The 57,383-nt window shown below is 34.2% G+C and carries 51 protein-coding genes, 4 tRNA genes and 2 pseudogenes; 4 read left to right on the top strand and 53 right to left on the bottom strand.

The window, feature by feature from the left end:
- Positions 1-350: 350 nt before the first annotated feature.
- From ACH2BV_RS07990 to ACH2BV_RS07890, 21 genes and pseudogenes are all read right to left on the bottom strand, one after another.
- Positions 351-1,208 (bottom strand): hypothetical protein, encoded by an 858-nt coding sequence (locus ACH2BV_RS07990; RefSeq protein ID WP_395050192.1) that lies wholly within the window; start codon positions 1,206-1,208, stop codon positions 351-353.
- On the bottom strand, positions 1,209-2,225 hold the full coding sequence (locus ACH2BV_RS07985; RefSeq protein ID WP_395050191.1) for a Gfo/Idh/MocA family protein: 1,017 nt from the start codon (positions 2,223-2,225) through the stop codon (positions 1,209-1,211).
- Between the two features lie 59 nt (positions 2,226-2,284).
- Entirely contained in the window at positions 2,285-2,965 is a 681-nt protein-coding gene (locus ACH2BV_RS07980) for an FkbM family methyltransferase (RefSeq protein ID WP_395050190.1), read from the bottom strand.
- Between the two features lie 43 nt (positions 2,966-3,008).
- Complete coding sequence (locus tag ACH2BV_RS07975; RefSeq protein WP_395050189.1) at positions 3,009-3,743, bottom strand: WecB/TagA/CpsF family glycosyltransferase; 735 nt, start codon at positions 3,741-3,743, stop codon at positions 3,009-3,011.
- A gap of 34 nt (positions 3,744-3,777) precedes the next feature.
- Positions 3,778-4,722: a hypothetical protein gene (locus ACH2BV_RS07970; RefSeq protein ID WP_395050188.1), complete on the bottom strand. Its 945-nt coding sequence runs from the start codon at positions 4,720-4,722 to the stop codon at positions 3,778-3,780.
- 31 nt (positions 4,723-4,753) lie between these two features.
- Positions 4,754-5,797 (bottom strand): glycosyltransferase family 4 protein, encoded by a 1,044-nt coding sequence (locus ACH2BV_RS07965; RefSeq protein WP_395050187.1) that lies wholly within the window; start codon positions 5,795-5,797, stop codon positions 4,754-4,756.
- Entirely contained in the window at positions 5,790-6,380 is a 591-nt protein-coding gene (locus ACH2BV_RS07960) for an acyltransferase (protein ID WP_395050186.1), read from the bottom strand. The genes ACH2BV_RS07965 and ACH2BV_RS07960 overlap by 8 nt, the downstream gene beginning before the upstream one ends.
- 142 nt (positions 6,381-6,522) lie before the next feature.
- Positions 6,523-7,632, bottom strand: coding sequence for a glycosyltransferase (locus ACH2BV_RS07955; protein WP_395050185.1), 1,110 nt, complete (start codon positions 7,630-7,632; stop codon positions 6,523-6,525).
- 211 nt (positions 7,633-7,843) lie between these two features.
- Positions 7,844-9,190 carry a hypothetical protein gene (locus ACH2BV_RS07950; protein WP_395050184.1) on the bottom strand — a complete coding sequence of 449 codons (1,347 nt, stop codon included), beginning with the start codon at positions 9,188-9,190 and terminating at the stop codon, positions 7,844-7,846.
- Positions 9,191-9,195: 5 nt separating this feature from the next.
- The gene (locus tag ACH2BV_RS07945; protein WP_395050183.1) at positions 9,196-9,714 is read right to left on the bottom strand and encodes an acyltransferase; all 519 of its coding nucleotides are present in this window, start codon (positions 9,712-9,714) and stop codon (positions 9,196-9,198) included.
- On the bottom strand, positions 9,711-10,853 hold the full coding sequence (locus ACH2BV_RS07940) for a glycosyltransferase (protein ID WP_395050182.1): 1,143 nt from the start codon (positions 10,851-10,853) through the stop codon (positions 9,711-9,713). The genes ACH2BV_RS07945 and ACH2BV_RS07940 overlap by 4 nt, the downstream gene beginning before the upstream one ends.
- A gap of 260 nt (positions 10,854-11,113) precedes the next feature.
- A pseudogene (locus tag ACH2BV_RS07935) lies at positions 11,114-11,285 on the bottom strand (acetyltransferase); the annotation flags it as partial.
- Positions 11,286-11,658: 373 nt separating this feature from the next.
- Positions 11,659-13,023, bottom strand: coding sequence for a lipopolysaccharide biosynthesis protein (locus tag ACH2BV_RS07930; protein WP_395050181.1), 1,365 nt, complete (start codon positions 13,021-13,023; stop codon positions 11,659-11,661).
- A 143-nt stretch (positions 13,024-13,166) separates the two neighbouring features.
- Positions 13,167-14,171, bottom strand: coding sequence for an NAD-dependent epimerase/dehydratase family protein (locus ACH2BV_RS07925; protein ID WP_395050180.1), 1,005 nt, complete (start codon positions 14,169-14,171; stop codon positions 13,167-13,169).
- 56 nt (positions 14,172-14,227) lie between these two features.
- Positions 14,228-14,585 (bottom strand): annotated as a pseudogene (locus tag ACH2BV_RS07920) (GDP-mannose 4,6-dehydratase); the annotation flags it as partial.
- 52 nt (positions 14,586-14,637) lie between these two features.
- Entirely contained in the window at positions 14,638-14,937 is a 300-nt protein-coding gene (locus ACH2BV_RS07915; protein WP_395050179.1) for a helix-turn-helix domain-containing protein, read from the bottom strand.
- Between the two features lie 2 nt (positions 14,938-14,939).
- Entirely contained in the window at positions 14,940-15,278 is a 339-nt protein-coding gene (locus tag ACH2BV_RS07910) for a type II toxin-antitoxin system RelE/ParE family toxin (RefSeq protein ID WP_395050178.1), read from the bottom strand.
- A gap of 284 nt (positions 15,279-15,562) precedes the next feature.
- Positions 15,563-16,687 carry a GDP-mannose 4,6-dehydratase gene (gene gmd, locus ACH2BV_RS07905; RefSeq protein WP_395050177.1) on the bottom strand — a complete coding sequence of 375 codons (1,125 nt, stop codon included), beginning with the start codon at positions 16,685-16,687 and terminating at the stop codon, positions 15,563-15,565.
- Between the two features lie 54 nt (positions 16,688-16,741).
- On the bottom strand, positions 16,742-17,143 hold the full coding sequence (locus ACH2BV_RS07900) for an endonuclease domain-containing protein (protein ID WP_395050176.1): 402 nt from the start codon (positions 17,141-17,143) through the stop codon (positions 16,742-16,744).
- A 336-nt stretch (positions 17,144-17,479) separates the two neighbouring features.
- A complete protein-coding gene (locus ACH2BV_RS07895; protein WP_395050175.1) occupies positions 17,480-18,430 on the bottom strand; it encodes a GDP-L-fucose synthase family protein in 951 nt (316 codons plus the stop codon).
- A 725-nt stretch (positions 18,431-19,155) separates the two neighbouring features.
- The gene (locus ACH2BV_RS07890; protein ID WP_395050174.1) at positions 19,156-19,905 is read right to left on the bottom strand and encodes a hypothetical protein; all 750 of its coding nucleotides are present in this window, start codon (positions 19,903-19,905) and stop codon (positions 19,156-19,158) included.
- Positions 19,906-20,310: 405 nt separating this feature from the next.
- Between ACH2BV_RS07890 and ACH2BV_RS07885 the strand changes: the two genes are divergently transcribed.
- Positions 20,311-21,819: a sodium:solute symporter gene (locus ACH2BV_RS07885; protein WP_395050173.1), complete on the top strand. Its 1,509-nt coding sequence runs from the start codon at positions 20,311-20,313 to the stop codon at positions 21,817-21,819.
- A 42-nt stretch (positions 21,820-21,861) separates the two neighbouring features.
- On the opposite strand, the gene ACH2BV_RS07880 is transcribed toward ACH2BV_RS07885, so the two are convergent.
- From ACH2BV_RS07880 to eno, 6 genes are all read right to left on the bottom strand, one after another.
- Positions 21,862-22,227, bottom strand: a complete 366-nt coding sequence (locus tag ACH2BV_RS07880) for a CoA-binding protein (protein ID WP_395050172.1) — start codon at positions 22,225-22,227, stop codon at positions 21,862-21,864.
- Between the two features lie 316 nt (positions 22,228-22,543).
- A complete protein-coding gene (locus ACH2BV_RS07875) occupies positions 22,544-22,840 on the bottom strand; it encodes a GIY-YIG nuclease family protein (RefSeq protein ID WP_395050171.1) in 297 nt (98 codons plus the stop codon).
- Between the two features lie 196 nt (positions 22,841-23,036).
- Positions 23,037-23,975 (bottom strand): citrulline utilization hydrolase CtlX, encoded by a 939-nt coding sequence (gene ctlX / locus ACH2BV_RS07870; protein WP_395050170.1) that lies wholly within the window; start codon positions 23,973-23,975, stop codon positions 23,037-23,039.
- Positions 23,976-24,044: 69 nt separating this feature from the next.
- Positions 24,045-24,959, bottom strand: a complete 915-nt coding sequence (locus ACH2BV_RS07865) for a dimethylarginine dimethylaminohydrolase family protein (RefSeq protein WP_395050169.1) — start codon at positions 24,957-24,959, stop codon at positions 24,045-24,047.
- A gap of 93 nt (positions 24,960-25,052) precedes the next feature.
- Entirely contained in the window at positions 25,053-26,336 is a 1,284-nt protein-coding gene (locus ACH2BV_RS07860; protein ID WP_395050168.1) for a citrate synthase, read from the bottom strand.
- A 144-nt stretch (positions 26,337-26,480) separates the two neighbouring features.
- Positions 26,481-27,773 (bottom strand): phosphopyruvate hydratase, encoded by a 1,293-nt coding sequence (gene eno, locus ACH2BV_RS07855; protein ID WP_395050167.1) that lies wholly within the window; start codon positions 27,771-27,773, stop codon positions 26,481-26,483.
- Between the two features lie 305 nt (positions 27,774-28,078).
- On the opposite strand from eno, the gene ACH2BV_RS07850 reads away from it, so the two are divergent.
- On the top strand, positions 28,079-29,668 hold the full coding sequence (locus tag ACH2BV_RS07850) for a peptide chain release factor 3 (protein ID WP_395050193.1): 1,590 nt from the start codon (positions 28,079-28,081) through the stop codon (positions 29,666-29,668).
- Positions 29,669-29,902: 234 nt separating this feature from the next.
- On the opposite strand, the gene ACH2BV_RS07845 is transcribed toward ACH2BV_RS07850, so the two are convergent.
- The 20 genes from ACH2BV_RS07845 to ACH2BV_RS07750 all read right to left on the bottom strand — a co-directional run bounded on the left by ACH2BV_RS07845 (position 29,903) and on the right by ACH2BV_RS07750 (position 48,260).
- A complete protein-coding gene (locus ACH2BV_RS07845; protein ID WP_395050166.1) occupies positions 29,903-30,277 on the bottom strand; it encodes a hypothetical protein in 375 nt (124 codons plus the stop codon).
- Between the two features lie 215 nt (positions 30,278-30,492).
- Complete coding sequence (locus ACH2BV_RS07840) at positions 30,493-30,804, bottom strand: DUF3467 domain-containing protein (protein ID WP_395050165.1); 312 nt, start codon at positions 30,802-30,804, stop codon at positions 30,493-30,495.
- Positions 30,805-30,807: 3 nt separating this feature from the next.
- Complete coding sequence (gene rpoC / locus ACH2BV_RS07835; protein WP_395050164.1) at positions 30,808-35,118, bottom strand: DNA-directed RNA polymerase subunit beta'; 4,311 nt, start codon at positions 35,116-35,118, stop codon at positions 30,808-30,810.
- A 236-nt stretch (positions 35,119-35,354) separates the two neighbouring features.
- On the bottom strand, positions 35,355-39,167 hold the full coding sequence (rpoB, locus tag ACH2BV_RS07830) for a DNA-directed RNA polymerase subunit beta (protein WP_395050163.1): 3,813 nt from the start codon (positions 39,165-39,167) through the stop codon (positions 35,355-35,357).
- Positions 39,168-39,434: 267 nt separating this feature from the next.
- Positions 39,435-39,803: a 50S ribosomal protein L7/L12 gene (gene rplL, locus ACH2BV_RS07825; protein ID WP_143389578.1), complete on the bottom strand. Its 369-nt coding sequence runs from the start codon at positions 39,801-39,803 to the stop codon at positions 39,435-39,437.
- Positions 39,804-39,893: 90 nt separating this feature from the next.
- A complete protein-coding gene (gene rplJ, locus ACH2BV_RS07820; RefSeq protein WP_395050162.1) occupies positions 39,894-40,391 on the bottom strand; it encodes a 50S ribosomal protein L10 in 498 nt (165 codons plus the stop codon).
- A gap of 22 nt (positions 40,392-40,413) precedes the next feature.
- The gene (gene rplA / locus ACH2BV_RS07815; RefSeq protein WP_395050161.1) at positions 40,414-41,103 is read right to left on the bottom strand and encodes a 50S ribosomal protein L1; all 690 of its coding nucleotides are present in this window, start codon (positions 41,101-41,103) and stop codon (positions 40,414-40,416) included.
- Positions 41,104-41,106: 3 nt separating this feature from the next.
- A complete protein-coding gene (rplK, locus tag ACH2BV_RS07810) occupies positions 41,107-41,553 on the bottom strand; it encodes a 50S ribosomal protein L11 (RefSeq protein WP_143389575.1) in 447 nt (148 codons plus the stop codon).
- Positions 41,554-41,619: 66 nt separating this feature from the next.
- The gene (nusG, locus tag ACH2BV_RS07805) at positions 41,620-42,171 is read right to left on the bottom strand and encodes a transcription termination/antitermination protein NusG (protein ID WP_395050160.1); all 552 of its coding nucleotides are present in this window, start codon (positions 42,169-42,171) and stop codon (positions 41,620-41,622) included.
- Between the two features lie 10 nt (positions 42,172-42,181).
- Entirely contained in the window at positions 42,182-42,379 is a 198-nt protein-coding gene (gene secE / locus ACH2BV_RS07800) for a preprotein translocase subunit SecE (RefSeq protein ID WP_395050159.1), read from the bottom strand.
- Between the two features lie 14 nt (positions 42,380-42,393).
- Positions 42,394-42,467: transfer RNA gene (locus ACH2BV_RS07795), tRNA-Trp, on the bottom strand.
- A gap of 59 nt (positions 42,468-42,526) precedes the next feature.
- Complete coding sequence (gene tuf, locus ACH2BV_RS07790) at positions 42,527-43,714, bottom strand: elongation factor Tu (protein WP_395050158.1); 1,188 nt, start codon at positions 43,712-43,714, stop codon at positions 42,527-42,529.
- A gap of 55 nt (positions 43,715-43,769) precedes the next feature.
- Positions 43,770-43,841, bottom strand: a tRNA-Thr gene (locus ACH2BV_RS07785).
- A 384-nt stretch (positions 43,842-44,225) separates the two neighbouring features.
- A tRNA-Tyr gene (locus tag ACH2BV_RS07780) sits at positions 44,226-44,306 on the bottom strand.
- 51 nt (positions 44,307-44,357) lie between these two features.
- Positions 44,358-44,431, bottom strand: a tRNA-Thr gene (locus ACH2BV_RS07775).
- Positions 44,432-44,522: 91 nt separating this feature from the next.
- Entirely contained in the window at positions 44,523-44,825 is a 303-nt protein-coding gene (hpf, locus tag ACH2BV_RS07770) for a ribosome hibernation-promoting factor, HPF/YfiA family (RefSeq protein WP_395050157.1), read from the bottom strand.
- Positions 44,826-44,859: 34 nt separating this feature from the next.
- Positions 44,860-45,756 carry a tyrosine-type recombinase/integrase gene (locus tag ACH2BV_RS07765; protein WP_395050156.1) on the bottom strand — a complete coding sequence of 299 codons (897 nt, stop codon included), beginning with the start codon at positions 45,754-45,756 and terminating at the stop codon, positions 44,860-44,862.
- 69 nt (positions 45,757-45,825) lie between these two features.
- On the bottom strand, positions 45,826-46,023 hold the full coding sequence (gene rpsU / locus ACH2BV_RS07760; protein ID WP_073370216.1) for a 30S ribosomal protein S21: 198 nt from the start codon (positions 46,021-46,023) through the stop codon (positions 45,826-45,828).
- 192 nt (positions 46,024-46,215) lie between these two features.
- The gene (locus ACH2BV_RS07755) at positions 46,216-47,358 is read right to left on the bottom strand and encodes an acyl-CoA dehydrogenase family protein (protein WP_395050155.1); all 1,143 of its coding nucleotides are present in this window, start codon (positions 47,356-47,358) and stop codon (positions 46,216-46,218) included.
- A gap of 17 nt (positions 47,359-47,375) precedes the next feature.
- Positions 47,376-48,260: a ComEA family DNA-binding protein gene (locus ACH2BV_RS07750; RefSeq protein ID WP_395050154.1), complete on the bottom strand. Its 885-nt coding sequence runs from the start codon at positions 48,258-48,260 to the stop codon at positions 47,376-47,378.
- A 197-nt stretch (positions 48,261-48,457) separates the two neighbouring features.
- Here ACH2BV_RS07750 and ACH2BV_RS07745 point away from each other — a divergent pair, with 197 nt between their 5' ends.
- The gene (locus ACH2BV_RS07745; RefSeq protein ID WP_395050153.1) at positions 48,458-49,948 is read left to right on the top strand and encodes an amino acid permease; all 1,491 of its coding nucleotides are present in this window, start codon (positions 48,458-48,460) and stop codon (positions 49,946-49,948) included.
- Positions 49,949-50,022: 74 nt separating this feature from the next.
- Here the strand turns inward: ACH2BV_RS07745 and ACH2BV_RS07740 are convergent, their stop codons facing one another.
- The 6 genes from ACH2BV_RS07740 to ACH2BV_RS07715 all read right to left on the bottom strand — a co-directional run bounded on the left by ACH2BV_RS07740 (position 50,023) and on the right by ACH2BV_RS07715 (position 56,405).
- Positions 50,023-50,250, bottom strand: coding sequence for a PspC domain-containing protein (locus ACH2BV_RS07740; protein WP_395050152.1), 228 nt, complete (start codon positions 50,248-50,250; stop codon positions 50,023-50,025).
- Positions 50,251-50,323: 73 nt separating this feature from the next.
- The gene (locus ACH2BV_RS07735) at positions 50,324-51,595 is read right to left on the bottom strand and encodes a DUF2851 family protein (RefSeq protein ID WP_395050151.1); all 1,272 of its coding nucleotides are present in this window, start codon (positions 51,593-51,595) and stop codon (positions 50,324-50,326) included.
- Positions 51,596-51,739: 144 nt separating this feature from the next.
- Complete coding sequence (locus ACH2BV_RS07730) at positions 51,740-52,222, bottom strand: 3'-5' exonuclease (RefSeq protein WP_395050150.1); 483 nt, start codon at positions 52,220-52,222, stop codon at positions 51,740-51,742.
- Between the two features lie 148 nt (positions 52,223-52,370).
- A complete protein-coding gene (locus tag ACH2BV_RS07725; protein WP_395050149.1) occupies positions 52,371-52,769 on the bottom strand; it encodes a hypothetical protein in 399 nt (132 codons plus the stop codon).
- A gap of 203 nt (positions 52,770-52,972) precedes the next feature.
- Positions 52,973-54,334, bottom strand: a complete 1,362-nt coding sequence (locus ACH2BV_RS07720; protein ID WP_395050148.1) for a pyridoxal-phosphate dependent enzyme — start codon at positions 54,332-54,334, stop codon at positions 52,973-52,975.
- A gap of 115 nt (positions 54,335-54,449) precedes the next feature.
- Entirely contained in the window at positions 54,450-56,405 is a 1,956-nt protein-coding gene (locus tag ACH2BV_RS07715; RefSeq protein ID WP_395050147.1) for a putative porin, read from the bottom strand.
- A 173-nt stretch (positions 56,406-56,578) separates the two neighbouring features.
- On the opposite strand from ACH2BV_RS07715, the gene ACH2BV_RS07710 reads away from it, so the two are divergent.
- Complete coding sequence (locus ACH2BV_RS07710; protein WP_395050146.1) at positions 56,579-57,238, top strand: ribonuclease HII; 660 nt, start codon at positions 56,579-56,581, stop codon at positions 57,236-57,238.
- Positions 57,239-57,383 lie beyond the last annotated feature (145 nt).

The following is a 57,383-nucleotide window of genomic DNA, read 5'->3' as shown; positions in this document are numbered from 1 at the left end:
ATCTTCCATTGGTTATTATATATAGCGCAAATATATACATTTTGTTTACTGTACTATACAAAATTAATTATTTTTTGATTAGTCGCTTAAGCAAAAATTAGATTAGTGATTCGATACTATTTTAGTTTCTCGGTTAATTGGTGAACTGGTTAATCGGTTAATCGATTGTAACATTCATAATTCGGTTAAACAATTACTCCTTTCTAAACGATTAACCTTTTTTTAAACAGTTAACCAAATAACCTTTCCTAAACGATTAAACCGTCATACTGAGCGTCATCTCGAGCGCAGTCGAGAGGCGAAAGACCTAAACGATTAACTAGTTAAATTCTTAAAAATCAAACACACAATTATAAAACCCCTTCAATCAAAGTTTTTGTTTCCTGAATGTGCCCTTTGGAAGAAGCACCAAACAAAACCGATTCTATTTTCGGAAATTTGCCTATATACTCAATCGCTTCTTTGGGGCGCAAGGCGCCGGCAGCCAATACCTGCATGGCTATAGGACGAAATTGTTTTTCTCTTAGGTATTTTTCATACAATTCGACACCTCCGCTCATACGGAACCCTATTTTATTGATAGAACTGCAAATGATGGGATTTTCTATACCCAATGAATTTAAAGTGTCTAAAAGCAAAGGCATGTTCATCGTAATATAACCAGGTTCTGCATTGTATTTTTTGCAGATATAAGCATCATAGGCCTTTAAAACTTCATACATTTTTAATCCCAATATCATATCGACAATAACGTTTTGAAGAAAAATTACCGGAGTATTAATACCCTTAAACATTTTCATCTCTGCATCAACCAATAACTCCATCAATTTAAGAAAATCTTTGCTCACTATTGCCAAACCGCCTTTAGCCATTGTACCAAATATATTTCCCGGTATATATTGCTTTATGGTACCCATAATACCCAACTCCGTTACCGCATTGGCATATTTATGTGCATAAGGCATACAGGGATAGATATTGAAATTTTTATATTTAGCAGGATTTGCTCTCATGTGATCACATATATTCGCAATTCTATCATGAGTAGTGCACATAAAGGTGTTAATTCCCAAATCTATGGCCTGATCCAAAACGTTAATTATAGCCCCATCTTCTTTAAATCGAATGGATTGTGCTCTCGCTTTTTCATCCGAAGCGTGGTTTACCGCAAAAAACTGATTGTCCCCAAATAATACTTTGTCCATCATTTATTTATTTTTAGAATCTTCAATTATCATTTCAATCACTTTGTCCGTATAAAGTCCTTCCTCAAAACTATTATAAAGAGCTTGTTTTTTATGGATTACGCAATCCACAAAAGATTCTATCTGAGCACTGTATTCTTCACCACGAAGGTAAAAACTAACAGGAATTGCAAAATCCGTAATGTATTTCATAGTCCATCCTTTATCCAAACCTTCTTTTTTAACGGGTTCTTTAAGGAAGATTTTAATTTCGGTGGCATCACATATAATTTTACCATTTTTACCTATAACGGTAATCGATGTTGACATTTTGCGATAGGTTTCATCGCTCCAGTTTACCGATAACAAACCACTTACCCCATTATCCAAAGTTAGAGAACTGTAAACGGCATCTTCGACTCCTTTTGAATAAATGCTTTTAAGTTGCGATCCGCTTGCTTTAACCGGACGCCCTATAATTTCCTGCACCAGATTTAAAACATGAGAGGCATAATCATACAGACACCCTCCACCTTCTTCAGGTTTTGATCGCCAGGTTCCGCCCTTCTCTTTTGTTACCACAGGTCCGTAAGCTTCTCCCATAAAATGAACTAAGTCACCCAATACGCCTGCATCTAATAGCCTTTTTAATTCCCTAAAAGTTCCTATAAAATGATTGTGATACCCTAGTTGGTTTACCAATCCTTTTGTTTTAGCTATTTCAAGTAATTCTTCACCTTCAATGGTATTAAGGCTAAAGGGCTTCTCACAAAACACATGCAGTCCTTTCTCTAAGGCATATTTAACCATAGGATAGTGAAAACGAGTGGGCGTTGCAATCAAAACAAATTCTAACGATTCTTTTTCAATCATTTCCTTATAATCGCTATACGTATGTATGGCTGTGAATTTTTTAAATGCATCCAAAACCAGAGAAGAAGTGTCGCATACTGCCACAAAATCTACCTCCTGATTTCCGCCGAGTATTGCCGCATGGGAAAGCCCCATTTTACCGAGACCTATTATTGCTCCTTTAATCATAAATCATTAAATTTTATTAATTATTTAAAGTTGTTTTAATCATTTTTATAAAAAATAATTTAAACATTTACTAATTTAGTATTAGCATAGTACCAATTTTCACCATTAATAAACATAAGTTTAAATTGATACTTTAACATAGTCTTTTCAAAAACGGCTTTACATTCAGGACCATGCAATTCAATTACTATCCATTTTGTTTTTGGCAACCATTTTTCTTCATTTTTTGAAAATAATTCTTTTTCAGAACCTTCAATATCTATTTTAAAAATGTCAATGGTTTCAATTTTATAGTTTGCAATCAATGTGTCGACAGATAAACCTTCAATATCATATTCTTCATTAATTTTCACTTCTTTTGTAATGAAAGCCCATTTTTCATTCTCAGGATTCTCAATTCTTAAATTTATATCACTACTCCATAATCCAAATTGAATTGGAATTATATTTTCAATACCAAAAGTATTTTTTTTTAGAAATTTAAAGTTTGAAGTTTCAGGTTCAATTGCTATTAATTTAGCTTTAGGATATTTTAGAGCAAATAATAATGCTGTTAATCCGTTATTTGCTCCAGCATCAATAATAATCAAAGGGTTGTCTATTGCTGACGGAATTAAATATTCGTTTTCAATAAATGTATGATAAAATACATTAACATCTGAAGAGTTCCATCTTAACCAGACTTTTCTCTTTTTTATATATTCAAAATAATATAAGTAAGGAAATACTATTAATTTCATAATATTTCTCTTTATTTTTTTTGGGGTTTTCCTTTTTAAGTAACTAATCATATCTCTTTATTTTTAATGTTTCTAATGCTAAATGCCAAAAGAATAGCAGTTGATTGCCAATATTCCTTCTAAAAACTTCCGGTCGTAAAAAAATGCGAACCAGCCATTCCATACCTGTTTTTTGCCAAAAAATACCTGGCCGCTTCGAGTTACCAGCATACCAGTCGAAAACATTTCCTATACTGCAAATAAGGTGTACCTCTAAATCTTTGCGATTTTGGTACGACCAAAGTTCCTGTTTGGGAGCAGTCATCCCCACAAATACAATATCAGCTTTGAACGCATTGACCTGATTGTGCATTTGAACATTGTCTTCATTTGAAAACTCCTGCTTAAACGGTGGGGAGTAAAACCCTACCTCAACGTTAGGATATTCTATATTATAGCGCTCTTTAATTTTTAATAACGTTTCCTGGGTGGAGCCCAGAAAAAAAACTTTTCCCTTATTTTTATTCAATTCTTGTGAAAAAAAAACAAAAGCATCCCATCCTGCAATGCGATTGATCCGTATTCCTTGTTTGAATAATGCGGCCCAACCAAAATACAAGCCATCCAGAATCAATACATCACTTTGCTGTAAAGCCTTTTTAACTTCAGGATATTTAACCGCTAAGCCATAAGAATTAGGGCTAATTGTATTTATCAAAAAATGTTGTTGATTTTCATACTTAATTTCGTGTAAATCCCCTTTAAACACAGGGTAATTCCAAGTATATATTATTGACATATTATTTATTTTTTAAAAACTTTTTAAACCAATATTATATATAATTCTTAAGTGCTGTGTATGAATTCGAGTTATTGTTTTTTGGTAAATCTTCTTTAAATGGACGTATCCAATATTCGTTGATATTATTTTCAATAGTTTTCTCTTTAAGCCATCGATCACCATAAATTCCAAACATTAGTTGTAAATTACTACCCATATAGATTGCTTGTTTACCAGTCTTTTTTATGTGTGCACATAATGGATGTCCAAAAGCACCACATGATAATAAAGCAATATCAAAATCAATTAAATCTATTTCATTTTTCATAAAATCTAAAGCTTGCCACCAAGTTTGAAATTTTGTTTCTTTGTTATTCAAAACTTGTATAGGTTTATAAATAATTAAATCAAATTTTGGCAAGAATTCTTTATTTTCAAATAATAACGCGCGATTATTATATTGATAAATTATACTTTTTTCAAATGGATTAATAATTAAAACTTTTTTATTCGCAAGTGCTTGAGTCCATGAATGTTTTATTGTTGGATTAAATAAGGAATCCACAGATATTTTTATAGAATTTTGCAAATATTTTTCTATAAAAAGCTCCTGCTTCATCCAATTTGCGTGAATGTCAATTTCAGGCATAATATCTATTTGGCTCTTACAAAACTTATGAATATTTTCTATATCATTGGAAAAAAAACCAGACATGGTTTTTAATAAATTTTGATTATCTACATAATTAGAAATCATATATTTAATTAATTTGCCATATTTAACATTTTTTTCAACATTCCTTGTGTAGGCAATGACAGCATCTATCTCAGTCCACCCAAATCTTGCAACAAAACATGGTTTACCGGAAATAATTAAATTATATAATATATCGGAAGCAATTTGACCTTCTAATGCATCCTTTGAAATGCCTTTTCCAACTGGTAAATTTATATATTGCAATATTTTTTTTACAACTTCAATAATTAACCTTTTCATAGTATGAGTTTAAAATATAGTTTTCTTTTTATTATTTAATACTATCATATAAATTGGCAATATCTAAGTTGATATTTTCTTCCTTAAATATAGATTGAGCTAATTCTTTTGATTTTTGAGCAATTCTCATGCGTAATTCATCGTCATTGATCATCCTACTCAATTGGCTTGCTAGCTTATCAATATTACCGAAATCATATACTAAAGCATTTCCTGAATCAACTATAACATCAGGTAAACCCCCAACAAGAGTACAAATTACGGGGATACCATAAGACCAAGCTTCTAAAACAGACATTGGAAAACCTTCGCTTTGACTTGATAAACAAAATACAGATGCTTTTCTAAACATTTCATCTTTATCTTTTCCAGACACCCAACCTTTTATTTCAATTTGTGATTCCATTTTTAGAGATTGAACCAAATCTTTTGCGATTTGAATTTCGCCATTACCAGCAATAATAACTTTCCATTCCGGGAATTTTTTTGATATTAAAGCAAATGCTTGAATTAAATCTCTATATCCCTTGTTATGATTTAAATAACCCGCAAAAAGAATATATTTACTTCTTTTATGATAATCTAAAATCTGTACATTTTTACAAGGATTATAAATAACTTTAATCTCATTTTTTAAATTATAGAGCGTTTGTAATTTGTGTTTTATATTATTAGAAAGTACAATAATTATATTAGCACTATTTACTACATATTTAAATAAAAAATGATTAACATATGTGTCTATTTGATCACCAATATGAAGATGTATAATAATTTTTTTCTTAAGTAACCTTGAGATAAATACAAAAGGAGATTTTAAAGTTGCACAGTTGCTAGTTGATGTATGTATATGAACAATATCGTAAAATGAAATAATTAATATAAATTGTATTAATGAAGCAATTAAATAATAAGTCTTTATAATGATATTTTTATCAATTTGTGTTTCAATCCATATACAATGGTACTTCTTCCATTGCTCCCCTCGTTGATGCGCTTCAATTACAGAGGTAATTCCTCCTCTCGATCTTGGTGAGGTGGCAACTATCAATACTTTAGGGCTTTTTTTACTCATACAGTCTTCTTGTTTTTTCTAATTCATCTTTTTTTAATCTTTTTTCCATGGGATATAAAATTAATTCATGATTGATTATTTCATTTACAGTAAAACGAAATTTTAAAACTTTTGAGGGAATTCCTCCAATAATTGAGTATGGAGGACAAGATTTATTTACAACACATCCAGCAGCAATTACACTGCCCCTACCGATAATTACACCCATTAATATTGTTACATTCGCGCCAACCCAAACATCATCTTCAATAATTACTTCTTTATCGTTTTCAGGGAGTTTTTCTATTGAATCCACTATGAATTTACCTACTACATCAATGCGATGATTTCCAGTTACAATAATTGGAGCAGGGCCAAATACCACTTTATTTCCAATAGTCAAAGGAGCCTCTGTACAAAAAATATGAGCAAAACGAGGAATACTTACATCATTACCGATACTTAAATTTTCTAGCCCAAAATACACTGAAGTGCTAGGCTTTAATCTAACATTTCTACCACAAAAAATCATCTTCTTTTTATAAAAATATGATGCTATTTTATCTTTTATATATTCACTTAGACGGAACAAATTAATTAACATATGATTTTAATTTTCGAATTTTTATAAGCCCCTAATTTTATTTTATTTAGATTTTACCTCTTTAATATTTTTTAAAATAATATTTGCTAGAAATAACCACAAAAAATTAATAATTACATTTGATTAAATTAATTAACACTCATCAACTCTTCATTAATGAGAGATACATTTGCTCGTAAGAATTTGTCATTATTGATAAAGAAAATTTATCACGAATAATTTCACACGCACTAATAGATAATTTTTTATACAATTCATTATCTCCTGTTATTTGAATTATTTTATCAGCTAAATCATTACTATCAAATTCAGCAATTAAATAACCATTTACTCCTTGTTGTATAATTTCCGGACTTCCACCATCATTTGTTGCAATTACAGGAACTCCAAAAGCTAGAGATTCTAAAATTGAATTTGAGACACCCTCTTTGTGTTTTTTAGGATTTGTACATAATACAGAAATATCCGTAATTTTTAAAATCTTCTCTATATCTGACCTAAAACCCAGAAAATGTATTTTTTTACTTTCTAATTCAGACAATTCGGACATATAACTTTTTTGCAATGGACCATCTCCAACACAAATAAATGTATAATTATGATAATCTTTTAATATTTTTCTAGCAGCATTGACAAAAGTAGCGTGATCTTTATTTTCATCAATTCTGGCAATCATAGCTACTACATATTGTGTATTTATATTAGTTTCTTTTTTTAATGTGTCAGTTTCAAAATCTTTACAAATCAATCGTTCTTCATTAAACCCATTATATATAACTTTAGCTTTCGCATGAGGTATATTATAAGCCTTAATACCAGCAATTGAATTACCTACAATATAATCTGATAAAATTGTGTTTAAATATAATGTTAAACTCCAAACTGAGAATTTGGAAGGTTTGTTGCAATCTGCAACATAGGCTCCAATATATTTAAAAGAATAAAAACAACGAATTATATTTGTGTATATAGTACTAAACAAACTCCAAACTTGAACAACATCAGGATTATAATCTTTTAATAGACCATAAAGAACCTTAATTGTCTGAAAAAAATTTAACCCCTTATTTTTTCTATCAATTATATGTAAATTGATGTCGCAATTATATAATTCTGGATAGGCTATATCATTATTTAAAATAATTACCTGAATATTTTTATAACCCCGTTTATTTAAGCCCTGTATAAGTTGTAGACATCTTCGTTCTTTACCTCCCCCACCAAATGTATCTATTATAAATGTAATGTTCATTCCAATTTTTTTTATATTTCGAAGGTTGCAACACTCAATGACTTTTTCTTTTCTCAAAGAACTTATAATTCCCTCTTTGATAGAATCACTTAGCCAATTCAGTCTTTTCTTGTTTTATAACTCAAAAAGCAACACAATACCCTGTTTTTACAAATTCATTACATTGTATAAAACAAATTTTTACTGCACCATCTAAATTTTAGCCTATTAATTAATATTGCAATTTATTTAATTCTAGTTTTTGTTTGAACCTTTTAATTTTATAGGTCTGAGTACCTTCAGGGTTCATTTTAGGATATGGATAAAAGAGTGCTGCCATCCAAAAACACATCAATAGAGGATTTTCAATTAAAGAATAACTGATTGAGATCATTACAATAATTAGGAAGGGGAATCCCCAACCTTTAAAACCCAAAATTTGCGATTGCAATTTTGAACTCCTTAATAACATTACAAAAAAGAAAATCACTCCCACTAATCCAAACCGAGCAAAAAGTTTTCCTATTCCAGAAATTGTGGCTATTTCAGCTCCAAGTTTTGCAGTCCACATCTCTTTATTATGTCCTCCATAACCTAATATAGGATTATTTAAAAAATCTTGGTAATCAATAATAAATGAAGTTATACGCTGAGGAGCATATTTAGTATCATTATTGATTGAACTTTCAACAAGTTGATTAGTAGTGTTTTCTTGAGACAAACTAATGATTTTATCTGACATAAATGATAAAGATAAAACATATACACCCATAATGACAGATACAAATAAGTAAATCGATCTGTATTTGATATGCTGATTATAAGTGTAAAACATAATGAGTACAATAAAAATCCCATATCCAGTTGTTGAAAAAGTAGTAATTAGAGCAATCAAATACATCAAAAACCTCTTATTGATCAATTTATTAAACTTAATTTTAATAAAATGAATGTATATTGCAAGAGAAATAAATACAGCAAAAGCGCCAGGTTCCCATGCAAATCCAGAATTTCTAAATAAATTAAAATATCCTAAATTTACAACATAATCATTAACTACTGAAATATCATTAATAGTATAAAAGATAATGTTTGACTTCACATTTATGGAACCCGGTTTTGAAAATGCAAAGGAATCTATAAAACTAGTTAACTGCTCTGGGATTATCTGATGTAATGACCAAAAAAATAGAGAAATGATGCATAAATAATACATTACCTCTTCATAAATAACAAAAAAACGATATCTCAATGTGACAATAGTAATATATGTAATGTAAAAACTAATTAAATATATACTAAAAAATTGAAGGTGTACCTCTCCAAATTTGACAGTCAGTGCTAAAGAATAAATAATATAAGCTGTAGCAAGCAAATAAAATGTTTTGTTTAGTTGTATTCTATTATTTATTGCATAGTAAACGGCAAAAAAACATATAAAAAGTATTCCAACTATATCCTCCCAACTATTGAAAGATCTTACAAAAACAGTTGCACTACCGGCATAGATAATCAGAATGAAAACAAATATGTAATCAAGTGACTTATTTCTTTTTTTTCTTAATAATTGTAAGTTCAATTTCTTTATTTATTTAAATGTTTTAATATGTTGTCGGAAGCTAACTCCATATTGCTACTATCAATAAAAATTCCTTTTTTCAAAACGTTCTCTTCATACTCATTAATATTTCTAATAATTCTTGCAGGGTTTCCTGCTACTACTAAATTTGACATAATTGATTTTGTTACTACACTGCCTGCTCCAACAACCACGTTGTCACCTATACTAACATTCGGCAAAATAATCACATTACTACCAATGAAAACATTATTACCAATTGTTATTTTACCATAAACATTTATGTTAGGATATTTTTCACGAAATACCCAAACTCCACCATCATGAGTGTGAAAAGTTACATTATGTGCTAACGTAACATGATTGCCAATAGAAATAAGAAATGGCTCTGAACCAAAATTTATTTTGCCCGTAAAACGGGCATTCTTGCCAATAGCAACATTAAGATGTTTACTATATATTTCAGGTGTTTCATACTCGTTTGAAATAGCAAGTCTTAAACGAAAAATAATTTTTTTTATCATTTTAAAAAATCTTTTATTGGTTCTTTGTATGCATTAATATCAAAATATTTTTTTCCTGTTTTATAAGCTTTTTCTTCAATTATTTTTATATTTGGCATATTTGACATCACCCATTCCATTTTCATTGAGTAGGCTTCTACATCATAGTCATTGGCAATTAATGCATTATCCATATCTTTAAAATACCACTTAACTTCACCAAAATTTGTAGAGATAATAATTTTTTTAGAAGCTAAATATTCACATATTTTATGAGGAAATCTGGCTTCATCTTGTTTACTATTTCTAAGCGGTATTAATAAAGTAAGAGCATTTTTATAAAGACAAATCAGTTTATCGTATTCTAACTTAGAAAACAATTTAATTCTGCCTGAATTTTGCTCAATCAATTCCTTAATCCGAATAGAAATTTGACCACTTAACACTAGATAGAGTTTAATTGAATCATCTGTCTTTAATTTTTCAAATGCTTCAATAATAAATATGATTACATCATCATAGGCGCTCGAACCACAATACAAAAAGTAGTGATCGTCGAAATTATTTGAACAATTAAGTTTATTAAAATGGTCAAAGTCACAGATGGGAGGAATGATTAATGTCTTTGAATTTATATTTTTTCCTTTTAGATATTCGTCTAAGAAATGACTAATGGGCAGATAACGATCAAATAAGAACATTGAATAATTATCATATAAAAAATCATTTAATTTCAAAAACAAATTCCGATGCTTAAATTCTGACCGAATTTCCACATAATGCAAAATTGTCTTAAACTTAAAAATTTTTGAAAGAATAAAATAAAATATACAAAGTCCGAAGTATTGTGAATAAATATTAATCCAATCAATTTTTTTTTCTTTGTTAAGTTTCCAAATTGTTAGAAATTCAAATATTGGTAAAAACAATTTTATAAAATTTCTTTTAAGGAAATTTTCAGGTCTGTATTTCACGTTACTTACATCAATAACTTTGAATTCAATATTATCTGAAAAATAATTATTTTTAAGAAGTGGTATTCTATTTAAGAAAATTATTTCATTTTCAAAAGCCATTGCTTTAGCTATAGCTATATATCTATTTGTAGGTGCATTATTATTATTTGGATAACTCGACTGACCACAGAATAAAATTCGCATTTAAATATTAATTTTTTAAATAAGTATTAAGAAACATATGTTGTCATATTTATTAATCAAAACTTTTTAGTATTTAAGAAAGTTGCTAAAAATAAAAATTGATGTTTCTTTATTTGTGGCACTTACTTTTAAATTTTTTTATTCTAAACTTGATAAATATTTTAAGAATATTGACGTATCATGAAACATTTTAAAATTTTTTTTTAACTCATTTTCATCCCAGTCCCACCATTCTGAATCATTTAGTTTCTTTCTCAAATCATCTTCAAAACGATATTTTATATGTTTCGCAGGTATTCCACCAACAATTGAATATGGTTCAATGTCTTTTGTAATTACTGCTCTGGCAGTAATTATAGCACCATTTCCAATTTTTACACCACCAGGAATAACAACCCCTTCACCAATCCATACATCATGCCCTATTTCTACTTTATTGTATTCTTCAATATATGTCTTATCTGCAAAAGTTTTGAACAACTTATTATTTGAGTAAAATGCTGGATGTGTAGACACAAAAGTTGAAGGATGTATACCAAGTACAATTTGAACATTAGAACCAATAGAACAAAACTTCCCTATTGAGGTATTGATAATCTTTGTATTACTATTAACATAGGAATAATTATTAATAGACGAATTAACTAGAGTAACATTTTCACCGAGAAAGTTATTCATCCCAAATTTTGTGTTATTAATATTGTAACTTAATGAAAGTCTTAAATTATTTTTCCGATTAATAAATAAGTCTTTTTTTCTTCTAATCTGAAGTAAAATTCTTAGTAAGCTTAAGTTTTTCACAATATTACTTATTCCAAATTCCATATGCTTTATTATTTATAATTTTTAAATACTGAATTGGGCAAAGTATTACATGTGGGATCAAACATAAAATTGTTGCTATTATGACACCTGAAACTCCAAATCCCATATTGGATGCTAAAAAAATAGATAATGGAATATTCAACAAGGAAGTTGCTGCAATAGAATACATTTGAAGCTTTACTTTGCCTGTTCCATTAATAAAGTAAGTATAAGGAGCATAAAAAATAGTCAATACAAAAAATACTGCCATATAAATCGTCAAAGACATAGGGACATCAACTTTATCATTAATCCATAATCTATAAACAAAAGGAGAAACTATAACCATTCCAAAAATCAAAAATATTGATCCAAATGAGATTTTTATCAGATTTTTCATTGAGATTTTTATCCAGTCAAAATCTTTTTTTATATAAGCTTCTGTTATTGTAGACCAATATGGAGTGAGAACCATTGAAACAACCATATTAGAAACACTTAAATATTTAAAAGCAATATTAAATGGTACAACTTTTTCTGGACCGTAGAGTTGTGTAATTATTATATTATCTGTCGAAAATAGAATAATTCCTGAAAGTTGGATAATAAAAAATTTCATTCCTAATCCAAAAATATCATCCAAGTACTCTTTTTTCCATAAAGAAAGAGTTGGCTTATATTCTTTATATGTTTTTGAAAAAGCAAATAAATTTAATCCTAGTAATATTAATATAGGTAAAGCAGAAAAAATAAGACCAAAGAGTAATAAGGAACTTTCTGTCGTTTTTGTCATCAACCAAATTGCTAATAAAGACCCTACTGATGTAAAAAAATTAATTTTTCCCTGCATGGAATGATGTTGATCAGCTGTATAGATAGTAGTTATTAGTTTTACTACCATTTGCAAACAAAAAAAAGCAAATATTATAGGCATTAGTAAACTAAGTTGTTTTTGTAAGGAAGAATCTGTATTGAAAACTTGAGTCCAATCTATAAAAAAATTTAGACCAAAAAACACAAAAACTAGTATGAAACAAATACTGCCTATTGTAAAATAGGCACAGCTAACATATGCCCTTGCAAGATTTGTATCACCTTTGGACTTAGCCACTGCAAATTTGTTACGCAAACCATTTCCTAAACCAATATCAAAGAAAGAGAACCATGTAATGAAGGAACTTAATGTAAGCCAAATACCATAGTTTTCCGTATTAAGAAAATTGATAGTAAGTGGTACTAACAGAAAAGACGATAATATACTTCCTCCTTTATAGATAAAAGACAAAAGAATATGCTTTGTTATGTTTTTAGTACGAACACTTTTAATGCCAACTTTATCGTATAATGTATGTAATGTGTTTTTCAAAATGTAATTTTATTTAACTCCCCCCTCAATTATGGTAACAAATTATAAACTTTACTGAAATCCTATTGATAAAATATTTCGCATTTATAACATTATAAATTGTATTTATGAAATTTCTTAATGAACTTTTTATGAATAAATTTTTATATTAATTCGGGATATTTCTTAACCCATTTAATAAATTCTCCAATGCCTTCTTCTATATTTACTTTTGGTTTATAATTATAAATAATGGATAATTTATCAATATTTGCCCAAGTTGCTTTAACATCACCAGCTTGCATTGGCATAAAATTCTTTATGGTTTTTTGCTCTATCTTATCTTCAAGTACTTCAATAAAACGCATTAAATTTACTGGAGATCCATTACCTATATTAAGTACATTATAATTACTTTCAACCTTCATTGAAGCTAAATATATACCCTGTACTATATCTCCAACATAAGTAAAGTCTCTCGACATTTCACCATTGTTAAAAACATTTATAGGTTTGTTTTCTAAAATAGCTTTAATAAAAAGCATTGGAGCCATATCAGGTCTACCCCAAGGTCCATACACCGTAAAAAACCGCAAACAAGTAATTGGTATCTGATATAAATGACTATAAGAATGTGCCATTAATTCATTACTTTTTTTTGTAGCGGCATATAAACTAACAGGTGTATCTGTCTTATCATCTTCTGAAAAAGGTATTTTTGAATTGGTTCCATAGACAGATGATGATGAAGCATGAACCAAATGCTTTACTGGATAATATCTGCAAGCCTCTAATAAATAATGAAAACCAACTGTATTAGATTGTATATAAACATCTGGATTTTCAATTGAATAACGTACTCCTGCCTGTGCAGCCAGATTAATAACAACATCAAAATTTTCATTTTGAAACAATGTAAATAACTGTTGCTTATCTTCTAAGTTCATTCGAACAAATCTGTAATTAGTATTCTTCATACTTATTACTGGGTTGTACCACTTAATCATATCAGTTTCAATACCCGCTTCTTTTAAACGTTGGTATTTTAATAGTGGAGAATAATAATCATTGATATTATCTAACCCTACAACTGTATGTCCCTCATCAATAAACTGATTTACTGTGTGAAACCCTATAAAACCTGCTGCTCCCGTAACTAGTATTTTCATTATAATTATTTAGGCATTTCAATCAATAAACCTTTAATTTCTTTTGAAAAATTAATTTATTCAAAATAATTCATAGTCGTATAACCACCATCTTTTAAATATTGGGCTGCCCTGCATCAACTTAACATCAGATTGCATCATATCTTTAACCAAAGCGGCTAAATCGTATTTGCATTCCCATCCTAATTTTGTTCTGGCTTTTGTAGGATCACCTATCAACAAATCAACTTCGGTAGGCCGGAAATATTTAGGGTCAACCGCTAATACTTCTTTGCCTATTTCAATTTGAAATTCAGGATTATTACAAGCTTTTACATAGCCTTTTTCATTGATTCCTTCGCCTTTGAATTCTAATTCAATACCTACTTCAGCAAAACTCATTCGTACAAAATCGCGTACCGGAGTGGTTTTCCCAGCAGGCTTGCTGATAGCACAACAACCAAAAACTGTGGTGAGATGTACTGATTTATAAAAATGTCAATCCTATTCGCTTGTTTAATCCTAATTCAAATAGTCGAATTAAAGTTGACATTTGTATATTTCCTTTTCCATTTTCAATTTTAGAAATATAACTTTTTTTAGTCCCTGTTTTTTCGGCAAGTTGTTCTTGTGTCATTTTTGCTTCTCTTCTTGCTTCTTTTAACATTTCGCTGATAATAAACATTTGAGTATTTTCTTCATATTTATTTCTGCTTTCTGTTCCAATTTTTCCGTGTTCAACTTCAATAAGTTGATCGAAATTAGTTAGGTTGCTATATTTATCCATTTTTATTTTGTTTTAGTTGAAAAATATTCATTTTTCAATCGTATTGCTTTTTCTAATTCGCTATTTGGAGTTTTCTGTGTTTTCTTTTGAAATGCGTTGAATAATACAACTAAATTTCCTTTATCAAAACAACAAAATATTCTGTAAATATTGGATTGATATTCAATTCTTATTTCATAAACCCCTTCGCTTCCGAACAAATGTTTTAAAAATTTTTCAGGAACCCTGTCAACTTGCTTTACCAGTTCAAGAATATTTTTAATCTTGGCTTTTACTTTATCGTCTTGAATTTTATAAAAGTCAAGAAAGTGATTTTCGTAAAAGATTATCTGTCTACTCATTTTGCAAAGTTAATTTAAAAGATAACTTATTTCAACTTATTTAACGTTTATTTTTCTTTCTACACGAATTCGCATCACCTTATAGTTGCCATAAAAGGCTATTTTTTTTAGTAGGAACGACTGACATTTAACTGGTTTCCTTCGTCCCCTAGTCAAGCTTGGGGCAGGCTTAGCTCAGGATGACAGGTGAACTGGTTAATCGAGTGTGCCATTTATAATTGGGTTAACCAATTAACTTAAAAAAGATTGCCGCACTTCACTGCGTTACGTTCGCAATGACGCTACTACTCGAAATAATTCATAGTCGTATAGCCACCGTCTTTCAGGTACTGATCTTTCTGCATCAGCTTAATATCGGATTGCATCATATCTTTAACCAAAGCGGCTAAATCATATTTACATTCCCATCCCAGTTTTGTTCTTGCTTTCGTAGGATCGCCAATTAACAAATCGACTTCGGTAGGTCTAAAATATTTAGGGTCAACCGCTAATACTTCTTTGCCAATTTCGATTTGAAATTCAGGATTGGCGCAGGCTTTTACATAGCCTTTTTCGTTGATTCCTTCGCCTTTGAATTCTAATTCAATGCCCACTTCAGCAAAACTCATTCGTACAAAATCGCGTACCGGTGTGGTTTTCCCTGTGGCAATGACCCAGTCTTCTGCTTCATCAGCCTGTAGGATCATCCACATCATACGAACATAATCTTTGGCATGACCCCAGTCGCGCTGTGCATCCAGATTTCCTAAAAATAATTTATCCTGTAATCCCAAAGCAATTTTAGAAGTCGCTCGGGTAATTTTACGAGTTACAAAAGTTTCACCACGAATAGGTGACTCATGATTAAAGAGAATGCCATTACAGGCATACATGCCATACGCTTCTCTATAGTTTACCGTAATCCAAAAGGCGTACATTTTGGCCACGGCATAAGGAGAACGCGGGTAAAACGGTGTGGTTTCGGATTGGGGTACTTCCTGTACTTTACCATATAATTCAGAAGTGGAGGCCTGATAAATACGGGTCTTTTTTTCCAATCCCAGTAAACGAACGGCATCCAAAATACGCAAGGTTCCCAGTCCATCGGCATTACCGGTATATTCGGGTGTTTCAAAAGAAACTGCCACATGGCTCATCGCTGCCAGGTTATAGATTTCGTCGGGTTGGATGTCTTTAATTAAACGAATCAGGTTGGTACTGTCGGTCATATCACCATAGTGCAAAAAGAAATTGCGGTGATCTACATGGGGATCCTGGTACAAATGATCGATTCTATCGGTATTAAATAAAGAAGAACGTCTTTTTAATCCGTGAACGATATATCCTTTTTTGAGTAAAAATTCACTAAGGTAGGCGCCGTCTTGTCCGGTTACTCCGGTGATAAAGGCTGTTTTTTGTTGTGTACTCATATTGTTTTATTTCTTTGTTCTTTTTCGTTGTTTGTTATTCGTTTTACATCGCCATTAAAGGGTGTCGGAATAGTTGATTTGTTCTTCTAACTTTTTTAAAACTGAACTTATATCAGTGATTACTTCTTCATTAGTAAATCGGATTTCGCGTAATCCTTGAAAATTTAACAATTCGGTTCTAATTAAATCTTCGTTTTTTTGCTCTTCTGAATCATGATATTTTCCATCTATCTCGATAATCAATTTTAATTCATGGCAATAAAAGTCGACAATAAATTTATGTATAGGATGCTGTCTTCTGAATTTATAACCTTTAAACTGTTTATTTTTAAGTTTATCCCACATCAAAATTTCAGCCTGTGTCATCCTTTCCCTTAATTGCATTGCTAACAAAAAATTATTGGCTGGCGCTCCTTTCCACATACTTTCATCATGATATTGATATTGATTTTTCATTATCCTTTAAAAATAATAATTTATTTGATATCTATTTTTGGTTAGTTTTTTCTTTAAATAAATTCCTCCCTTTAGGGCCGGGGTAAAGAATTTATTGATCCCTCCCTTTAAATTTGTTTTTTCTTTAAATAAATTCCTCCCTTTAGGGCCGGGGTAAAGAATTTATTGATCCCTTTAGGTCTGTTTTTTCTTTTTCCCCTACACTAAAGGGTGAAGAAAAAAACCATAAACATTGTTGAAATAAATTCCTCCCTTTAGGGCCGGGGTAAAGAATTTATATATTGCTTCCTTTAATATCCCTCTGCAGCTGGCTCCCCCTTTAGGGGGCGGGGGGGGTTATAATGTCACTTTTTTAATAGTGTCAACATTCTTCAAAAACCAATCATAGGTTTTTTGAATTCCTTCTTCTAAACTTACCTGATGTTTCCAGCCCAAAGCATGCATTTTAGAAATATCCATTAGTTTTCTGGGTGTACCGTCGGGTTTAGTGGCATCCCAAATAATTTCGCCCCGATGTCCTGTAATTTTCTGAATGGTTTCGGCCAATTCTTTGATGGTTAAATCTTCGCCCGTTCCTATGTTATATAAGTAATCCGGCAGTGTATTTTCAAGTGCAAAAACAACGGCCTGTGCCATATCATCGACAAACAGGAATTCCCGCATAGGAGTTCCACTACCCCAAAGTGTGACTGGAGCATTGTTATTTTCTTTGGCTTCATGAAATTTTCGTATCATAGCTGGCAAGACGTGCGAGCTGTTGAGATCAAAATTATCATGAATCCCGTATAAATTCGTTGGCATTAGGCTAACGTAATCTTTATTGAATTGTTTTCGGATAGCTTGGCAGGCTTTTACTCCTGTGATTTTGGCTATAGCATACCATTCATTTGTTGGTTCCAACTCGCCCGTAAGCAAATAGTCTTCTTTTAAAGGCTGAGGCGCTAATTTGGGATAGATGCATGAACTGCCCAGGAAAATAAACTTCTCAACACCCGCTTGTAAAGCAGCATCAATTAGATTATTCTGAATTTGCAGGTTTTCCATGAGAAATTGGTAGGGAAAATTTGAGTTGGCCAAAATTCCGCCCACTCTTGCTGCTGCATCAATAATCACTTCGGGTTTTTCAGTAGCCATAAAATCCATTACCGCCTGCTGATGTCGCAAATCCAGTTCTTTACTGGAAACGCCTATAAGATTATTGTATCCTTTATCAGTCAGAGCTCTCCAGATGGCGCTTCCCACCATACCGTTGTGACCTGCAATATAAATTTTTGAGTTTAGGTTCATTTACTTATCTTTATTTATAGTGTAAACACTTTTTAACAATTAATCCGTTTTTAAATAATTAATGGTTGTGCCTATAGTAGAATTCGTATGAAGTATTATTATTAAATAATCGTATTGTCATCTAGCCTCTATCAGCATTTCGTTTTACACTTCATCCTGTAAATAGTAAGCACTAAAAGCAATCCCTGTTTTGATACTACGTTCCTTTAACTTCTCTGAATTAGTAACCAAAAATTACATGGCTTCGCCATTCCTACTCCCAATTAAGAGTAAAAAAAAGAGGTTAAAATTTCAAAATGCAAATATAGTGAAGAAAAAATGGCTTACACCATAATACTTTTTTTGCTTACAAAAAATAATACCTCCATAACACCCACTAAAATAGCGTCTTCAGTAGCTTCTGAGACTCAATTTTATATATAAAATCCAATAATTGTGATACATCAAACGAAATTGCAAACACAAAGTCAGGAGGGTGTCTTCTAAATTAGCGCAAACCTATACCTAATTCCGCTGATTTTTTTACGGTTTTCCTCATTGGAGTGCTTCTTTTCATAATATTGCCTTTTTGGGTACAGCTAAAAGTGTTAGAAACAGGAAGGTTTGAGAATTGGTTCTCGGGATTCTAAGTCAGATTCTTGTGGGTCGATCAACTGGACCGGGAAAATTGGGTAAAAGAAACGGATGCCCAATACCTATAACCCAATACCCAGAACCGTCAATAACTAACGAATCCCCACTACCTCAAGCCCAACAGCCCCCTCATCTTGCAACAAATAAAATACCCCATTAACCTCCTGATAAAATTTCAGCCCCACAAAAGCAAACTGTCTGCAACTACCAAGAGGCAAATCGGTTGGCCTCAAAGAAAAAGTTGAGACATCAAAATCACGACCTAGAACCAATGGAGTGCCCATAAATAAGCGATAGTCCAAAGTCTCGAAATCAAAATTCAAAACACCCACGCTTACCTCAAGATGAGTAGCCGAGCGGGCAAAACGAACATTTTTAATAGCAAAACGACTGACCGTATAGCTAAAAGTATCCCAATCAAAAGAACCGCTGCCCATCAACGTCTTCGAAACGGACCGCTTTGGAGTAAAAACAAATTTCCGGAACAGCAATTCCCCCATAGGAGTACCTATTCCAGCCCCCACATTGCGTTTACCCCGATCTGAAACCGTATCACAAGCCTTAATCTGTTGCAAAACTTGCATCATTCGGGCGTGCAACTCCCCTTCAGTATACTGATACAAAAAAGGATGCAGACTGGCTTTAAGACACTTCTTAACTTTGGAACAATCTCCAAATTCGGTATTATTCTCCCGAACCCGCACCATCGTCGGACTATTCTTAATCCTTTCCCCATTAAAACCACCACCCGCTTTCCGCGCTACGGCTTTCCCTTTTCTAAAATAAAAATTAATCTCTCCCAATGTCCCCTCTAACCGAATAATCCCAGTTTGCTTTGCCATAGTATTAAAATTTCAGAAAGCTAATATACCAATTATTTATACTAAAAACCAGTATATGCTGTATTTATACCGTGTATATGTCGTATATATACCGTATCATCGATAAATAATAAGCATACAATCCACCTAAACCACCCCTAATTAAATTAAATCAAACCCAACACCCAACACCCAACACCCAACACCCAACACCCAACAACCGACAACCGACAACCAACAACCAACAACCAACAACCAACACTCAACACCCAACACCCAACACCCTACAACTGACAACTGACAACTGACAACTGATAACTGATAACTGATAACCAACAACCGACAACCGATAACAGAAAACCAATAACGGATAACCGATTCAAAGAAAAATTTGTACTTTGGCTTCGCAATCAAAGCCATCAGTCTATGACACCATCTGCCATCCTACTGCTCATCACCGTTTATTTTGGGATGTTATTTTATATTTCTCATCGCACCAGTAAAAACAACAGCGGCAATGATGCTTTTTTTAAAGCCAATAAAAATTCCAAATGGTATTTGGTCGCTTTCGGGATGATTGGCACGGCTCTTTCGGGGGTAACTTTTATCTCGGTTCCCGGCGAGGTAGGTGCTCCGAGTGGTGAACAGTTCAAATACTTTCAATTTGTTTTAGGGAACGCGATTGGGTTTATTATCGTGGCTACGGTATTACTTCCCTTATACTACCGCATGAATCTGACGTCTATTTATAGTTACATCGAAAAACGACTGGGCTTTTACTCCTATAAAACCGCAGCCGCCATATTCCTGGCAAGCCGAACCATAGGCTCCTCCTTCCGGTTGTACCTAGTTGTGATTGTTTTGCAACGCTTTGTCTTTGATTATTACAGAATTCCGTTTGCAATGACTGTATTGCTTTCGTTGGCCTTGATTTTCTCCTATACCTATAAAAGTGGTTTGAAAACAATCATTATCACTGATGCTCTTCAAACTTTTTTCTTAGTAACTTCCGTTTTTCTGACCATTTATTTTATTTGTTCGAGTCTGGATTTGAGTATTGTTGGCGCTTTTGAAGAGGTGAAAAACAGCAATTATTCCAAGATTTTTTTCTTTGATGATGTCCTAACGAGTAAGTTTCATTTTGTCAAACAAATTTTGGGTGGGATGTTTGTCACCATTGCTATGGTCGGTTTGGATCAGGATTTAATGCAGAAGAACCTGAGTTGTGCGACCATTGGCGAAGCCCAGAAAAACATGTTCACCTTTACCGGAATATTCGTGCTAATCAACATCTTCTTTCTTAGCGTGGGAGCTTTGCTATACATTTATGCTGAGAAAAACGGCATCAGTGTGCCAACTGATTTGGTTACCGGAAAACCCAGAACCGATTTACTATTCCCTGAAATTGCCTTTCATCATTTGAGTATTGTGCCTTCGGTAGTGTTTTTGTTGGGATTGACGGCCGCTACTTTTGCCACCACCGATTCGGCTCTTACAGCACTTACCACTTCTTTCTGTGTCGATTTTTTGGGTATGGACAAGACCGAAAATCTAAACAAGCCCAACATCGTGCGTCGCCGTCATATTGTGCATCTCAGCTTTTCATTCCTGATGTTTCTGGTTATTATTTTTTTTAACGCCATCAATGACAGCTCGGTGGTAGGAATGATTTTTAAGGTCGCTTCATACACCTATGGACCTCTTTTAGGATTGTATACTTTTGGATTGTTCGTCAAGTCGAAAACAGTCAAAGACAAGTGGGTGCCTTTTATTTGTGTGCTTTCGCCTATCCTCACCTTGTTGATTAGTGAAAATTCGGCAACCTTGTTTTTCGGATATGTATTTGACAACGAATTGATCATCGTCAATACCCTGATAACATTTGTTGGTTTGTATTTGATTAGTAAACCTGCAGTAGAGGAAACGAGGTTTTAGGAAAAAGCTTCCAGCCTTTTAAATACAGAAAGCTTTTAAGTATTAATACTGATTTGTAGTCAATAACACCAAGGTACATGCCACTTCGGCTTGTATGTTATTCAGTTCCAATAATTGGTAGAACTCCGGATTCTCGGTTCCGGGATTGAAAATTACGCGTTTCGGCTTTGATTCGACAATGTAATTATAATAATCTCTTTGGCGTGTTGGGTTTAAATACAGAGTAATTGTATCTATGTTTTTTAATGGAATGGCTTTAGTTTGGATTTTTACTCCTGCTACTTCACCGGCATTTTGGCCAATGGCTAAAACGGAATGTCCTTTTTCAACTAACATTGTAATTGCCAAGTAAGCGTATCTGTCTGGTTTCGTGCTGGCGCCGAGAACCAATGTTTTTTTATTTTTCATTTGGCAAAAGTACGATTTAGTTGTTAATTTCTTGAACCATTAAGAGATTAAGATTAATAAGGCGCTGGGGGCTATTCATTTTTGATGTTAATTTTTTGTTCCTTCCGATAGCTCAATATCATTAAGTTAAGCCCTTTACCGTCTCTTCGAGTGATTTTTAATAGTAATGCGATAGCTTTACTATTAAAAATTGTATCGAGAAGCACTATAAAGTTAATGGTTCTCGATACAATTTTTAAAGGAATCGTTTTTCCATTCTTCAAAATTTGTCTGACTTTAAAAATCACTCCAACTGACGAATTCTTAACGTGAGTTGCTATGGTTTATTAAATTTTTTCTTTGCTAAATTAGGAAGTTTGTCATATTCTTCATTAATCAATGATTCTTTTTTTGCCCTTGACCATTTTTTTATTTTTTTTTCAATGTCAATTGCAAAATTAATATCTGTAAATTCACAATAATATACCAAATCAACAGGTCGTTTATTTGCTGTATAACAATCAGGATAGAAAGCGGTTTCGTGCTGAAAAAGTCTTTGTGTTAAATTGCTTGTAACTCCAGTGTAATAGAAATTGTCAGAGCATTTTAAGATATATACATAAGACTGTTTCATACTGTTTTTTTTTAATAATAATTTTATTACCTTTAAATTTAATTATTCTCGATACATTTTTTGTTCCGTTACTCTCCACAAAAAACCGAACAGACGGTAACGGTAATTACAACAAAAGGGCTATTTTTACAAATAAAACAACCATCAACACTCAAACCGAAGAACATTACTTACATCCTATTTATTGGAAAATAAATTATTCCTCTCTTGGCAGGAAAATTTCCGCCATCATACATCGGGCACTTCCTCCTCCGCATGCTTCGATGGTATCGAGACTGGAACTCAGAATGGTGACGTGTTCTTCGAGTTGGGCGATTTGCTTTTTGGTCAGACTCTGATGGGCTGAGTTGCTCATTACCAAATAACGTCTGTCATCTGCTCCTTTAAGTTCCAGCATATTTCCTGTAAAATTATTTACTTGAGCCTCAGTTATCAGAATGACTTCTTTTTCGTCGCCTCGTAAACTGTCCAAAACCATTTTTCGTTCTTTCTTGTCATCGATACAATCAGCACAAATCACAGCAAAGGTTTCGCCAACACACATCATCACATTGGTATGATAAATGAGTTTTCGTTCTCCATCTACCGTTTGATAGGCTTCGAAGATCACGGGAGAATATTCGAAATCTTCACAGAATTCAATGAATAGTTCTTCATCTGCGCGAGGGGACAAGGCACAATAAGCTTTACCATTTTCTCTGTCTAAAATTAGACTTCCGGTGCCTTCGAGATAGAATCCATCTTCTTCAGCAGAAGTGTAATCCATGATTTCGTTGATAACAAAACCATTGTCTTCGAGAATATCCAGAATATCTTCGCGACGTTCCTCTCTACGGTTTTCGGCAAACATTGGGAATAAAACCACATCTCCATTTTCATGAAAAGAAATCCAGTTATTCGGAAAAATACTATCTGGTGTGTCTGGAGAAAGCGTATCATCGATTACGATAACATTGATTCCTACCATTCGAAGTTTTTGCACCAATGCATCAAACTCTTGCTGCGCTTTGGCGTTCACGGTTTCCTTTGACAAGCCGTCCAATACTTTTTGGTAATAATTATTTACAGCCGTTTGTTCGTTCATCCGAAACGCCACAGGGCGAATCATTAGGATGGAATTTGTTGTTTGGTTCATATTTTTATTTATTTATTCTGTAGAGACGCACTGCAGTAGAGACGCACTGCAGTGCGTCTCTACGAAAAATTAATCTCTAATTAACGGCAAGGTGGAACATCGCAATAATCCTTCCTGTTTGGCAATTTCGGCATAGGGAATTTCTTCCACGATAAAACCATTGGCTCTCAGCCAAGTGTTGAGCCGCTTGAATTTTTTTTCAGAAACCACGACATCGGTAGCTATAGAAAACACATTGGAATTCATATGGTACATTTCTTTTCTGGTGATATGAAAGAGGTTTTCCGAGCCGAAAAGCCCCACTAAAAATAGGTAATCGGCTTCTTCGCGGAAGCCTCTTTTGTAAATGATAGCTTTGTTTTCGCCCACAGGTTGAAAGCAGCAATCCAAATGCAGAGCATTATCCCGGGCTTCAATTTTTGATTTTACCAAATCAAATTCCTTGACTATCTTGTTGGGAAATAAATCTCGGATGTATTGTACGCCCTGAGTATTTGTCCTTGCAGTAATATAATCTTTGTAATCACTGCCTTTGTAGGTCCCAATAAAAATGTAATTTTTCCATAACATCACATCACCGCCTTCTATATGAACTTCTGATGGCGGACGAACGACTTTAGCCGGATTAATTTGGTCGATGATATATTGAATGGCGTCTAATTCTCGCTCTCTGTCCGGCAAAATATTGGATTTGATAAAGACGTCATCAATTACAAAACCAATGTCTCTCACAAAGATCTGATTGTAATTTTCCATTATTTCTGGGCGAAAAACGGTAACATCATATTTTTCGAAAACCCGATCAAAAGCCTGCATTTCAATTGCCATATCTTCTTCCTTTGGGTAGGTTCCCGCCAGAATGTGTTCCAGTGATTTGGGGTCATATGCTTCTTCAATTGACGGCGTGGGTCCGTTACTTATAACAGTCCCCAAAACAACAGCTCGCAGTCTTGAAGTTTCATTTTTTATGTTTAGTTCCAGCATAGTTGTTAATTGGTGTTTACTTCGTCAGTTCGCTAAGCTCGTGTGCCAAAGATAAAAAAAGCCCCGCATTTTGCGAGGCTTTCTAAAAATATTTTAACGTTTATCCGCAGGAAGAAAATCCCTCAATCCATAGCCAGTGTAAATCTGTCTTGGTCTTCCGATAGGCTCTTTCTTTTCTCTCATTTCTTTCCATTGTGCAATCCATCCCGGCAAACGTCCTATGGCGAACATTACGGTAAACATATCCGTTGGGATTCCTAAGGCACGGTAAATAATTCCGGAATAGAAATCGACATTTGGATACAATTTTCTGGATACAAAATAATCATCGGCCAGAGCTGCAGCTTCTAATTTTTTGGCAATGTCCAAAATTGGATCTTCAACGCCTAAAGTTTTTAAAACCTCATCAGCCGCTTTTTTAATAATTTTGGCTCTTGGATCGAAATTTTTATAGACTCTGTGTCCAAAACCCATCAGTCTAAAAGAATCGTTTTTATCTTTGGCTTTAGCCATATATTTATCAGCATCGCCACCATTGGCATGAATTTCTTCTAACATTTCAAGAACCGCTTGGTTTGCTCCACCATGTAATGGTCCCCAAAGCGCAGAAATTCCAGCAGAAATAGAGGCAAATAATCCAGCGTGAGAAGAACCAACCATTCTCACAGTCGATGTAGAACAGTTTTGTTCGTGGTCTGCGTGCAGGATAAACAATTTATCTAATGCTTCTACAATTATAGGATTAGCTTTATAAGGTTCTGTTGGCAATTTAAACATCAATTGCATGAAATTCTCCACGTATCCAATTGTGTTATCGTAATAATTCAAAGGATAGCCCATACTTTTTCTGTAAGTCCAAGAGGCGATTACAAGGAATTTCCCCATAAGTTTACAAACCGCTTCATACAATTCGTCTTTGTTTTCAGGATTTACTGCCGAAGGATTAAAAGCAATCAAAGCGCTTGTCAAGGCAGACAAAACTCCCATTGGGTGAGCAGTTTTTGGAAAGCCGTCAATGATGCTTTTCATTTCCTCATTGACCAATGTGTATTTTCTAATATGAGTTTCAAATCCCCACAATTGTACTTTAGTAGGCAATTCTCCAAAGATTAACAAATAACATACTTCAAGAAAATCTGCTTTTTCTGCTAATTCTTCGATTGAATACCCTCTATAACGCAAAATCCCTTCTTCTCCGTCCAAAAAAGTAATTTCACTTGTGCATGCACCTGAATTTTTAAATCCCGGATCTAAAGTGATTGCTCCTGACAAATCACGTAATTTATTGATATCAATACCTACTTCATTTTCGGTTCCAACAAATATTGGAAACTCGTATTTTTTGCCATCAATTTCTAATGTTGCTACTTTTGACATAACTAATGTTAAATTATTTTATTTCTTCAAAAATAAGAAAATTTATGCTAATAGAAAGTCACATTTATTACAAAATTAATAAAATTTCAAAAAAAATAGCCCTCCACATCAGCGGAAGGCTATTTGCATTATAATTGCACTATTTTATTTTATTTTGAAGGCATTTTTACCAGGAAAATAGGCTGTATTACCTAGCTCTTCCTCAATTCTTATCAATTGATTGTATTTTGCCATACGGTCTGAACGTGAAGCCGAACCGGTTTTAATTTGACCACAATTCAAAGCTACTGCCAAGTCAGCAATAGTGTTATCTTCAGTTTCTCCTGAACGGTGTGACATTACTGAAGTATAACCTGCATTTTTAGCCATATTTACCGCTGCAATGGTTTCTGTCAAAGTTCCGATTTGGTTTACTTTTACCAAAATAGAATTGGCAATTCCTTTTTCAATTCCAGTTGACAAACGTTCTACGTTAGTTACGAACAAATCATCACCCACTAATTGAACTTTGTCTCCAATTTTTTCAGTTAATAATTTCCATCCGTCCCAGTCATTTTCGTCCATTCCGTCCTCGATAGAGATAATTGGAAATTTGGCAGCTAATTCAACCAAATAATCAACTTGTTCCGCTGAAGTTCTGATTTTTCCAGTTGGACCTTCAAATTTAGTGTAATCGTATTTTCCGTTTTCGTAAAATTCAGAAGAAGCGCAGTCTAGCGCCACCATTACTTCGTCACCAAATTTATAACCAGCAGCTTCCACTGCTTTTTTGATTGTATCCAAAGCATCTTCAGTTCCACCGGCTAAGTTTGGAGCAAATCCACCTTCGTCACCTACAGCAGTACTCAAGCCTCTGTCGTGCAATACTTTTTTCAAATTATGGAAAATTTCGGTTCCCATTTGCAAAGCGTGTGTAAAAGATGTTGCTTTTACCGGGATAATCATAAATTCCTGAAACGCTATAGGCGCGTCAGAATGAGATCCTCCGTTGATGATATTCATCATAGGGACAGGCAATGTATTTGCCGAAACTCCACCAATATATCTGTATAAAGGCAATCCTAATTCGTTAGCAGCTGCCTTTGCAACCGCAAGAGAAACACCAAGAATCGCATTTGCACCCAAGATGGATTTGTTATGTGTACCGTCTAACTCAATCATTGTCTGGTCAATCAGGTTTTGTTCAAAAACTGATATTCCCAATAATTCTTCGGCGATTTTAGTATTTACATTTTCCACCGCTTTTAAAACGCCTCTTCCAAGAAAGTTTTTTCCTCCGTCACGTAATTCCACTGCTTCGAATTTTCCGGTTGAAGCACCAGATGGAACTGCTGCTCTTCCTAAAACACCGTTTTCTGTAACTACATCTACTTCTATGGTAGGATTTCCTCTTGAATCGAAAATTTGTCTTGCGTGAATTTTGATAATAATACTCATTTTTCTTATTTTAAATGTTGAAATATAATTTATTGTGTTACAAATATATTATTTCTATAATTAACGGTATATCAAAAACGATTAATGTTATTAACGAAAACGTTATAATAATTTAAAAATAAAGGAGTTGAACAATTTTAAAAACTTTTCACTTCTTGAAGGCCTTTTTTTGAATTATAAATGCTTTTAACTTAACTTATTCAAGAATGAGAAATAATGACAATAGTGATTAGAATTCAACAAGATTAGTCTCTTTTTTGAATTCGCATTTATAAATAGTACTTTTGCAGCCTATTGATACATATATGGGCTTTTTAGAAGAAATACAGCGAAGAAGAACTTTTGGGATAATTTCGCATCCCGATGCAGGTAAAACAACCTTGACAGAAAAGCTGCTCCTTTTTGGAGGCGCTATTCAGGAAGCAGGTGCGGTAAAGAACAACAAAATCAAAAAAGGCGCAACCAGTGACTTTATGGAAATTGAACGCCAGAGAGGAATTTCGGTTTCGACTTCCGTTTTGGCCTTTATTTACAAAGACAAAAAAATAAATATTCTCGATACTCCAGGACACAAGGATTTTGCCGAAGATACTTTTAGAACCTTAACAGCGGTAGACAGCGTAATTGTGGTTATTGACGTTGCCAAAGGGGTCGAAGAACAAACGGAGAAATTAGTTGCTGTGTGCAGGCTTAGAAATATTCCGATCATCGTTTTTATCAATAAATTGGATCGTGAAGGAAAGGATGCTTTTGACCTAATGGACGAAGTGGAACAAAAACTAGGTTTGACCGTTACACCGCTTAGTTTCCCAATAGGAATGGGTTATGATTTCAAGGGAATTTACAATTTGTGGGAAGAAAACATCAATTTGTTTAGTGGCGACAGCCGCAAGAATATAGAAGAAACCATCGCTTTTTCGGATGTTAAAAGTCCGGAACTGGAGAAAATTATTGGTGAAAAACCAGCTTATAAACTACGGGAAGAATTAGAACTGATTGATGAAGTCTATCCAAAATTTGATCGTCAGGATTATTTGGATGGAAAACTACAACCGGTATTTTTTGGATCTGCATTGAACAATTTTGGGGTTCGCGAACTTCTAGATTGCTTTGTCGAAATTGCACCATCGCCAAGAGCCAAAGAATCGGAAACGAGATTAGTAGACCCGAAAGAAGAGGAAATGAGCGGATTTGTCTTTAAAATCCACGCTAATATGGATCCAAAACACCGCGACCGTTTGGCTTTCATAAAAGTTGTTTCCGGCACTTTCGAAAGAAACAAACCATATTACCATGTTCGCCAAAAAAAGAATTTAAAATTCTCGAGTCCGAATGCCTTTTTTGCCGAAAAGAAGGAAATCGTCGATATCTCTTATCCTGGTGACATTGTAGGATTGCACGATACGGGGAATTTTAAGATTGGCGATACATTGACTGAAGGTGAAGTGATGAGTTTCAAAGGGATTCCAAGTTTCTCTCCGGAGCACTTCCGATATATCAACAATGCCGACCCGATGAAAGCCAAACAATTGGATAAAGGAATTGACCAGTTGATGGATGAAGGAGTTGCTCAGTTGTTTACATTGGAAATGAATAACAGAAAAATAATAGGAACGGTGGGTGCGCTTCAATATGAGGTCATCCAATACCGACTGGAACACGAATATGGTGCTAAATGTACCTATGAGAATTTCCCAGTACATAAGGCATGTTGGGTAAAACCTAATGATCCCAAAAGCGAAGAATTCAAGGAATTCAGAAGAATAAAACAAAAATTCCTGGCTCACGATAAATATGGTCAATTGGTTTTCCTTGCCGATTCGGATTTCACGATACAGATGACCCAGAATAAATACCCGAATGTGAAGTTGTTTTTCACTTCGGAATTTGAGTGATTCCAATTCAATTTGTTAATCAATCAAATATAAGTTCGAGTGTCCACGCTTTTGACAGTAATGAGTCATTAGTTCAACTCGACTTCAGTAAATGATAGAAATAGATTAGACTTAAAATATTACCAATTGGTATAAATCAATTAAAGTTGATTTTAAAATCATTTACTTTATTCATAAAAAAAAACGCTAATTCAACAATTAGCGTTTTTTTATATGGTAATTAAAATTTATAACTTAGGCTGTAGCACTCTCAAAGTTTACTGCTTTTTTTAAAAAAGCTTTAATCAATAAACGGTTAGGAGCCATACCGGAAGTCATAAATTGTTTTTTTGTGTTTTCGCCGGCTGGAAGCACTTTTGCATTTGGGTCTTGTTTAGATCCCATAAACCAAAGTACAAAATTCATATTAGAAGCATTAGAAACCGCTTCTTGTTTAGCAACACTAACTTCAGAAGTAGTACTGCTTACTAATGTATTATTCAAATCTATATTATTTTCCACTGCAATTTTCTGAGCAAATGCATTCACATTGGATAATAAAACAAATGCTAACACCATAAATAGGATAGTGATTTTTTTGTTACCGTCTTGTTTAGAAAAATGATTCATAATGACTTTTTTTATATAGAGAACAATTGTTTCTCTTATCTGAGGTCAAAACTAAATCAAACCTAATCTACTAAAAAATATTTTCGATGAAGCACCGTAATACTCGTTAAAAGCACAAAAAACCAAATATTTAAAGCTCAATAAATCAGAACATTGGAGAAATAATTATTTTGATGTAAAAAAGAAAAGGCTCCGTTTCCGGAGCCTTTTATAGATTATGCTTGTCCCGCAGGACCAAAATTTAGCGGTATTGGAGGTTGTTCCGTATCTTTGATTTCGCCGTGAGCGACTTCAAAACGGTGAATGTTTTCTCCAATAGCTTTCAACAATCTTTTGGCATGTTGCGGAGTCAAGACAATTCTTGATTTCACTTTAGCTTTAGGAATACCAGGCATGATAGATACAAAATCCAACACAAACTCGGATGAGGAATGGTTGATTATTGCCAAATTGGAATAAATTCCTTCGGCAGTTTTCTCATCCAACTCAATATCGAGTTGTCCTTGTTGTTGTTTTGGATTGTTCATGTCTTAATAAATATATTCTTCCTTACTAGCCATCATTTCATTGTAATCTTCATTCGAACCTACAATGGTATTGTCATATTCTCTCATACCGGTTCCGGCAGGAATTCTATGACCTACGATTACATTTTCTTTCAATCCTTCTAAGTAATCGATTTTACCTGCTACAGCAGCTTCGTTCAATACTTTAGTAGTTTCTTGGAAAGATGCAGCCGAGATAAACGATTTCGTTTGAAGCGATGCTCTCGTGATACCTTGTAAAACTGGAGTTGCCGTTGCTGTGATAACATCACGAGCCACAACAAGATTTTTATCCGTACGTTTCAATAGTGAGTTTTCATCACGCAATTCACGAGGAGAAATAATCTGACCTGGTTTTAAGGTGCCTGAATCTCCAGCGTCTTCAACTACTTTCATTCCGTATAATTTATCATTTTCAACGATAAAATCTTTGGTGTGAATCAATTGTTCTTCTAGGAATAAAGTATCTCCAGGATCTTGTACTCTTACTTTACGCATCATTTGACGTATTACTACTTCAAAGTGTTTGTCGTTTATTTTTACCCCTTGCAAACGGTATACTTCTTGAATTTCGTTTACCAAATACTGTTGAACAGCAGCTGGACCTTGAATTCTCAAGATATCTTCCGGAGTGATTGCACCATCAGACAATGGAACACCCGCTCTTACAAAGTCATTTTCTTGTACTAAAATTTGGCTAGATAATTTCACCAAGTATTTCTTAACCTCACCAAATTTAGATTCGATAATGATCTCACGGTTTCCTCTTTTGATTTTTCCAAAAGAAACAACACCGTCAATTTCAGAAACGACTGCTGGGTTTGAAGGGTTACGAGCTTCAAGCAACTCGGTAATTCTTGGTAAACCTCCGGTAATATCTCCTGATTTAGAAGAACGACGTGGGATTTTAACCAATACTTTACCTGCTTTAATTTTCTCACCATTTTCAACCATCAAGTGGGCTCCAACTGGTAAGTTATACGAACGAATCAATTCACCGTCTTTACCGTAAACCAATAAAGTAGGAATTAATTTTTTAGCTCTGCCTTCAGAAATTACTTTTTCCTGGAATCCGGTTTGCTCATCAATTTCAACCATGAATGATTGTCCTTGCTCTAAATCTTCGTAAGCAATTTTACCCGTGAATTCCGAAACAATAACTCCATTATATGGATCCCATTTACAAATTGTAGTTCCTTTAGTTACTGATGCACCATCTTTAACAAAGATGCTGGAACCGTAAGGGATGTTGTTTGTACTTAATAAGATACCAGTTTTTTCGTCAATCAATTTCAACTCAGTAGAACGAGATACTACAATATCCACTGCATTACCATCGTTATCTTCGCCTTTAACTGTTTTTAAATCTTCGATTTCTAATTTACCCGCAAATCTTGTAACAATACTAGATTCTTCAGAAATACCTCCCGCAACCCCACCTACGTGGAATGTACGTAATGTTAACTGTGTTCCAGGTTCTCCAATGGATTGAGCGGCAATTACACCAACTGCTTCTCCTTTTTGGGTCATTTTTCCTGTTGCCAAGTTTCTACCGTAACATTTAGCACAAATTCCTTTCAAAGCTTCACAAGTTAATGGAGAACGAACTTCCAATTTTTCAAGTGGAGAAGCCTCGATTAATTTCATGTAGTGTTCCGTAATTTGTTCACCTGCTTCGATGATAAGCTCATTTGTCAAAGGATTGATAACATCTTGCAATGCTACACGTCCTAAGATTCTTTCGCCTAAAGTTTCCACGATTTCTTCGTTCTTTTTCAATGCTGAAACTTCAACACCTCTTAAAGTACCACAATCTACTGTGTTTACAATTACATCCTGAGAAACGTCATGCAATCTTCTTGTTAAGTAACCCGCATCGGCCGTTTTCAAAGCCGTATCCGCAAGACCTTTACGAGCACCGTGAGTAGAGATAAAGTACTCAAGAATCGAAAGACCTTCCTTAAAGTTAGAAAGAATCGGGTTTTCAATAATTTCACCACCACCAGCAGTAGATTTTTTAGGCTTAGCCATCAAACCACGCATACCGGTTAACTGACGAATTTGTTCTTTAGAACCCCTCGCTCCAGAATCAAGCATCATATACACTGAGTTGAAACCTTGTTGGTCTTCTCTAATGTTTTTCATTGCAGTCTCTGTAAGCTGAGCATTTGTTGAAGTCCATACGTCAATAACTTGGTTGTAACGTTCGTTATTGGTGATAAGACCCATATTATAATTTGCAGAAATACCTTCAACTTGCTCTCTGGCATCTGCAATTAATTTTGGTTTTTCATCTGGAATTCTAATATCTCCCAATGAGAATGACAATCCACCTTTGAAGGCAAATTTGTATCCCATATCTTTCATATTGTCCAAGAAGGCAGCCGTTGTAGGTACATTAGTCACGCTTAATACGTGTCCAATAATGTCTCGTAGGTTTTTCTTAGTCAATACATCATTGATATATCCTGCAGCTTCCGGAACTACTTCGTTAAACAATACACGACCGGCAGTTGTTTGGATAATTTTATAAACCAATTCTCCAGCTTCATTAAAATCTTTGGCACGAATTCTCACTCTAGCATTCAATTCTAAACGTCCTTCGTTTAATGCAATATTGGTTTCCTCAGCAGAATAAAAAGTTAAGCCTTCGCCTAAAATTTTGTGTTCTGGAGTAGACAAACGCTCTTTGGTCATATAATATAGACCTAAAACCATGTCTTGAGAAGGTACAGTAATCGGCGCACCATTCGCAGGATTCAGGATATTGTGAGAAGCCAACATTAATAATTGGGCTTCCAAAATAGCTTCTGGTCCTAACGGCAAGTGAACTGCCATTTGATCCCCATCAAAATCCGCATTAAATGCAGTACACACTAAAGGGTGCAATTGGATTGCTTTTCCTTCAATTAATTTTGGTTGGAATGCTTGAATACCTAATCTGTGCAAAGTAGGAGCACGATTCAGTAATATTGGGTGACCTTTGATAACATTTTCAAGGATATCCCAAACTACAGGCTCTTTTTTGTCTATTATTTTCTTAGCTGATTTTACAGTTTTTACAATTCCTCTTTCTATCAATTTACGGATAACGAAAGGTTTGTATAATTCGGCTGCCATATCTTTTGGGATACCACATTCGAACAATTTCAATTCAGGACCTACAACAATTACCGAACGAGCAGAATAATCCACACGTTTTCCAAGTAAGTTTTGACGGAAACGACCTTGTTTTCCTTTAAGGGAATCCGAAAGTGATTTCAACGGTCTGTTTGATTCTGTTTTTACAGCAGATGCTTTTCTTGTATTATCAAAAAGTGAATCTACCGACTCTTGCAACATACGTTTTTCATTTCTTAAGATTACTTCCGGAGCTTTAATCTCCATCAATCTTTTCAAACGGTTGTTACGTATAATTACACGACGGTATAAATCATTTAAATCTGAAGTAGCAAAACGACCACCATCAAGAGGCACAAGAGGACGTAATTCTGGTGGAATTACAGGAACTACTTTCATAATCATCCACTCAGGACGGTTTTCGCGGTTCAAGTTAGACTCACGGAAAGATTCAACAACTTGTAATCTTTTTAAAGCTTCAGTTTTACGTTGTTTAGACGTTTCGTTATTTGCAGAGTGACGCAAGTCATAAGACAATGCATCTAAATCGATACGAGCCAATAAGTCCATAATACATTCTGCTCCCATTTTGGCAACAAATTTATTTGGATCAAAATCATCTAAATATTGATTGTCAGCAGGAAGAGTGTCTAAAATATTCAAATATTCTTCTTCTGTCAAAAAGTCCAATCTTTGTACTGAATCTCCTTCCGGAGTTTTAGCAATACCTGCTTGGATAACAACGTATCTTTCATAATAGATAATCATATCTAATTTCTTAGATGGAAGACCTAATATGTAACCAATTTTATTTGGAAGAGAACGGAAATACCAGATGTGAGCAATTGGCACAACAAGATTGATGTGTCCTACTCTGTCTCTACGTACTTTTTTCTCAGTAACTTCAACACCACAACGGTCACAGATGATTCCTTTGTAGCGAATTCTTTTATATTTACCACAAGCACATTCAAAATCTTTAACTGGTCCGAAAATACGTTCGCAGAAAAGACCATCGCGCTCTGGTTTGTGTGTTCTGTAATTGATAGTTTCTGGTTTCAAAACTTCACCTCTTGACTCTTTCAAGATAGATTCAGGAGAAGCTAGTCCTATCGAAATTTTGTTGAATCTTTTAACAGGATTCTTATCTTTATTATTATTCCTAGTATTCATCATAGTTTTTACTATTGATTTATTTGCAATTAAAAAATTGATTTTCGTACAGACAGTAATGCTAAATCTCTACTTCCTCGGGTTACTTCTCTAAACTTCAAACAAAATTTTTGAAGTGCTAATTATATAGTTTATATAAAAAATCGGAACGGGTTACGGGTCTAAATCCTAAAAACTCTTATAAATGAGTAATCAGTTTTCAAATACTGCTATCTGAAAACTGAATACTGCAAACTTTTTTATTCTTCTAAACGAATGTCAAGTCCAAGACCTTTCAATTCATGCATCAATACATTGAATGATTCTGGCAATCCTGGTTCTGGCATAGACTCTCCCTTAACGATTGCTTCGTAAGTTTTAGCTCTACCAATAACGTCATCCGATTTCACGGTTAATATTTCACGAAGTGTACTTGATGCTCCATAAGCTTCAAGTGCCCAAACCTCCATCTCTCCAAAACGCTGACCTCCAAATTGAGCTTTACCACCCAATGGTTGTTGTGTAATTAATGAGTATGGTCCTATTGATCGTGCGTGCATTTTATCATCAACCATGTGACCCAGTTTCAACATATAGATTACTCCAACTGTTGCAGCCTGGTGAAAACGTTCTCCAGTTCCTCCATCGTATAGATAGGTATGTCCGAAACGTGGAATTCCAGCTTCATCAGTCAATTCGTTGATTTGGTCTAAAGTAGCACCATCAAAAATTGGAGTAGCAAATTTTCTACCCAAGTTCATTCCAGCCCAACCTAAAACCGTTTCATAAATTTGACCAATGTTCATACGTGAAGGCACTCCAAGTGGGTTCAACACAATATCAACAGGTGTTCCGTCTTCTAAGAAAGGCATATCTTCGTGACGTACAATACGAGCAACAATACCTTTGTTACCGTGACGTCCCGCCATTTTATCCCCAACTTTCAGTTTACGTTTTTTAGCAACATATACTTTAGCTAATTTCAAAATTCCTGCTGGCAATTCATCTCCAACAGTAATAGTGAATTTCTCTCTACGTAAGGCTCCTTGTAAATCGTTCAACTTAATTTTATAGTTATGAATTAAATCATTCACCATAGTATTAGTTGTATCGTCGGCAACCCATTGTCCTTTGCTTAAGTGAGCAAAATCTTCGACAGCATAAAGCATTTTTTGTGTGTATTTTTTACCTTTTGGTAAAACTTCTTCACCCAAATCATTCATTACACCTTGAGAGGTTTTTCCATTAACGATCAAGAAAAGTTTCTCAACCAATTTGTCTTTTAATTCAACGAATTTAGTTTCGAATTCTATTTCCAAAGCAGCCAAAGCGTCTTTGTCCTGAGTACGTTTACGTTTGTCTTTTACTGCTCTTGCGAACAGTTTTTTATCTAAAACTACACCGTGTAAAGAAGGAGAAGCTTTCAATGAAGCATCTTTTACATCCCCTGCTTTGTCCCCGAAGATTGCACGAAGCAATTTCTCTTCCGGAGTAGGATCTGATTCTCCTTTTGGAGTGATTTTACCGATAAGAATGTCGCCAGGTTTAACCTCGGCTCCAATTCTAATCATTCCGTTTTCATCTAAATCTTTAGTAGCTTCTTCAGAAACGTTTGGAATATCATTCGTTAATTCTTCGTTACCTAATTTAGTATCTCTAACTTCCAATGAATAATCATCGACGTGAATAGAGGTAAAAATATCGTCACGAACTACTTTTTCAGAAATTACAATCGCATCCTCAAAGTTATATCCTTTCCAAGGCATGAACGCTACTTTTAGGTTACGACCTAAAGCTAATTCACCATTTTGGGTAGCATATCCTTCTGATAATACTTGTCCAAGAGCTACTCTGTCTCCTTTTCTTACGATAGGTTTCAGATTGATACTTGTACTTTGATTGGTTTTTCTGAATTTAATCAGATTGTATGTTTTCTCATCTTCTTCAAAACTTACCATTCTTTCTTCCTCGGAACGGTCGTATTTAATTCTGATGATATTGGCATCTACATATTCAACAACTCCAGGACCTTCAGCATTTATCAATACTCTTGAATCTGAAGCTACCTGACGCTCTAAACCTGTACCAACAATTGGCGCTTCAGGACGTAACAATGGTACAGCCTGACGCATCATGTTAGATCCCATTAATGCTCTATTCGCATCATCATGTTCCAAGAAAGGAATTAACGAAGCTGAAATCGAAGCAATTTGGTTAGGAGCAACATCGGCATAATCTACTTTTGTTGGATCAATAACCGGAAAATCACCTTCCTGACGTGCAATTACATTGTCAGCAAGAATTTTTCCTGTAGCATCCATTTCGATATTTGCCTGAGAAATCATCATTCCTTCTTCTTCCTCTGCGCTTAAGTAAACTGGAGTAGAAACTAAGTCTACCACTCCTTTAGTTACTTTACGGTACGGTGTTTCAATGAAACCCATTCCGTTTACTTTAGCATAAACACCAAGAGAAGATATCAAACCAATGTTTGGTCCCTCTGGAGTTTCAATGGGACATAAACGTCCGTAATGCGTATAGTGAACGTCACGAACCTCAAAACCTGCTCTTTCACGAGAAAGTCCACCTGGTCCAAGTGCAGATAATCTTCTTTTGTGCGTAATCTCGGCTAGTGGATTCGTTTGATCCATAAACTGCGATAACTGGTTGGTACCAAAGAAAGAGTTGATTACTGATGATAATGTTTTGGCATTAATCAAATCAATAGGTGTAAACACCTCGTTATCTCTAACGTTCATTCTCTCACGAATGGTTCTGGCCATACGAGCCAAACCTACACCAAATTGTTGAGACAATTGCTCACCAACTGTTCTAACACGACGGTTTGACAAGTGATCAATATCATCAATATCTGCTTTCGCATTGATTAATTCGATCAAATATTTTACTATGGTAATGATGTCTTCTTTGGTAAGCACTTGCTTTTCCATTGGAGTATCAAGACCCAGTTTTTTGTTAATTCTGTAACGACCTACTTCACCTAAGTTGTAACGTTGGTCAGAGAAAAACAATTTATCTATAATACCACGAGCAGTTTCTTCATCAGGCGGTTCTGCGTTACGCAATTGTCTGTAGATGTGCTCAACGGCTTCTTTTTCGGAATTGGTTGGATCTTTTTGTAGCGTGTTGTGGATGATAGAATAATCAACTGCATTATTATCTTCCTTGTGCAACAAAATAGATTTAACGTTAGAATCAATGATTTCTTCCACATTATCTTTGTCGATAATGGTATCTCTGTCAAGGATTATTTCGTTACGTTCGATAGAAACAACTTCGCCGGTATCTTCATCCACGAAATCTTCATGCCATGTGTTAAGAACACGAGCAGCTAATTTTCTACCTATATATTTTTTAAGCCCTGTTTTAGAAACTTTAATTTCCTCAGCAAGGTCAAAAATCTCAAGGATATCCTTGTCTCTTTCAAAACCAATAGCACGGAATAAAGTGGTTACAGGTAATTTTTTCTTTCTGTCGATATACGCGTACATTACGCTGTTGATATCGGTTGAAAATTCTATCCAAGAACCTTTAAAAGGAATTACTCTGGCAGAATACAATTTTGTTCCATTTGCATGGAATGATTGTCCAAAGAAAACCCCTGGTGAACGGTGCAATTGAGAAACAACAACACGCTCGGCGCCATTGATTACAAAAGTACCAGAAGGAGTCATATAAGGAATTGTTCCAAGATATACATCCTGAACAATTGTTTCAAAATCTTCGTGCTCTGGATCTGTACAATAAAGTTTTAACCTAGCTTTTAAAGGCACACTATACGTAAGCCCTCTTTCAATACATTCTTGAATAGTATAACGCGGTGGATCTACAAAATAATCAAGAAATTCCAATACAAAGTTATTTCTTGTATCTGTAATTGGAAAGTTTTCCATGAAGGTGTTGTATAAACCTTCGTCGCCTCTTTCGTCAGATTTGGTTTCCAATTGGAAGAAATCTTTAAACGATTTAACCTGAACATCTAGGAAATCCGGATAGTCAGGAATATTTTTTGTTGAGGCAAAATTCAATCTTTCAGTCTGATTTGTTATCATCAATGGACAAAATTTTGATTAAAAAAAAGTAATTTTTTGTGTAAAACACAGTTTAACCAATACTTTCTTTTTTAATCAATACCTCTTTAAAAATAATACAAGAGCAAGCTCTATATTTTATTTTCTTTCATCGTATTGATTTAAAAACACTTATGTATTTTAAACTATTTTATAATAAAACGTACTATAATTTTATTATACGAAAAATGGTTTAGGTCTTTGAAAGTGTATTTCAAGACCTAAACCCATTCTCTAAAGCGGGTTGAATTATTTTAATTCAACTACAGCTCCAGCTTCTTCTAAAGATTTTTTAAGACCTTCAGCCTCATCTTTAGAAACACCTTCTTTAACGTTACTTGGAGCGCTATCAACTACATCTTTAGCTTCTTTAAGACCTAAACCTGTAAGTTCTTTTACCATTTTCACAACAGCTAATTTAGAAGGACCAGCTTCTTTTAATACTACTGTAAATTCAGTTTGAACTTCTTCAGCAGCAGCTTCGCCACCACCTGAAACTACTACAGCTGCAGCAGCTGGTTCGATACCGTACTCGTCTTTTAATATTGTTGCTAATTCGTTAACTTCTTTTACTGTTAGGTTAACTAATTGTTCTGCGAATTGTTTCAAATCTGCCATTTTTTCTATCGTTTTAAAATGATTTGTAAAATATAATTTATTTATTGTGCGCGTTTTAATGCACTTAATTCAAACTAACTATTAGTTTAATTAAGCAACCTCTTCGACATTTGCGAATTGGTTTTTAAGAGCAGAAATAACTCTTTGGGCTGGTGATTGAAGTAATCCAATGATTTCGCCAATAAGTTCTTCTTTCGATTTGATAGTTGCCAAAGCATCTAATTGATCGTCTCCAATGTAAACTTCTGCATTGATGTAAGCCCCTTTTAAAATTGGCTTAGCATTCTTTTTGCGGAAATCTTTAATTATTTTTCCAGGGGCGTTAGCCACATCTGCAATAAAAATAGCGCTGTTACCTGTCAATACAGATGGTAAATCACCATAATCATTAGCTGAAGCTTCCATTGCTTTTGCAAGCAAAGTATTTTTAACTACCTCTAATTTTATACCTGCTTTAAAGCAAGCTCTTCTTAAGTTTGAAGTTGTTTCTGCGTTTAGTCCAGAAATATCAGATACATAAATAATATTTGTACCAGCTAACTGTGCAGTTAAATCTTCAATCGCGATTGATTTTTCTTCTCTAGTCATACTAAAAATTTTTAACTACCAATTATACTGCTTTAGGATCCAATGCAATTGCAGGACTCATTGTGCTAGTTAGGTAAATACTTTTGATGTATGTTCCTTTAGCCGCAGTAGGTTTAAGTTTGATTAATGTTTGAATAATTTCGTGAGCGTTATCTACAATTTTATCAGCATCGAAAGAGATTCTTCCAATTCCTGCATGTATGATACCAGTTTTGTCAACTTTAAAGTCGATTTTACCAGCTTTAACTTCTAGAACTGCTTTTGCAACATCCATAGTTACAGTACCAGTCTTAGGGTTTGGCATTAAACCTCTAGGTCCTAAAATACGACCTAATGGACCTAATTTTCCCATAACACTTGGCATGGTGATAATTACATCAACATCTGTCCAACCATCTTTAATTTTTTGTAAATATTCGTCAAGACCTACATAGTCTGCTCCTGCTTCTTTAGCTTCCGCTTCTTTGTCTGGAGTAACCAATGCCAATACTTTTACGTCTTTACCAGTTCCGTGAGGTAATGCTACCACACCTCTAACCATTTGATTCGCTTTTCTTGGATCTACACCCAAACGTACTGCGATATCAACCGACTCATCAAATTTTGCAGAAGCAACTTCTTTTATCAATGCCGCAGCATCTTTTAAAGAGTATAGTTTATTCTTTTCAATTTTTGAAGCAGCCTCTTTTTGCTTTTTTGTCAATTTTGCCATGTCTTACGCTTGTTTTAGAGGAGAATCTCCTGTTACAGTTATTCCCATAGATCTAGCTGTTCCTGCGATCATGCTCATAGCAGACTCGATTGTGAATGCATTTAAATCAACCATCTTGTCTTCCGCAATTGCTTTAATAACATCCCAAGTAACGCTAGCTACTTTCTTACGATTTGGTTCTCCTGAACCAGATTTAAGCTTTGCCGCGTCCATTAACTGAACAGCAGCAGGTGGTGTTTTTACAACAAAATCGAAAGATTTGTCTTTATACACTGTAATTTGCACTGGGCAAACTTTACCTGGTTTATCTTGGGTTCTAGCATTAAATTGCTTACAGAATTCCATGATATTAACACCAGCAGCACCTAAAGCAGGTCCAACCGGTGGCGACGGGTTCGCAGCACCTCCCTTAACTTGTAGTTTAACTACTTTACTAATCTCTTTAGCCATTTTTTTAAAAATTTAACACATTAACATTGGAAGCGAAAATGTGACTTATTATAGATGTAACAAAAATTATACTTTTTCAACTTGCATAAACCCTAACTCCAATGGTGTCTTTCTTCCGAAAATTTTCACCATTACTTCTAGTTTACGCTTTTCTTCATTAATTTTCTCAACTGTTCCGTTGAAACCGTTGAAAGGACCATCAACAACCTTAATTGTCTCTCCTAAATTGAAAGGAATAGAACGAGTATCGGTATTTACAGCCAATTCATCTACCTTCCCTAACATTCTGTTTACTTCAGAAAGTCTTAATGGCACTGGTTCTCCACCTTTTATCTCACCTAAAAACCCAATTACACTTGTTATAGACTTAATAATATGAGGAATTTCTCCTATTAGGTTTGCTTCAATCATTACATAACCAGGGAAATATACTTTATCCTTGATTATTTTTTTTCCCTCTTTTACAGTAACTATTTTTTCAGTTGGAACCAGAACTTGTGAAACATAATCACCCATCCCTAATCTTGCGATTTCGGTTTCGATATATGCCTTGACTTTATTCTCTTGCCCGCTTACTGCTCGAACGACGTACCATTTTTTCATATTATTATCTGCCATAACAAAAAAATTACGCTTTTATCCAGGTGAAAAATTTCTCTAATATATTTGCAAACATTTCATCTACTCCCCAAGTTGCTAAAGCAAATAATATGGAGAAAACAGCAACAACAATCGTAAGACGTTGTACTTCAGACCATTCTGGCCAAGTTACATTTGATCTTAATTCTTCAAATGCTTCTGCTATGTAATTAACAACTTTTGTCATTATGATTTATTTTTTGGCACGGGCGGAGGGATTCGAACCCCCATCAACGGTTTTGGAGACCGCTATTCTACCCTTGAACTACGCCCGTTCGTATTAAAAGCCAGTGTCGTTTTTGACAACACTGGCTTTATAAATTATTTATTTGGATTATGCTACTATCTCAGTTACCTGACCAGCACCTACTGTTCTACCACCTTCACGGATAGCAAAACGAAGTCCAACATTCATTGCAATAGGACTTAATAAAGCCACATTGATTGTTAAGTTGTCTCCTGGCATAACCATCTCTACTCCTTCTGGTAAAGTAATAACTCCAGTTACGTCAGTTGTACGAACGTAAAACTGTGGACGGTAGTTATTGTGGAAAGGTGTGTGACGACCACCTTCTTCTTTTTTCAAGATATAAACCTCTGCTTTAAATGTAGCGTGTGGTTTTACTGATCCTGGTTTGATAATAACCATTCCACGTTTGATGTCAGATTTGTCAACACCACGTAACAATAAGCCTACGTTATCTCCAGCTTCACCTCTATCAAGGATTTTACGGAACATTTCAACTCCAGTAACTGTAGAAGTTAATTTTTCAGCTCCCATACCAATGATTTCAACAGGATCTCCTGTGTTTGCAATACCTGTTTCGATACGACCTGTAGCAACAGTTCCACGACCAGTGATTGTAAATACATCTTCAACCGGCATTAAGAAAGGTTTTGCAATATCACGAACTGGTTCTTGAATCCAGGTATCACAAGCTTCCATTAATTCTAAAATTTTTGGAGTCCAAACTGGATCATTATTTAATCCACCTAAAGCTGAACCTTGAATTACAGGACAGTTGTCTCCGTCATATTCATAGAAATTCAATAAATCTCTAATTTCCATTTCAACAAGTTCCAATAACTCTTCGTCATCAACCATATCCACTTTGTTCATGAATACTACCATTCTAGGAATACCAACTTGGCGACCTAAAAGGATGTGTTCACGTGTTTGAGGCATTGGTCCGTCTGTAGCAGCTACAACAAGAATAGCACCATCCATTTGAGCAGCACCAGTAACCATGTTTTTTACGTAATCCGCGTGACCAGGACAGTCAACGTGAGCGTAGTGACGGTTAGCAGTTTCATACTCAACGTGAGATGTATTAATTGTAATACCTCTTTCTTTTTCTTCTGGAGCATTATCAATTTGATCAAATGATTTTGCTTGACAGTAACCAGCATCAGATAACACTTTAGTTATTGCTGCAGTTAAAGTAGTTTTTCCGTGATCCACGTGTCCGATAGTCCCGATATTTAAATGGGGTTTGTTACGGTTAAAGGTTTCTTTTGCCATTTTACTTAATTTTTAATCTTAGTTATTTATTAGTGTTCAATATTATACTTTGTTGAGCCAACTACGGGAATTGAACCCGTGACCTCTTCCTTACCAAGGAAGCACTCTACCCCTGAGCTAAGTCGGCAGAATCCTTGATTTAAGAATTTAGGTTTAATACTTTAGAAAATTTCTAAACTCTTTTTTTTAAATTCTTATCTTAGGATTACCTCGCTTTCGCTCGGTGATCCGTAAGGGTATGCCCTTACTGAAATTTTACTTTGTCAAACTTTCGCTAAAACCACCTACACTAAGGATTACCTCGTTTTCACTCGGTGATCCGTACGGGTGGACCCTTACGAAAATTTTGCTTTCTCAAACTTTTTGAAAGTGAACTTTCGCTAAAACCACCTATACTAAGGATTACCTCGTTTTCACTCGGTGATCCGTAAGGGTGGACCCTTACGAAAATTTTACTTTCTCAAACTTTTTGAAAGTGAACTTTCAAAAGTTTTCTAAATCAAAATTTATGTGGGGAGAGCAGGATTCGAACCTGCGAAGTTCACACAGCAGATTTACAGTCTGCCCTCGTTGGCCGCTTGAGTATCTCCCCTTTTTTTATCAATATATAATATGAACAATTCCAAATCTCATTGGAAAAAAGAGCCGGCGGAGGGACTCGAACCCACGACCTGCTGATTACAAATCAGCTGCTCTAGCCAACTGAGCTACGCTGGCAATATCAATAAAAAAAGCCCGCTATTTCTAACGGACTGCAAATGTATATCTTTTTGTTTTTTAATCAAAACAATTTTATAAAAAATTTAGATTAAATATGTGTATTGATTTTTTCTTTTCTTTTTACTAACAATCGCTCTATAGATTCTGCCGCAAGCTCCACTGCTTCTTCAAAAGTTTTACATTGTTTTTTTACTAAAAAATCGTCCCCAGGAACAATAATTTTCATCTCTACGATTTTGTTTTCCTTGTCACTTGTCTTTTCGACTTTTAAATAAACGTCAGATGATACCACTTTGTCGTAATACTTTTCTAATCTGGCCATTCTTTCTTGAACAAAATCTACTAGCTTTTTGTCAACAGTAAAGTTAACTGCATGAACATCTACCTTCATAATCAATTTTTTTTAGGGGTTAAAAATTATAGAATTATTTTTGATTTCTTGGATGAGCATTTTCATAAACTTTCTTGAGTTCTGATAAACTACTATGAGTATAGACTTGAGTCGATGCTAAACTTGAATGTCCCAATAATTCTTTTACTGAATTTAAATCGGCTCCGTTGTTTAATAAATGGGTCGCAAATGTATGTCTTAATATATGTGGACTTTTCTTTACCTTTTCGGAAACAGTACTAAAGTAGGTATTAATTAATCGATACACAAAAGAATCATTTAATTTTAACCCTTTTTTTGTGAGAAAAAAATAGTCGCTATCCGTAACCTTCTCTAAATGTGTCCTTTCGTTTAAATAAAAAATAAATTGTTGGGATACAATTGGCAATACCGGAAGTATCCTTTCTTTGTTTCTTTTGCCAAGAACTTTTAAAGTATTGCTTGAAGAATTTATGTTACTTATTTTCAGATGAATTAATTCTGTTCTTCGTATTCCGGTGGTATAAAACAAATCGATAATGAGCTTGTCTCTAATTTCTTCAAACCCTACAGGATTTTGGATTTGACTTAGAACTTCGGCAACTTCATTCTCTGAAAAAGGAATTTGAAGCGTTTTGGGAGTTTTTAAAGCTTTGTGTTTCAAAAGCGGACTTAACTCTATTTGTTTTGTCTTTAACAGGAATTTATAAAATGCTTTTAACGAGGAAATCTTTCTATTGACAGAAACATTCGAAATATTATCATCCACAAGCGAAACAATCCAGCTTCTGATTTGGCTGTAGTTTACCTGCTCAATATTTTCCTCATTGTATTCGTTTTTGTTGAATGATTCAAAGAACCCTATATCATTCAAATACGCATTTATAGTATGAGGAGAATATTTTTTCTCCAACTGCAGATAATCCCTAAATGCGTACTTATTATTAGTCATAAAAAAACCGTTAGTATCAAAGGTATTAAACTTTAATGACTAACGGTACTTTATTCTAACAGAAAATAATTAACTATTCTCTATGTTGTCTCTCATATTCTGGATATAAGCAGCTTTTTGAATTTTTGCTCTATTCGTAACTGATGGTTTTATAAAAGCAGTACGTGCTCTTAGTTGACGAACAGTTCCTGTTTTGTCAAATTTTCTTTTATAGCGCTTTAATGCTCTATCGATATTTTCTCCGTCTTTAATTGGTATAATTAACATAATATAGACACCTCCTCTCGTTAAGGCTGCAAAAGTAATCAAAGTTTTGACCCGAACAAAATAAATTTCAATTTATTTTGAGAACTGGCGAAGCAATAATGAGTTATGAATTATTTTAAAGGGAGAAAAAAGAAAAAAGAGTCAAGAAATCTAGCATCTTGAATCTTTTTTTAATAACCTAATATTAAAAATTTAGTCCTTCAAAATATTCCTAGATATTACCAATTTCTGAATCTCAGTAGTTCCTTCTCCAATAGTACACAGTTTAGAATCTCTGTAGAATTTCTCTACCGGATAATCTTTGGTATACCCGTAACCACCGTGAATTTGAACGGCTTCGTTTGCCACTCTTACGCAAACTTCAGAAGAATACATTTTACTCATTGCACCGAGTGTGGTCATATTTCGGTTATTGTTTTTCAAGAAAGCCGCTTTATGCAACAATAATTCCGAGGCTTCAATTTCGGTTGCCATATCAGCTAACTTAAATGAAATCCCTTGAAATTCACAAATTGGTTTCCCGAATTGGTGTCTTTCTTTCGAATATTTTAACGCAGCTTCGTAAGCACCTTTCGCAATCCCTAATGATAAAGCGCCAATGGAAATTCTACCGCCATCTAATATTTTCATAGATTGAACAAATCCTTCGCCCACTTCGCCTAATCTATTGGCATCAGGAATTCGACAATCGTCAAAAAATAATTCTGCAGTTTCGCTAGCTCGCATTCCTAATTTATTAGCTTTTTTTCCTGATGTAAAACCTTGCATTCCTTTTTCGAAAACAAAAGCAGTCATTCCTCTAGAATCCCCTTTTTCGCCAGTACGCACTATAACTACAGCAATATCTCCTGAGATTCCGTGTGTAATAAAATTTTTGGAACCGTTTACAATCCAATAATCCCCATCTTTTACGGCGGTTGTATTCATTCCGCCGGCATCAGAACCTGTGCCGTGCTCAGTTAATCCCCATGCTCCAATATGTTCGCCTGTAGCTAGTTTTGGAATCCACTTTTTCTTTTGTTCATCGTTTCCAAAAGCTAAAATATGATTTGTACATAAAGAATTATGCGCTGCAACGGACAATCCTACAGAAGGATCCACTTTAGAAATTTCTTCAATAACCGTAATGTATTCGTGATATCCCAATCCTGAACCGCCAAGTTCTTCTGGGACTAAAACGCCCATAAAACCCATTTCACCTAATTTTTTGAACAAAGGAATTGGAAACGTCTGAGCTTCATCCCACTCCATTATATAAGGTCTTATATTTTTTTCGGCAAAATCTTTTATAGATTGTGCAATCATAGATTGCGTTTCGCTGTAATCGAAGTTCATTTTTATAGTGTATAATTTTAAAAGTCCAAATATAAGGCTATAATATTTGCCTTATCAATAGACAATCCTTTAATTTTTGTTAAATCTTCAATATTTTTAATATCTCCGTTCATACTTCTAAAGGTAACTATATTTTTGGAAAGTGGGTATTTGAAGTACGGAAACAGCGAAAGTTCTTTTATAGAAGCGTTGTTAATGTCAATTTTTTTTAGATTTGGCAGTGCCAAAACTTTGAAATGACTATTCAGATTCTCAATAACTTGGTCCGAAAGTCCCCACACATCTTTCATTTGTTCCATTGAAACAAAACCTCCAAGGCTTTCTTTGAATTTTAAAATCCGAAGCGAAATTGCCTCGCCTATTCCATAAATCTTGATCAAATCTTCCTGCGAAGCTTGATTGATGTCGATTATGACTATTTTTTCTTTTTTGGCGAAAGCCGTATTCGGATACTTTTTATAGTCTTTGAATTCCTTTTTATTATTTACCCAATCCGGGAATTTGAAATACGGCGAAATCGCATTCAACAAGGAATCAGAAACTTTTGTCACGGATTGAAACTCTTTTGGCGAGTTCACATATTTATTTTCTTTTCTAAACGCAAGTAAACGATCGATTTCTGGAACTGACATTCCGAGTTTGTATCCTTTATAATCCGAAATGAAATTGGGATTGAAAGGATAAATCTTTGGAACATAATCCCGTTTTTGCTGTTTCATCGAATCGATTTGCGATTGTAGGGAAAGCCATTTTTCTTTCTCGGGAGAAGTTGCAGTAAAAGAACTAAAATCCACAAAAAAATAAACCAACTGCAAAACAATAATTATCGCAAACAATAAAAAAATACCAGTTCGCTGGCCTCGGGAAAATTCAAAATAGGATTTTATTGCTTTGAAAGTCATTTACTTGCGATTAAATCAACTCTATTCGAATTGAATTTTGAATTTTAAAAATAAGAAAAATTTTATAAATATGTGCTTTCTTTGGAAAAAATATCTAAATTAAAAAAAGATAATTTTCAAAAAATAAAGTTTTCTGTATCGCTCCAACATTAAAAAAACAATATATTTGAAACCTATAAACCATAAACCATAAATATATGTCTATTTGGAAAAGAAAACCATTAGCCCAACTTTTGGATGAAGCCGCTGATTCTGAAAAAGGATTAAAAAGAACGCTGACTGCCTGGTCATTAATTGCATTGGGAATCGGCGCCATCATTGGAGCTGGTTTATTCGTAAGAACCGCAATGGCCGCCTCACAAAATGCCGGTCCATCAGTAACAATTGCTTTTATAGTTGCCGCCATTGGCTGTGCATTGGCAGGTTTATGCTATGCCGAACTTTCTTCATCCATTCCTATTTCAGGAAGTGCCTATACGTACACGTATGCCACAATGGGGGAGTTTTTAGCTTGGATTATCGGCTGGGATTTAATTTTGGAGTATGCCGTAGGTGCTGCCACTGTTGGGATTGCCTGGAGCGAATATCTAAATAACTTTTTGATTAATGTACTACACATTAGCCCAATTCCGTTTGAATTTTCACATTCTCCTTTTCAAAAATTGGTTGACCCAGTAACTAATGTAACTCATCACGGAATAATTAATTTACCTGCCTTATTTATTGTTGGGTTAATTACCTTGTTACTAATAAAAGGAATTCAGGAATCAGCTTTTGTAAATGGTATTATTGTAATCGTAAAAGTTACCATTGTAATTTTGATTATTGTAATTGGCTGGAATTTTATTAATCCTGTGAATCATACTCCTTATATCCCTGCAGCTTCTGTATTTACTGACGAACATGGCATTGATCATAGTTATGGTGGTATTATGGGAATTTTGGGCGCAGCAGGAACTGTGTTTTTTGCTTTTATTGGGTTTGACGCTGTGAGTACCGCTGCGCAGGAAACCATAAATCCAAAAAAGGCGATGCCTATAGGAATCTTAGGTTCATTAGCAGTATGTACCATATTGTATATTCTTTTTGCACACGTATTGACTGGTGTTGCCACTGTTGAAGATTTCAGAACCGGAGGAAAAGAAGCTTCTGTAGCATTTGCCATAAACAAATATATGATTGGTTACACATGGTTGGGTCAATTGGTAACTGTAGCCATTTTGTTCGGATTTACATCCGTAATATTGGTGATGTTATTAGGACAATCCAGAGTGTTTTATGCTATGGGAAAAGACGGTTTATTGCCTAAAATGTTTAGTGATTTACATTCAAAATTCAAAACTCCTTATAAAGCAAACGTTGCCATTTTGATTATTGTTGGTGCATTTGCAGCATTTGTTCCAGGCGATATTGTTGGTGATATGACAAGTATCGGAACATTATTTGCCTTTGTATTAGTCTGTATTTCGGTCATCATTTTAAGAAAGACAGAACCCGATATGAAAAGAGAATTCAGAACACCTTGGGTTCCTTTTGTTCCAATACTAGGCGTTTTGGTTTGTCTTTCCATGATGTATGGTTTAGGCTGGCCCAACTGGCTAAGACTTTTTGCTTGGATGGCGATTGGTATTGTAATCTATTTTACTTACAGCAAGAAAAATAGTGTCCTGAACAATCCGGAAAAATAATTTTTATACCGCATTAAAAAAGGGATTATAAAGTACTTTTACTTTATAATCCCTTTTTGTTTTATAACTTTTTGCTACAAATCAAAAACCGAAGTGCGCTTGGCTCGAATTAAATCTTTAAGCCGAATCCAGAAAGCCAACGTTAGATAAACTCCAAACCACAAACCAGCCGTAACAAACGAGATGTAAATAAAAAACAATCTCACATCTGAAACCCGCATTCCCAACTTGTCAGCAAGGCGAGAGGAAACATGAAAACCGTTTTTTTCAAAAAAATATTTTAGTTGTAATACTGCTCTCATTTCTTGGGTTTTGGGTATTTTGTTTTGGTAAAATTACGAAATTATATAATTCTTAAAACAACGAATTAATAAATTAACTTTTTTTCAACAATTCCATTCCAATGGCACATTCCAGGCAACGGCTTTTATTGCAATATTCATTTTTCATTTGCAGTAAAGACTGACTTTCAAAAGCACTTTTTGATTTTACTCCAAAAGAACTAAACTTATCCATAATCGCATTTTTCTCTGGAGACACTTCATTTAAAAGCTGAATCAGGTCTTCGGAAATCTCCTTTCCCCTGCTTTTTGCGAAGGCAAATTGAAGCGGAATGATGGTGTTTATTATAATCAAATCGATAAATGATTTGGATAGCTTCTTTTTTTTCTTCGGACTTTCTTTGTCGAACTGATAATGGTTTTGCCAATAATTGGATGCCGAAACGTCGAAGGCTTCATAAATATTCTGGATTGAACCTGAAGTGCTGATTTTTGAAAACAAGTTTTGCTGACTGTGGTATAAATTTGCTAATTGTGACAACCGAATCGTGGGAAAATTATCCGGGCGATGTTTGAAAAACTGCACGGTTTCACCAATTTTATTTTCCAATTGGTATTTGTGCAGCAAATAGAAAAACCTAAATTTTAAATCCTTGAAATAAGTATCTTCCTTTTCCGAATCTAATAATCCTAAGGTTCCAAAGAGTAAAGCCTCCAAATTTTCGACCTCAAAACTTTCTTTTCTTATAATGGAAAACGGAATGGATTGGGCAATCTTCGAAAAGGTTTCACCATTAGTATTCAAACCAAAATTCTTAGATAAAAGACAGAACAACACCGCTTCCCAATCGTTATTGGTTTGTTGTAATAAATCGTAAATGGGTTTTGATTTCCTTTCCAAACGTTCAAAAAACAAGCGTTCTTGCCAGTTTTTTAAGGTAAAATCATCAATATCTTTCAATTGTTTTTCACAAAAAATCCAAGATTTTGGAAGCATCAATGATTGATAATCAACAATTGTGGCTGAATCCACATATCTCTTAAGTTCCAGAACTGAGATTTCGCAATTATTGCTCCTGAAAATTTCTGTGTCGTGTTCCCAAACCACGTGAAGAATTACGTTTTCATAAGCTGCATCTCTTTCGTGATGATGCACGTACCAATCCGAAGATTTAAGATGAATCTCGACATTTCCTGCCCATTTTTGGTCGCCAATAATAATTTGTGCATTGAAAAAATCGGGTCCGGCAAGTTGTAGATATTGCCCAACAGTAATGATGGTGATTTCTTCTCCATTGGAAGTTTTCAAATTCAAAGTATCGAACTTCTTAAATTTCCAAAGATAATGGAGGAAGTCTTCTTTCATTTATAGCTTTTTAGATTAAAGACCAAAGTAGTAAAAAATCAGTATTTTATTACGAATTTTATAGCTATTTTTTTTAGGAATTTATAAGAGTGTTGCCCTATATAATCCGGGCACGAATGGAAATTGCTTCGTCCATTGCAACGACTAGCGAAGTAAATACAATTTGGCGCAAGCACGAGCGTCGGATAAAGCTTCGTGGTGGTTTAAAGCAATTTTCATTTCGCGGCAACAATCACTTAATTTGGTTGGTTTTAATCCTTTGGCTTTATAAATTTTTACGGTACATTCCCATCGAGAGCCAATATTTAGTTCCTCATAATTTAAACCGTAAAGCGCCATTGATTTGGCAAGAACGTTTCGGTCAAAACTTTCGTTATGAGCTACAACCAAACGGTTTTGAAGACGTCTTTTAATTTCGGGGTAAACTTGCGCAAAGGTTTTTGCGTTAGCCGTATCCCGAGGATAAATGCCATGAACTGCTATTGTAAAATGCGAATATTCATTTCTTGGCGGTTTGATTAGTGTAACATATTCGTCAACAATTACGCCGTTTTCGACAGTAACAATACCCACAGAACAAGGATGATAGGCCTTGGCAGTTTCAAAATCTATGGCAGTGAAAGTCAATTTGATTTATGATTTAGGATTAACGATTTTAGATAGCAGCTTTTCGGCCTTCATCGAACTACAAATATAATTTATTATGCAATAAATTATAAAAAAAATTGCTTTTTACTTTCCAAAATAACTAAAAAAAATCCCCTACATATAAAAATCAAAACGCTATTTCATAAACATCACAACTTATATAATCCAGCAGTCTCTCTTTATATATTTTTTCATCATAAAAATGATCCGGCCAGAAAGTAGATGAATAAAAATACATTAATTCAAATACATCGTCATATTTAGTTGCTAATATATCCAGATATTTAATATAACGATTATGGCAAAAATAATCTTCATCAAAGTTACTAATCATCAAGGCTGATTCTCTTTTTTGTATTGGAAAACCTTCTACTTCATAGCCTTTGTTAACACAATAATCGGATATTATTTCAACCACATAACTTTCATGAATTTCTCCATATTTAAAACAATCTAGGCAGTCGCCTAAAACATCCCAAACTTCATGGATTTCCAAAATGCTGTTTTTAACTGATTCTATTTCCATTTGAATAATTATTTATTATTTTTCCAAATATAAATAAGTCAAGAATTGTTATTTTACGGGTTTCCACATTTTGCGTATTTTTTTTTAAAAAAATAATAAACAAAAAAACCTGCAAGGTTTTAAATCTTGCAGGAGTATGCTAAATGTAATTCTATCTTACTTATTTTTAACTCTTTATAAACTTGAAAGACAAAATATAACTTCTATTTTAAAGACCCAATAATATCCGATTTGGTAATAATTTGATGATGCCCATTTTCTAAATCAACCAAAACCGCTTCATTTTCTTTAGAAAACAGTTTAGAAACTTCTTCGATTGTAGTTCCCAGTTTTACAATGGGATACGGTTTCCCCATAATTTCACGAATGGGTTTTTCAATGGAATTTTTGTCATTCACGTAACTACGAAACAAATCTGTTTCATCCACAGAACCTACAAATCCTGTAATATCTATTACTGGAATTTGCGAAATATTATGCTTGCGCATACGCTCAATTGCATGTGAAACCAATTCTTCTGTACGCACAACAATTAATGGTCTGGCAAGATTATCTTTAATAATATCTTCGGCTTTTGTGATTTTTTCATCCAGAAAACCACGTTCCCGCATCCAGTCGTCATTAAACATTTTACCCACATAACGACTTCCTGAATCGTGGAAAATTACTACCACAACATCTTCGGGCTTGAAATGTTCTTTGAGTTGTAACAAGCCTTTTATGGCTGCACCTGCTGAATTCCCTACAAAAATTCCTTCTTCAAGTGCAATTTTACGAGTATAAACTGCGGCATCTTTGTCGGTTACTTTTGTAAAACCATCGATTAGCGAAAAGTCAACATTCTTTGGTAAAATGTCTTCTCCAATTCCTTCAGTGATATAGGAATAAATTTCGTTTTCGTCGAAAATTCCTGTTTCGTGGTATTTTTTAAACACTGAACCATAAGTATCAATTCCCCAGATTTTAATATTGGGGTTTTGTTCTTTTAAATATTTACCAACTCCGGAAATAGTTCCGCCGGTTCCCACACCCGAAACGAAATGAGTGATTTTCCCATCGGTTTGTTTCCAAATTTCAGGGCCGGTTTGTTCGTAATGCGCTAATGAATTGGACAAATTATCATATTGGTTTACATACCAGGAATTAGGTGTTTCTGCCGCTAATCTTTTGGAAACCGAATAATACGAGCGTGGATCTGTTGGCTCCACATCAGTAGGACAAACGACCACTTTTGCTCCCACGGCACGAAGAATATCCATTTTTTCTTTGGATTGTTTGTCCGAAATCACGCAAATCAATTTGTATCCTTTGATTATGGCGACCAATGCTAGTCCCATTCCGGTATTTCCAGAAGTTCCTTCGATGATAGTTCCTCCGGGTTTTAGACGTCCGTCAGCTTCGGCATCTTCAATCATTTTTACGGCCATTCTGTCTTTAACGGAATTTCCTGGATTGAAAGTTTCCACTTTGGCAAGAACCAAAGCGTCAACACCCGCAACCACTTTATTGAGTTTTACTAAAGGCGTTCCTCCTATTGTTCCTAATATATTTTCTGAATATTGCATTTGAGTTTATACGTTTACTGCTGTTTTTATAATGTAAATATAAATTAAAAATACTACCTAATTTTCTCCTACAAGAGATTGCTTCATCACTCGTGCCTCGCTTTTTGCAATGACACTATTGGAAGAAATTCCAAACCAAACCAAAGCGAATCATAAAATCTCGGTACGGATTATTCGGCGACGAATAAAAATTATTTCCAGAAAAGGAAGAATTAAAATGTTCGGCAATGAAATAAACTCTCGTCCTTTGGATCTTCGCATTGACAAAAAAATCAAAGTTGGTGAAATTCCCAATTTCTTTCTTGTTTTGCACAAAAAACTCTCCAATTACCGGATTATATTCATTTGCATAATAGTTTGTGAAATAATTAAAGGTCACTCCGGTTTGCAAAAACAAGGCTTTATGAAACAAATCTTGAGAATAGTATAGTGTGTTTCTAGTAAGAAACTCGGGAACATTAAGAATATTATCTGATTGATCTACTTTTTGATATAAAAGTGTGTTGGCTAATGCGAATTTTCCAACCCTGAATTCATTACTCGCCTTAACCGACAAATAATTGATGGTATTTGCATATTGTGCAGGAGCAATTATTTGCTGATTCATAGCTATTTCACTTACGCTCGAAACATCGGCAAAATATAAATGATCATTAAATGTGGAATATTGAACTGATGCTTCCACCCAAGGAGTTGTGGCATTAACTATAATGGAGTTTATTTTTTCGTTCTTGAAACTATTCGACCAATTGTAATTTACATAGCTACTTTGATATAAATTATAGTTGTTATTGGGCAGTTTGTTCATATTTTGGTATTCGAATGATAACTGCATCTCTTCATTTAAACTATATTGCAACTTGGCATCCAGATTAGAAAGGGATTGATTCGTTACCGACCTTGAAATTAAAAATTTTCCAGCCCATTTATTTTTTAGATAGTCATACTGACCTCCAACGGTATTTATTCTTTGGCTTATGGAACTGGGAACCGTTTGAGTATCCAAAATTAATATTTGATTGTAGTAAAAATTACTAAAAAAATCATCGGCAAAAAACTGAAACTTCCCTAATGTTGTATTTTCATATACAAGCCCCACTTTATTATAGGTTTTATTGTAATGTGTTTGGTCATTTATTCCGCTGGTTTTGTAGGAATCTCCAAATCTATAGACTCTTTCACCGTTGACAGACGAAGTAACTGTCGCCTGATTGTACTCAAAATATTTATTTTCGTAGTTAAATTGATGGGTTACATATAAGTTATTGCTCCCAGTAACTGAATTAACTCTAAAAGAATGATCTAAAAATATCCGTTTCCCTTTCAAAAATGATTTGGCATCCGTTAAATAAACTTCTAATCTTTCTCTGTTTTGAAAATCTGGATTCTCGCTTTCGAAATCTTCAACAGTTGTAATTCCTCCATTTTCTTCATTCAAGATGTCTTGGGATACAAAATGAAAATTGGCTAAATACCGTTGGTTTTTGGCGTTATAACTTGTCGTAAACCTGAAATTTCCAGTACTTGTCATTTGATTAATATATCTCCCTTCGGAACGTAATCCTTTATAAGCCAATGAAAAATTGAGCCTTGGAGAAATGTTTACCGTAAAAAATGCGTCTACATTCTGGCCTTGTTTCATTACGGTTTTAAAATACAATTCGGTAACAGGAGTTGCCACAGAACTGTATCTAATTTGGTTTGCTTCCAAAAAATTAAAATGTTTTGCCTTGAACCCAAATTCAGGATAAGGAGAAAAACTGTTTAAACTGTATTGCAAGGTATTATATGTTTGACCTTCATTTGGGAAAGGCAACAATCCAAAATTATCTTTGCGCAAGTAATTAAAGCTATATAGTTTTTTTACCGTCAACGAAGTGTCAATATAAGTGGTGTCTCTTTCCAAAGTAATTATGCGATACATATCTAATGTAGCCAACTTTTCTTTAGGTTTTTTTATGGAATCAGAGCTGTTGTATTTACTGTTAAAATCTATTTCGTTAGTCTTTTTTTCTTGAGAAAACAGGAATGTTGGCAAAACTAAAAGATATAAGAAAAAGAGAATTCTCATTTGGAGCGGTATATAATTAGGCAATTATTCTGGAATTTTATTCAAGCAAAGGTAAATGAAAAAACATATAAATAAAAAAACGCTTTGATTTATGGGAATGTTTTGGCAAATAGAAATAAAACGCACTTTTTTGAAGAAAATTTTACAATATTTGTTGTTCCAATACAATTGATATGTTGCTTGCTAATTTTTCGAAATTTATCCTGGAAACCGGAACCGATGAAGCCGGTCGTGGCTGTCTTGCAGGTCCAGTCACCGCTGCAGCCGTAATTCTTCCGGAGGATTTTGAAAATATAATCCTGAACGACAGCAAGCAATTGTCTGAAAAAATCAGGGAAAAACTCAGACCCATTATCGAAAGCCAAGCCATTGCATTTGCTGTAACTCATTTGCATCCAAATGAAATTGATGAAATCAATATTCTAAATGCTTCGATGAAAGGAATGCAAGAAAGTATTTTGAAATTAAATCCAACTCCCAAATTTATTATTGTGGATGGAAACCGCTTATTGAACGCAAAATTGGGCTTGAAAACCACTTTTGGAAAGCAATTTTCCAATACTGAAATCGAATTATTAAAATCGATTCCCAACCAAAGTATAATCAAGGGAGATTCGAAATACCTGAGCATTGCCGCGGCTTCTGTTTTGGCAAAAACCTATCGCGATGACTATATGAATGCCATTCACGAAGAATTTCCTATGTACAATTGGAAACAAAACAAGGGATATCCAACGAAAGAACACCGTGAAGCCATTAGAAAATATGGTGTGACGAAGTACCATAGAATGACGTTTCGATTGTTGCCTGAACAGTTAAAATTGGATATTTAGGTTGTTTTTAAAAAAAAGCCTTTTTGATGATTTGTAATAAATTATTTGTATATTTGAGAAACAAATAAAGTCTGACGTTTGTCAGACAAAGCCACCCAATTTTGGAGTGATAAGTCTGATTTTGTCAGACCTATATACAAGTTAT

The sequence above is a fragment of the Flavobacterium sp. genome, from assembly GCF_043780635.1.
In the GTDB taxonomy this organism is placed as follows: Bacteria; Bacteroidota; Bacteroidia; order Flavobacteriales; family Flavobacteriaceae; genus Flavobacterium.
This window is presented reverse-complemented; position numbering and strand designations above follow the sequence as displayed.

What these genes read in the sequence shown, in the direction of transcription:
- ACH2BV_RS07990 (WP_395050192.1), bottom strand. Translation starts at nt 1,208, where the DNA reads ATGATGGACAAAGTATTATTTGGGGACAATCAGTTTTTTGCGGTAAAC.
- ACH2BV_RS07985 (WP_395050191.1), bottom strand. Translation starts at nt 2,225, where the DNA reads ATGATTAAAGGAGCAATAATAGGTCTCGGTAAAATGGGGCTTTCCCAT.
- ACH2BV_RS07980 (WP_395050190.1), bottom strand. Translation starts at nt 2,965, where the DNA reads ATGAAATTAATAGTATTTCCTTACTTATATTATTTTGAATATATAAAA.
- ACH2BV_RS07975 (WP_395050189.1), bottom strand. Translation starts at nt 3,743, where the DNA reads ATGTCAATAATATATACTTGGAATTACCCTGTGTTTAAAGGGGATTTA.
- ACH2BV_RS07970 (WP_395050188.1), bottom strand. Translation starts at nt 4,722, where the DNA reads ATGAAAAGGTTAATTATTGAAGTTGTAAAAAAAATATTGCAATATATA.
- ACH2BV_RS07965 (WP_395050187.1), bottom strand. Translation starts at nt 5,797, where the DNA reads ATGAGTAAAAAAAGCCCTAAAGTATTGATAGTTGCCACCTCACCAAGA.
- ACH2BV_RS07960 (WP_395050186.1), bottom strand. Translation starts at nt 6,380, where the DNA reads ATGTTAATTAATTTGTTCCGTCTAAGTGAATATATAAAAGATAAAATA.
- ACH2BV_RS07955 (WP_395050185.1), bottom strand. Translation starts at nt 7,632, where the DNA reads ATGAACATTACATTTATAATAGATACATTTGGTGGGGGAGGTAAAGAA.
- ACH2BV_RS07945 (WP_395050183.1), bottom strand. Translation starts at nt 9,714, where the DNA reads ATGATAAAAAAAATTATTTTTCGTTTAAGACTTGCTATTTCAAACGAG.
- ACH2BV_RS07940 (WP_395050182.1), bottom strand. Translation starts at nt 10,853, where the DNA reads ATGCGAATTTTATTCTGTGGTCAGTCGAGTTATCCAAATAATAATAAT.
- ACH2BV_RS07925 (WP_395050180.1), bottom strand. Translation starts at nt 14,171, where the DNA reads ATGAAAATACTAGTTACGGGAGCAGCAGGTTTTATAGGGTTTCACACA.
- ACH2BV_RS07915 (WP_395050179.1), bottom strand. Translation starts at nt 14,937, where the DNA reads ATGGATAAATATAGCAACCTAACTAATTTCGATCAACTTATTGAAGTT.
- ACH2BV_RS07910 (WP_395050178.1), bottom strand. Translation starts at nt 15,278, where the DNA reads ATGAGTAGACAGATAATCTTTTACGAAAATCACTTTCTTGACTTTTAT.
- gmd (WP_395050177.1), bottom strand. Translation starts at nt 16,687, where the DNA reads ATGAGTACACAACAAAAAACAGCCTTTATCACCGGAGTAACCGGACAA.
- ACH2BV_RS07900 (WP_395050176.1), bottom strand. Translation starts at nt 17,143, where the DNA reads ATGAAAAATCAATATCAATATCATGATGAAAGTATGTGGAAAGGAGCG.
- ACH2BV_RS07895 (WP_395050175.1), bottom strand. Translation starts at nt 18,430, where the DNA reads ATGAACCTAAACTCAAAAATTTATATTGCAGGTCACAACGGTATGGTG.
- ACH2BV_RS07890 (WP_395050174.1), bottom strand. Translation starts at nt 19,905, where the DNA reads ATGGCAAAGCAAACTGGGATTATTCGGTTAGAGGGGACATTGGGAGAG.
- ACH2BV_RS07885 (WP_395050173.1), top strand. Translation starts at nt 20,311, where the DNA reads ATGACACCATCTGCCATCCTACTGCTCATCACCGTTTATTTTGGGATG.
- ACH2BV_RS07880 (WP_395050172.1), bottom strand. Translation starts at nt 22,227, where the DNA reads ATGAAAAATAAAAAAACATTGGTTCTCGGCGCCAGCACGAAACCAGAC.
- ACH2BV_RS07875 (WP_395050171.1), bottom strand. Translation starts at nt 22,840, where the DNA reads ATGAAACAGTCTTATGTATATATCTTAAAATGCTCTGACAATTTCTAT.
- ctlX (WP_395050170.1), bottom strand. Translation starts at nt 23,975, where the DNA reads ATGAACCAAACAACAAATTCCATCCTAATGATTCGCCCTGTGGCGTTT.
- ACH2BV_RS07865 (WP_395050169.1), bottom strand. Translation starts at nt 24,959, where the DNA reads ATGCTGGAACTAAACATAAAAAATGAAACTTCAAGACTGCGAGCTGTT.
- ACH2BV_RS07860 (WP_395050168.1), bottom strand. Translation starts at nt 26,336, where the DNA reads ATGTCAAAAGTAGCAACATTAGAAATTGATGGCAAAAAATACGAGTTT.
- eno (WP_395050167.1), bottom strand. Translation starts at nt 27,773, where the DNA reads ATGAGTATTATTATCAAAATTCACGCAAGACAAATTTTCGATTCAAGA.
- ACH2BV_RS07850 (WP_395050193.1), top strand. Translation starts at nt 28,079, where the DNA reads ATGGGCTTTTTAGAAGAAATACAGCGAAGAAGAACTTTTGGGATAATT.
- ACH2BV_RS07845 (WP_395050166.1), bottom strand. Translation starts at nt 30,277, where the DNA reads ATGAATCATTTTTCTAAACAAGACGGTAACAAAAAAATCACTATCCTA.
- ACH2BV_RS07840 (WP_395050165.1), bottom strand. Translation starts at nt 30,804, where the DNA reads ATGAACAATCCAAAACAACAACAAGGACAACTCGATATTGAGTTGGAT.
- rpoC (WP_395050164.1), bottom strand. Translation starts at nt 35,118, where the DNA reads ATGATGAATACTAGGAATAATAATAAAGATAAGAATCCTGTTAAAAGA.
- rpoB (WP_395050163.1), bottom strand. Translation starts at nt 39,167, where the DNA reads ATGATAACAAATCAGACTGAAAGATTGAATTTTGCCTCAACAAAAAAT.
- rplL (WP_143389578.1), bottom strand. Translation starts at nt 39,803, where the DNA reads ATGGCAGATTTGAAACAATTCGCAGAACAATTAGTTAACCTAACAGTA.
- rplJ (WP_395050162.1), bottom strand. Translation starts at nt 40,391, where the DNA reads ATGACTAGAGAAGAAAAATCAATCGCGATTGAAGATTTAACTGCACAG.
- rplA (WP_395050161.1), bottom strand. Translation starts at nt 41,103, where the DNA reads ATGGCAAAATTGACAAAAAAGCAAAAAGAGGCTGCTTCAAAAATTGAA.
- rplK (WP_143389575.1), bottom strand. Translation starts at nt 41,553, where the DNA reads ATGGCTAAAGAGATTAGTAAAGTAGTTAAACTACAAGTTAAGGGAGGT.
- nusG (WP_395050160.1), bottom strand. Translation starts at nt 42,171, where the DNA reads ATGGCAGATAATAATATGAAAAAATGGTACGTCGTTCGAGCAGTAAGC.
- secE (WP_395050159.1), bottom strand. Translation starts at nt 42,379, where the DNA reads ATGACAAAAGTTGTTAATTACATAGCAGAAGCATTTGAAGAATTAAGA.
- tuf (WP_395050158.1), bottom strand. Translation starts at nt 43,714, where the DNA reads ATGGCAAAAGAAACCTTTAACCGTAACAAACCCCATTTAAATATCGGG.
- hpf (WP_395050157.1), bottom strand. Translation starts at nt 44,825, where the DNA reads ATGAAGGTAGATGTTCATGCAGTTAACTTTACTGTTGACAAAAAGCTA.
- ACH2BV_RS07765 (WP_395050156.1), bottom strand. Translation starts at nt 45,756, where the DNA reads ATGACTAATAATAAGTACGCATTTAGGGATTATCTGCAGTTGGAGAAA.
- rpsU (WP_073370216.1), bottom strand. Translation starts at nt 46,023, where the DNA reads ATGTTAATTATACCAATTAAAGACGGAGAAAATATCGATAGAGCATTA.
- ACH2BV_RS07755 (WP_395050155.1), bottom strand. Translation starts at nt 47,358, where the DNA reads ATGAACTTCGATTACAGCGAAACGCAATCTATGATTGCACAATCTATA.
- ACH2BV_RS07750 (WP_395050154.1), bottom strand. Translation starts at nt 48,260, where the DNA reads ATGACTTTCAAAGCAATAAAATCCTATTTTGAATTTTCCCGAGGCCAG.
- ACH2BV_RS07745 (WP_395050153.1), top strand. Translation starts at nt 48,458, where the DNA reads ATGTCTATTTGGAAAAGAAAACCATTAGCCCAACTTTTGGATGAAGCC.
- ACH2BV_RS07740 (WP_395050152.1), bottom strand. Translation starts at nt 50,250, where the DNA reads ATGAGAGCAGTATTACAACTAAAATATTTTTTTGAAAAAAACGGTTTT.
- ACH2BV_RS07735 (WP_395050151.1), bottom strand. Translation starts at nt 51,595, where the DNA reads ATGAAAGAAGACTTCCTCCATTATCTTTGGAAATTTAAGAAGTTCGAT.
- ACH2BV_RS07725 (WP_395050149.1), bottom strand. Translation starts at nt 52,769, where the DNA reads ATGGAAATAGAATCAGTTAAAAACAGCATTTTGGAAATCCATGAAGTT.
- ACH2BV_RS07720 (WP_395050148.1), bottom strand. Translation starts at nt 54,334, where the DNA reads ATGCAATATTCAGAAAATATATTAGGAACAATAGGAGGAACGCCTTTA.
- ACH2BV_RS07715 (WP_395050147.1), bottom strand. Translation starts at nt 56,405, where the DNA reads ATGAGAATTCTCTTTTTCTTATATCTTTTAGTTTTGCCAACATTCCTG.
- ACH2BV_RS07710 (WP_395050146.1), top strand. Translation starts at nt 56,579, where the DNA reads ATGTTGCTTGCTAATTTTTCGAAATTTATCCTGGAAACCGGAACCGAT.